The organism is Belliella kenyensis, from assembly GCF_022549675.1.
Lineage (GTDB): Bacteria > Bacteroidota > Bacteroidia > Cytophagales > Cyclobacteriaceae > Belliella > Belliella kenyensis.
Map to the genome: position 1 here is coordinate 115,344 of NZ_JAKZGR010000008.1, position 57,671 is coordinate 173,014.

General features: G+C 36.2%; 45 protein-coding genes and 1 CRISPR repeat array. Of the genes, 27 read left to right on the top strand and 18 right to left on the bottom strand.

Annotation, left to right across the window (positions count from 1 at the left end):
* Positions 1–321 precede the first annotated feature (321 nt).
* Complete coding sequence (locus MM214_RS10060; RefSeq protein WP_241294938.1) at positions 322–714, top strand: VOC family protein; 393 nt, start codon at positions 322–324, stop codon at positions 712–714.
* Between the two features lie 354 nt (positions 715–1,068).
* On the opposite strand, the gene MM214_RS10065 is transcribed toward MM214_RS10060, so the two are convergent.
* From MM214_RS10065 to MM214_RS10075, 3 genes are all read right to left on the bottom strand, one after another.
* Positions 1,069–1,626, bottom strand: a complete 558-nt coding sequence (locus MM214_RS10065) for a hypothetical protein (protein WP_241294941.1) — start codon at positions 1,624–1,626, stop codon at positions 1,069–1,071.
* Between the two features lie 18 nt (positions 1,627–1,644).
* Positions 1,645–2,277: a hypothetical protein gene (locus MM214_RS10070; RefSeq protein ID WP_241294944.1), complete on the bottom strand. Its 633-nt coding sequence runs from the start codon at positions 2,275–2,277 to the stop codon at positions 1,645–1,647.
* A 90-nt stretch (positions 2,278–2,367) separates the two neighbouring features.
* A complete protein-coding gene (locus tag MM214_RS10075; protein WP_241294947.1) occupies positions 2,368–3,753 on the bottom strand; it encodes an OmpA family protein in 1,386 nt (461 codons plus the stop codon).
* 69 nt (positions 3,754–3,822) lie between these two features.
* Between MM214_RS10075 and MM214_RS10080 the strand changes: the two genes are divergently transcribed.
* Both MM214_RS10080 and MM214_RS10085 read left to right on the top strand, forming a co-directional pair.
* Complete coding sequence (locus tag MM214_RS10080) at positions 3,823–4,368, top strand: RNA polymerase sigma factor (protein ID WP_241294949.1); 546 nt, start codon at positions 3,823–3,825, stop codon at positions 4,366–4,368.
* Positions 4,352–5,080, top strand: coding sequence for a tetratricopeptide repeat protein (locus tag MM214_RS10085; protein ID WP_241294952.1), 729 nt, complete (start codon positions 4,352–4,354; stop codon positions 5,078–5,080). The genes MM214_RS10080 and MM214_RS10085 overlap by 17 nt, the downstream gene beginning before the upstream one ends.
* Here MM214_RS10085 and MM214_RS10090 read toward each other — a convergent pair.
* Both MM214_RS10090 and MM214_RS10095 read right to left on the bottom strand, forming a co-directional pair.
* On the bottom strand, positions 5,060–8,116 hold the full coding sequence (locus tag MM214_RS10090; RefSeq protein ID WP_241294955.1) for a CHAT domain-containing protein: 3,057 nt from the start codon (positions 8,114–8,116) through the stop codon (positions 5,060–5,062). The two genes, MM214_RS10085 and MM214_RS10090, sit on opposite strands and share 21 nt — an antisense overlap.
* Before the next feature lie 184 nt (positions 8,117–8,300).
* Positions 8,301–9,587 (bottom strand): metal-dependent hydrolase family protein, encoded by a 1,287-nt coding sequence (locus tag MM214_RS10095; protein WP_241294957.1) that lies wholly within the window; start codon positions 9,585–9,587, stop codon positions 8,301–8,303.
* A 185-nt stretch (positions 9,588–9,772) separates the two neighbouring features.
* On the opposite strand from MM214_RS10095, the gene MM214_RS10100 reads away from it, so the two are divergent.
* Positions 9,773–10,771, top strand: coding sequence for a glycoside hydrolase family 43 protein (locus MM214_RS10100; protein WP_241294960.1), 999 nt, complete (start codon positions 9,773–9,775; stop codon positions 10,769–10,771).
* Positions 10,772–10,873: 102 nt separating this feature from the next.
* Here the strand turns inward: MM214_RS10100 and MM214_RS10105 are convergent, their stop codons facing one another.
* Positions 10,874–12,310 (bottom strand): NADP-dependent isocitrate dehydrogenase, encoded by a 1,437-nt coding sequence (locus MM214_RS10105; protein WP_241294962.1) that lies wholly within the window; start codon positions 12,308–12,310, stop codon positions 10,874–10,876.
* 377 nt (positions 12,311–12,687) lie between these two features.
* On the opposite strand from MM214_RS10105, the gene MM214_RS10110 reads away from it, so the two are divergent.
* The 3 genes from MM214_RS10110 (at position 12,688) to cas6 (ending at position 15,206) form a co-directional block, all read left to right on the top strand.
* Entirely contained in the window at positions 12,688–13,263 is a 576-nt protein-coding gene (locus MM214_RS10110; protein WP_241294965.1) for a hypothetical protein, read from the top strand.
* 23 nt (positions 13,264–13,286) lie between these two features.
* Positions 13,287–14,195: a hypothetical protein gene (locus tag MM214_RS10115; RefSeq protein WP_241294967.1), complete on the top strand. Its 909-nt coding sequence runs from the start codon at positions 13,287–13,289 to the stop codon at positions 14,193–14,195.
* Between the two features lie 219 nt (positions 14,196–14,414).
* Entirely contained in the window at positions 14,415–15,206 is a 792-nt protein-coding gene (gene cas6, locus MM214_RS10120) for a CRISPR-associated endoribonuclease Cas6 (RefSeq protein WP_241294969.1), read from the top strand.
* A 49-nt stretch (positions 15,207–15,255) separates the two neighbouring features.
* On the opposite strand, the gene MM214_RS10125 is transcribed toward cas6, so the two are convergent.
* The 3 genes from MM214_RS10125 to MM214_RS10135 all read right to left on the bottom strand — a co-directional run bounded on the left by MM214_RS10125 (position 15,256) and on the right by MM214_RS10135 (position 16,031).
* Positions 15,256–15,432, bottom strand: a complete 177-nt coding sequence (locus MM214_RS10125) for a hypothetical protein (RefSeq protein ID WP_241294972.1) — start codon at positions 15,430–15,432, stop codon at positions 15,256–15,258.
* A 126-nt stretch (positions 15,433–15,558) separates the two neighbouring features.
* Positions 15,559–15,726 carry a hypothetical protein gene (locus MM214_RS10130; protein WP_241294976.1) on the bottom strand — a complete coding sequence of 56 codons (168 nt, stop codon included), beginning with the start codon at positions 15,724–15,726 and terminating at the stop codon, positions 15,559–15,561.
* A 29-nt stretch (positions 15,727–15,755) separates the two neighbouring features.
* The gene (locus MM214_RS10135) at positions 15,756–16,031 is read right to left on the bottom strand and encodes a hypothetical protein (RefSeq protein ID WP_241294979.1); all 276 of its coding nucleotides are present in this window, start codon (positions 16,029–16,031) and stop codon (positions 15,756–15,758) included.
* 158 nt (positions 16,032–16,189) lie between these two features.
* Here MM214_RS10135 and MM214_RS10140 point away from each other — a divergent pair, with 158 nt between their 5' ends.
* The 10 genes from MM214_RS10140 to cas2 all read left to right on the top strand — a co-directional run bounded on the left by MM214_RS10140 (position 16,190) and on the right by cas2 (position 27,215).
* A complete protein-coding gene (locus MM214_RS10140; protein ID WP_241294981.1) occupies positions 16,190–18,190 on the top strand; it encodes a hypothetical protein in 2,001 nt (666 codons plus the stop codon).
* Between the two features lie 14 nt (positions 18,191–18,204).
* On the top strand, positions 18,205–19,230 hold the full coding sequence (cas7i, locus tag MM214_RS10145) for a type I-B CRISPR-associated protein Cas7/Cst2/DevR (protein ID WP_241294983.1): 1,026 nt from the start codon (positions 18,205–18,207) through the stop codon (positions 19,228–19,230).
* Positions 19,223–19,894 carry a hypothetical protein gene (locus tag MM214_RS10150; RefSeq protein ID WP_241294985.1) on the top strand — a complete coding sequence of 224 codons (672 nt, stop codon included), beginning with the start codon at positions 19,223–19,225 and terminating at the stop codon, positions 19,892–19,894. Before cas7i ends, MM214_RS10150 begins: the two co-directional genes overlap by 8 nt.
* A gap of 1 nt (position 19,895) precedes the next feature.
* Positions 19,896–22,169, top strand: coding sequence for a CRISPR-associated helicase Cas3' (cas3, locus tag MM214_RS10155; RefSeq protein WP_241294987.1), 2,274 nt, complete (start codon positions 19,896–19,898; stop codon positions 22,167–22,169).
* 131 nt (positions 22,170–22,300) lie between these two features.
* Positions 22,301–23,704: a hypothetical protein gene (locus tag MM214_RS10160; protein ID WP_241294991.1), complete on the top strand. Its 1,404-nt coding sequence runs from the start codon at positions 22,301–22,303 to the stop codon at positions 23,702–23,704.
* 252 nt (positions 23,705–23,956) lie between these two features.
* Positions 23,957–24,472 carry a CRISPR-associated protein Cas4 gene (locus MM214_RS10165; protein ID WP_241294993.1) on the top strand — a complete coding sequence of 172 codons (516 nt, stop codon included), beginning with the start codon at positions 23,957–23,959 and terminating at the stop codon, positions 24,470–24,472.
* A gap of 132 nt (positions 24,473–24,604) precedes the next feature.
* Positions 24,605–24,973 (top strand): four helix bundle protein, encoded by a 369-nt coding sequence (locus MM214_RS10170; RefSeq protein WP_241294995.1) that lies wholly within the window; start codon positions 24,605–24,607, stop codon positions 24,971–24,973.
* 85 nt (positions 24,974–25,058) lie between these two features.
* Positions 25,059–26,063 (top strand): type I-B CRISPR-associated endonuclease Cas1b, encoded by a 1,005-nt coding sequence (gene cas1b / locus MM214_RS10175; protein WP_241294997.1) that lies wholly within the window; start codon positions 25,059–25,061, stop codon positions 26,061–26,063.
* A 253-nt stretch (positions 26,064–26,316) separates the two neighbouring features.
* Complete coding sequence (locus MM214_RS10180) at positions 26,317–26,709, top strand: four helix bundle protein (RefSeq protein ID WP_241294999.1); 393 nt, start codon at positions 26,317–26,319, stop codon at positions 26,707–26,709.
* Between the two features lie 242 nt (positions 26,710–26,951).
* Positions 26,952–27,215, top strand: a complete 264-nt coding sequence (gene cas2 / locus MM214_RS10185; protein ID WP_241295001.1) for a CRISPR-associated endonuclease Cas2 — start codon at positions 26,952–26,954, stop codon at positions 27,213–27,215.
* Positions 27,216–27,420: 205 nt separating this feature from the next.
* Positions 27,421–33,992: direct repeats of the CRISPR family, unit length 30 nt; unit sequence CTCTCAATCGCACCATATAGGAATTGAAAT.
* A 161-nt stretch (positions 33,993–34,153) separates the two neighbouring features.
* Here the strand turns inward: cas2 and MM214_RS10190 are convergent.
* Both MM214_RS10190 and MM214_RS10195 read right to left on the bottom strand, forming a co-directional pair.
* Positions 34,154–34,432, bottom strand: coding sequence for a hypothetical protein (locus tag MM214_RS10190; RefSeq protein ID WP_241295004.1), 279 nt, complete (start codon positions 34,430–34,432; stop codon positions 34,154–34,156).
* Complete coding sequence (locus MM214_RS10195) at positions 34,429–35,421, bottom strand: hypothetical protein (RefSeq protein WP_241295007.1); 993 nt, start codon at positions 35,419–35,421, stop codon at positions 34,429–34,431. The genes MM214_RS10190 and MM214_RS10195 overlap by 4 nt, the downstream gene beginning before the upstream one ends.
* A 169-nt stretch (positions 35,422–35,590) precedes the next feature.
* Between MM214_RS10195 and MM214_RS10200 the strand changes: the two genes are divergently transcribed.
* Genes MM214_RS10200 through MM214_RS10210 form a run of 3 tightly spaced genes read left to right on the top strand, consistent with a single transcriptional unit; the run spans position 35,591 to position 38,762 of the window.
* Complete coding sequence (locus MM214_RS10200; RefSeq protein WP_241295010.1) at positions 35,591–36,664, top strand: right-handed parallel beta-helix repeat-containing protein; 1,074 nt, start codon at positions 35,591–35,593, stop codon at positions 36,662–36,664.
* 6 nt (positions 36,665–36,670) lie between these two features.
* Entirely contained in the window at positions 36,671–38,350 is a 1,680-nt protein-coding gene (locus tag MM214_RS10205; RefSeq protein ID WP_241295013.1) for a T9SS type A sorting domain-containing protein, read from the top strand.
* A gap of 7 nt (positions 38,351–38,357) precedes the next feature.
* Complete coding sequence (locus MM214_RS10210) at positions 38,358–38,762, top strand: hypothetical protein (RefSeq protein ID WP_241295016.1); 405 nt, start codon at positions 38,358–38,360, stop codon at positions 38,760–38,762.
* 177 nt (positions 38,763–38,939) lie between these two features.
* Here MM214_RS10210 and MM214_RS10215 read toward each other — a convergent pair whose 3' ends face one another.
* From MM214_RS10215 to MM214_RS10240, 6 genes are all read right to left on the bottom strand, one after another.
* Positions 38,940–40,460, bottom strand: a complete 1,521-nt coding sequence (locus MM214_RS10215) for a glycerophosphodiester phosphodiesterase family protein (RefSeq protein WP_241295019.1) — start codon at positions 40,458–40,460, stop codon at positions 38,940–38,942.
* Between the two features lie 141 nt (positions 40,461–40,601).
* On the bottom strand, positions 40,602–42,248 hold the full coding sequence (locus MM214_RS10220; RefSeq protein ID WP_241295022.1) for a RagB/SusD family nutrient uptake outer membrane protein: 1,647 nt from the start codon (positions 42,246–42,248) through the stop codon (positions 40,602–40,604).
* Positions 42,249–42,272: 24 nt separating this feature from the next.
* Complete coding sequence (locus MM214_RS10225; protein ID WP_241295024.1) at positions 42,273–45,329, bottom strand: SusC/RagA family TonB-linked outer membrane protein; 3,057 nt, start codon at positions 45,327–45,329, stop codon at positions 42,273–42,275.
* Between the two features lie 193 nt (positions 45,330–45,522).
* A complete protein-coding gene (locus MM214_RS10230; RefSeq protein ID WP_241295026.1) occupies positions 45,523–48,321 on the bottom strand; it encodes a helix-turn-helix and ligand-binding sensor domain-containing protein in 2,799 nt (932 codons plus the stop codon).
* Positions 48,322–48,477: 156 nt separating this feature from the next.
* Complete coding sequence (locus tag MM214_RS10235; protein ID WP_241295027.1) at positions 48,478–50,490, bottom strand: MutS-related protein; 2,013 nt, start codon at positions 50,488–50,490, stop codon at positions 48,478–48,480.
* On the bottom strand, positions 50,477–50,776 hold the full coding sequence (locus tag MM214_RS10240; protein WP_241295029.1) for a hypothetical protein: 300 nt from the start codon (positions 50,774–50,776) through the stop codon (positions 50,477–50,479). The genes MM214_RS10235 and MM214_RS10240 overlap by 14 nt, the downstream gene beginning before the upstream one ends.
* Positions 50,777–50,934: 158 nt before the next feature.
* Here MM214_RS10240 and MM214_RS10245 point away from each other — a divergent pair, with 158 nt between their 5' ends.
* Entirely contained in the window at positions 50,935–51,495 is a 561-nt protein-coding gene (locus tag MM214_RS10245) for a hypothetical protein (protein ID WP_241295032.1), read from the top strand.
* A gap of 206 nt (positions 51,496–51,701) precedes the next feature.
* Here the strand turns inward: MM214_RS10245 and MM214_RS10250 are convergent, their stop codons facing one another.
* A complete protein-coding gene (locus MM214_RS10250) occupies positions 51,702–51,953 on the bottom strand; it encodes a hypothetical protein (protein WP_241295035.1) in 252 nt (83 codons plus the stop codon).
* A 196-nt stretch (positions 51,954–52,149) separates the two neighbouring features.
* Between MM214_RS10250 and MM214_RS10255 the strand changes: the two genes are divergently transcribed.
* The 6 genes from MM214_RS10255 to MM214_RS19130 all read left to right on the top strand — a co-directional run bounded on the left by MM214_RS10255 (position 52,150) and on the right by MM214_RS19130 (position 57,317).
* Positions 52,150–52,299 (top strand): hypothetical protein, encoded by a 150-nt coding sequence (locus tag MM214_RS10255; RefSeq protein WP_241295038.1) that lies wholly within the window; start codon positions 52,150–52,152, stop codon positions 52,297–52,299.
* Positions 52,300–52,343: 44 nt separating this feature from the next.
* Positions 52,344–52,910 carry a hypothetical protein gene (locus tag MM214_RS10260; RefSeq protein WP_241295040.1) on the top strand — a complete coding sequence of 189 codons (567 nt, stop codon included), beginning with the start codon at positions 52,344–52,346 and terminating at the stop codon, positions 52,908–52,910.
* A 6-nt stretch (positions 52,911–52,916) separates the two neighbouring features.
* On the top strand, positions 52,917–55,424 hold the full coding sequence (locus MM214_RS10265) for a DUF4268 domain-containing protein (RefSeq protein ID WP_241295042.1): 2,508 nt from the start codon (positions 52,917–52,919) through the stop codon (positions 55,422–55,424).
* Positions 55,425–55,649: 225 nt separating this feature from the next.
* A complete protein-coding gene (gene rhuM / locus MM214_RS19090; protein ID WP_241295149.1) occupies positions 55,650–56,489 on the top strand; it encodes a RhuM family protein in 840 nt (279 codons plus the stop codon).
* A complete protein-coding gene (locus MM214_RS10275; RefSeq protein WP_241295044.1) occupies positions 56,486–56,875 on the top strand; it encodes a helix-turn-helix domain-containing protein in 390 nt (129 codons plus the stop codon). The genes rhuM and MM214_RS10275 overlap by 4 nt, the downstream gene beginning before the upstream one ends.
* A 232-nt stretch (positions 56,876–57,107) precedes the next feature.
* The gene (locus MM214_RS19130; protein WP_353959786.1) at positions 57,108–57,317 is read left to right on the top strand and encodes a winged helix-turn-helix transcriptional regulator; all 210 of its coding nucleotides are present in this window, start codon (positions 57,108–57,110) and stop codon (positions 57,315–57,317) included.
* Positions 57,318–57,671: the final 354 nt, after the last annotated feature.

The following is a 57,671-nucleotide window of genomic DNA, read 5'->3' on the forward strand; positions in this document are numbered from 1 at the left end:
AAAGTAATTCTGTATATAGCAATTTTATTTAGATCAATTTAAAATAGAAGAATCTCTATCTCAAAAGTTCCAAGCCTATTTCTCTCTAAAATATTTTTGAAAATCATTACATTTAGATGTTATTGGCATTTAAATTTTAATGTAAATCCGGAGAGATACTAATATTCAAGTCATATTGGGGGTTTTCATGATCCAGGTATTAGTTGAAACAAATCCCGAAGTATTCTATTATTGGAATGAATTACTTCTTCTTGTATAAAAACGGCTGTGCATTTATTTTTTTTTTTTACCGAAAAACTACATTCAGAAAAATGATATACTATGGCTCAAAATTCATTTAACCCATTTGCTTGGGTAGAAATCTATGTAGAAGATATGAGCAGGGCTCAAAAATTCTATGAAACAGTATTGGGGATCAAATTAACTCCTATGGAAAGTCCTGGAGACTTTGGTGACCTTGAAATGCTCTGCTTCCCTTGGGCAGAAGGTGAATTAAACATCAGTGGAGCCCTTTGCAAAACCAGTGATTTCAAACCTGGCACTGGTGGGACTTTAGTTTACTTCACCTCTAAAGATTGTACTACTGAACTATCCAAAGTAGAAGCTGCCGGAGGAAAGATCATACAAGACAAATTTTCAATCAGTGAACATGGATTTGTGGCCTTGGCCATGGACACCGAAGGCAATACTATAGGTTTCCATTCAAATCAATAGATCATTCAATATACTAAACAGGCTCAAGTTGAAATCATCAAGCTGCATAGCATGCAGGTTAATGATTACTTGAGCCTGTTTCTCTTTTTTTTAACATTCACCATTGGATCAGCGAAGTTCCTGACAAGTGGTTATAGTCAAATAAGCATTCTCATTTTCACACGGAGGAAGAATTTCAAACAAACTAAACAATAAATCTGGATCAACAAACAAGAGTAAAATATCTTCCATAACTTATTCATAAAACCTTTAATTCTGAATTTAAAAGCCCTCTGTATGGTATGATAACTGATACTTTTGCGCGTATTTACTTGCGCTGAGAATCCAGCCCTTAACACTGGAATCAAAGTATTGTTAATTTTGTAAGCTTCTCCATCGCTTATAAAACATTTGCAGCATTTCTTTTACTTGCTCTTTGGTGTAGGTATTAGAATGATCAAGAGCTACCGTTATGACATGCTTTTGTTCTACTACAACTAGCGCCGACTCTTTTCTAGTTTTGTTTTCATTGATCACTGCAAATTCTCCAAGTCCAGAGATTTGATCATCAGCAGGAGCTGTTTTAAACTCTTCAATCACCCTATTGCCAACCAAATCAAAAGTGCTTGGGTTTGCTAACAAGCTTACCATAATAGCGAGTTGTTTTCCGTCTTTTCCTACCGCCAAAACACAAGATGACTCTGGCATGACATTGAAAGCAGAAACATCTCCAGTCTGATAATCATCTGAAATCTTGAAAATCTCTCTAAAATCTGATTCTTTGATTCCTTTACAAGCATTAAAATTCCTTGGATTGGATGTTTTAGAGACTTGAGTATCTTCTTGTTCTTGATCTTCACTTTGATTTTGTCCACAGGCTATTAAGCCAAGTAAGATCATATTTAGAAATAATGGTAAAATGACTTTTTTCATGATTGTGATTATAAAAGTTTAAATGATGTTGACAATAAAACTGGCAGGCTGAGAATTCCCTTTTTGACCTGGCACTTGGACTTGAACATTGATTTCATAGGATGTCTTTGGGATTCTTCCTACTTGCCGTCTTATGAACCCTTGCTTTTCTACTTTTCCTACAGGCTGTGAAAGACCTCCTGATTTTTCACCTTGGTTTGGAATTGTCTTTCCAGATCCAGCTTTGGGAGGTATTGGGAGAGTGCCTGTCTGTGCATCTGGATCCTCGATTCTCCCTACTTGCCTTCTTATGAATCCTTGTTTTTCCCAAGTATTGATCATACTTTCCTCCAAGCCATTGTTGAATAGGACAAGATTATTTGATTTGGTGGAAATTCTTGCTGGCAAAGCTTCTGATTTGTATATAGTTTTTCCTTTTTCACTAATCGTATAGACAATCTTGACATCCATATCTCTTCCAGACCTTTTACCGAGCATACTTTCACTCATGGACAATTGGGGTATTTCCTCGGCGATTTGCTTCAGGATTTGCTCATAGTCTCCATCTTTGGAGGATACTTGAATTTTCTGATTAGTCGGCACAAATGTGGCTTCTTGAGCATACACAGTAACTGTCCAAAACATGAGGAGTAAGTAAATTAGATTTTTCATTTTAAATAAAATTTGAAGGTTGATGATGATTTTAAGCGGGCTTTGTGAATTCTGATTTCCGAAACATACCTGAATCCCTTGATGCATGAACTATCTTCTATTGTCTCCATATACAGCCTTGGAAAGTCTTTCTTCATAATTTGGAATGATAGAGAGGTTGATGATATCCACTCTTCTATTTTGAGACCTGCCTTCTGCTGTGTCATTGTCATACAGCGGATAGTTCATCCCAAATCCTATGGATGCCAGCTGATTGGTATGTACTCCAAAGACCTTGATGAGGGTATTTCTTACAGCACTTGCACGCTGCTCAGATAGCAGCCTGTTGGATTCTCTATTGCCTACATTGTCTGTATGACCTGCGATGGAAAAGCTTCCTCCATCAGCTTTCATAAATTCAGCTATTTGATGGAGACTTGGATAGGATTCAGGCCTGATTTCTGAGCTTCCACTTTCAAAATAAATGCCTGTCGCTTCTAGAATTCCACTTCCAGCAAGTTGAGATTTGATTACTGGAGGCTCATCTCCCATTCTGATATTTGAAATGTAGAAAAACTCCCCTTCATTGGCATTGTCAGCATAAAACTTCAAGGATCGAAATGGTATAGCTTCAGGATGGGATTGGACGATGTCAAATACTTTTTCTTCATTGAGGTAAAATCGAATTCTTCGCTTTTGCTTCCAAAGAGACACCCTTATCTTATCGCCTCTTTGTAGATTCTCTTTGCTCAATAGTGGTATGGGATTTTTTGTCAATTCGTTGTACTCACTTTGCTTCCACACCTTGTGCATATACTTTTCATTCTTACTTATCCCTAGGAATATCCAATGATTTCCACTTCGCCAATTTCCAAGCTGCATACTGGCATCGGCTAGGTCATTGAGCACTACGCCGATGAATCGAGTATTTGGTGCAAACTTTTGCGGGTCAACATCGAGTACCAAATCAAACTCAAGGGTGAAGTTTTCTGGTATTTCTCCTAAATCCAAAGGAGTGAACCCATTTTGACCCTTAGCTAGCTTGACCCATCGGTTTGGGTAATTATTGAGCTCCACTACTTCCAGGCTACTGGAAGTATTCCATCCATCTGGCAGGTCTCCCAATGGAGTAGTAGCAAAGTCCTCAGCAAACAAAATCTTACTCCCAAGAATGAAGTCATAATTAGAATATGACTTCAAATCTTTGCTTTGATTGCTTGAAACTTGTTGCTGTGGTTCGATTTTATCCTCATGGGATAATGGAAGGTCGTTCCAAGAGTCATCTTTTGATTTGTCCTCTTCTTGTTGGGCTTTGTCCTTTTTTTTGGGAAATTTTATCTTGGTATTGAATACTTTTTCCTCAAGGTTGTCCAGTGCCCTTTCTGAGGCACGATCTGCCCTTCTATTGATTTTCTCTTTGATATCTTGAGCCTTCACGTGGAAGTTCAGACTTATCAGTAAGAGGGTGAAAATGGTTTTTTGAAAAATGTTTTTCATGATTACTAATTTTAGTCATTACATTAGTATTCAAAACCTCTAAGGCATTAACATCATTTTGAAAAAATCATGATTGATACACAAATCATTTTAGGCTTTCAAAGCGATAATGATATTTTTTACAAATCATTTTATCGTGAACATCGTGAAGATTTTGTTCGATATTTAATCAAAGTTGGACTCAACAAAGAGCAAGCTATCGAGGTTTTTCATGAGAGTATTTTGGTACTGAGAAAAAAAGCCAAATCTAAAACACTTGAAAATGTATCGGTTAGTTTCAAGACATATTTTTATGCCATTGGAAAATACAAAGCTTATGACCTTTTCAAAGCTCAAAGAAAAGAAATCCTGATAATACAGGAAGATATCAAAGATGTCGCATATCCTCTCATTGAAGATGAAGACCAGACAGAATTGATACAAGCCATTAAGGTAAAATTTAAAGAACTTGGTAATTCTTGCCGTAAACTGTTAACATCCTTTTATCTTGAGGGACTAAGTATAAAAGAAATCACCCAAAGGGAACATTACGAGAACGAAAATACCGTCAGGGCTCAAAAAAGCCGCTGTCTAAAGCAACTCAAAACATTGGTTTTAAATGGAAAAGAAAGATAAAGAAAAGCTCATTGAGAAATTTTTCGATGGCACAATCAGCTCCGAAGAAGAGCAAGAGCTAAAAAAACTTATCAAAGAAGATGCTTCAGTAAAAGAGGCCATACAATTTCAGGCAGCGCTGAAAAAAACGATGCATGAAGAGGATGATATGGCATGGAGAAAGAAATTCACCGAATACGAAAAAGAATTCAGCACTGTAAAGAGGAAAGAGTTCCCTTTGATAAAGTATGCTGCAATTGTGGGATTTTTGGTGGGGCTTTTGATCTCTATACTTTGGGTAATATATCGAGATAATTCGACCATGAAACTCTACCAAGCTTTCTATACGCCAGCTGAAAACATCAGCTACCCACTTACCAGGGGGGATCAAGATGAGCTTGTCAATTTGGCTTTTTCAACTTATGAAGAAGGTGATTATGAAGGAGCCATTCCATATTTGAAGCAATTGCAAGCAGAAACAGGTTCCATAGACCTTAGCCTGTACATAGGCTCGGCACATTTGGCATTGAATCAAACTTCTGAAGCGATTTACAACCTCAATCCTCAGGCTGAGGTATCATATGACTTCAAGTACCGTTTTCAATGGTATTTGGCTTTGGCCTACTTACAAGCTGACAACGCTAGCGAAGCCCGGAAGGTGTTGGAAAATATCGTAGAAAATGGAGACTATAAAGTAAGCGCTGCTGAATCTTTACTTGCCAAACTTCCTTAGAGCAAGATAGAGCAATAGAGGTAGCCCAATCAAAATCAACCACCAGTAGGACACCTGATCAGTCTCCAGTAATTCATCACCTACCAAAACAAGACCTGCCCAATAAAAAGGGTGCTTGAATACCTCATCTTCTGTAAGCTGAATGTATTGGATTTTGGCTTTTCTGAGGGCTGTGGAGCTATCCATGCCTTGTAGTAAATTCTTATAAAACAACTCCATAATCAATGCTGATTGTTTGTCTGGTATATCCCATAGACTGATCACTAATGCCTTCACTCCTGCAAAATGAAAGGCCCTTCCTAAACTTAACAAGCCCGCTCCTTCATCGACATTAACAATCCCAGAACTACAGGCACTTAATACGCCCAAAGACGAATCAATACTCCAATCGTAGATTTCGTTCACGGTGAGATAGTCCTCTAGGTTCTCTCCAAAAATCATGGCGTTGAACCCTGGATTTGATGACTCTGTGTGTCCATGAGCTGCTAAATGAAATACCGAAGCCTTGGCAGCCTCAGCCTTGAACAAATCCTTATTTACTTCCCTTCCTACAAAACTTTTGCCTTGTGTGATTTGTCCAATTTTCACAATTTCATCTTTTGCATATTTTAATTTTTTAGATTCATACACTGGTGCAAAACCTGTCCAAAATGTTGATTTCTTCTTACTCGCTAGAGTTCCTCTTCTGAACCTGTCCATCAAGCTGACGTCATACACAATCTCTACAGCATGAATCAAGAAATTATTCCCGAAATTGAACGCTTCCAATGGCATAAAAGAAAGCCATGAGTCTGGCACATAGATAATCTTTTCAAAATTTGTAAAATCCTTATCAAATAAATCATTCCATTGGGGCATAGAAGAGATGGGAAGTTTACCCGTGCTAGGTCTGGATACTTTCTTCCATTGATCAATTTGATCAATGGAAAGCTTTTTGTGTCCCAGCTCAATTTTGCTTTGATCCAAAAAGATTGAATACAAGTCTTGATCTAGGATAAAAGTCTCGACCCAAAGCTCTCTTTTCGGGATGTTGCTTAGGACCTGCTTCAGGGAATGGGCAGGAGAAGCAAAATGGGCATAAAAATTCATTTCTGAAGCAAGTCTCAATTGATCTCTGATTTTCAACAACTCTTCCTCAATCTCTTGTTCTTCCCTGTACAGTTCCATGACTTCTTGACTTTTTATGATATTTTGAGCAGCCTGGTGTGAATGTATCATGAAGGATACTTCTGCATATCTTTCTGACAAAATTGCTTCACTTCTCAGCAGCTCAGAGGCACTTTTTTCAGCATTTGAATGAATCCTTTTGGGTATGTTTCCTAGGCTCTTATTGAAACTTATCAAATTAAAAATTAGCAAGTTCAAAGAATCCCCAGGTAAATCACGACTCAAAGAAAAACCTAACTCAAGGGAATTTTTCACGACTTTTTTCAGCTCAGGAAGCTGCAATGCTGTGTTTTGGACATGATGCTGGAAATTGAGGTATTCATAAAGCTTTTTTTGGAGACTTGCCAAGTGTTGTAAAGCCTCTTCCCTATCGCTACTATTATTTAGGATGAGGAGCGTTTTCAAATTCAAGGCTTGCAAATGATGCATCATCATAGCCCCTGGAAGATCCAAAAATCTATTCAGTCTGTACTTAAATAGTTCGTCATTTTCATACGCACCACTACGAAACGTTATTTCCAAACCTTTTAATTCGTGAAGTTGTATGTGATAGTTTGCTTCTTGGAATTTCAATTGGATGATATCACCCCACATTTCCCATTGCTTGAGGGCGGTTTTCCAATCTGATTCTTCTATTGCGACTTGAATCAATCCCGGGTAGGACTCTAATAGAAATACATCCCTTTCTATTTCTTGGGCCAATTTTATCGCCTCGGTATAGTAAGCTTTACTTTCAGTAAAATTCCCAGCGTTTAAATGAATCTTACCTAATAGATTATTGGTCAAAGATCTTTGCCTTCTCAGATCAACTTTACTTGATTTTTCTATTCGTTTGAAAATTTCCAATGCCTCTATGGCTTTAGATATACCCAAACTGACTTGTTGTTTGGCATTGTACACTTCTGCATTAATCAATAGTGCCTTGGCATATTCAAATCCAGAAGATGGATCAATTTGGTTGGCATATTGGACAGACAGCTTTGCATATTTTTCAGCTTTCAACAAATCTCCCAACTTGATATAGCACCTAGACAATGCCGCATAGTCTTCCGAAACTATACCAAAATTGCCTTTTCCTCCCTTACTGTCATATGCCAGTGCTTTGTAGTAGAACGGTATTCCTTTGGCACTATTCCCATATCGATCATCGTAAATCAAACCAATATTATATGCATTTGCCCCCAAAGTACCCAAGGGAGGGTTTTCCAGAGTTTCAAGCACTTCGATGGAAGCTTCGTATTTTTTGGCTGCATTTGCAAACTGCTCCTTGGCATCCCAAAGCACACCTTGCATGGTCAGGTTATTGACCAAATAAAGTTTATACCCTGATGATTCAAATATCCTACCAGCAGTCTCTAGGTAATGCAGTGCTGAATCGTATTGATTATGATCATAAAATGTGCGCCCTAGCTTGTCAGTAGCTAAACCGATCCATTCGGGACTACTAGGGCTGGCTTGTTTGATCATTTTTAATTTTTTCCTTAGCGTGTCAATTTCATATTTTCCAATTTTGGCTCCCTGGTTTAGGTAATCTAAATAATCGACCACTGAATTTCTCCAATCATTTTTTGGAAACTGCTGTAAATCTTCAGATTTCAGCAAAGCAATAATTTCCTCAGACCATTTATTCTTTTTCTCTAAATGGCATGTAGCCAAAAACAAAAACAAATCGGAATGGTCTTGAGCCTGTAACTTCTTAGGTAACTTAGAAGACCAATATTCATAATGTGGCTTAAGGATACTGTCAGGAATTGATTTTGAACCTAAATAAACCCTGTCTTGATAATATTTCTCAAGGACAAATGTGTCCTGTATACGAGGAGTTACAACTGCAAAAATGAAATTGATCAACAAAAGTATATTTGGCATAATAAACTAGTCAATAACATAATTTGTTATAAATATAAAATTTTTAACATTTATTCTAGTGAAAAATTAAAAATATGTACAAACCCTAATGCCAGATCAAAGATACCAAAGAGATACTTTCTGTATTGATCGATGATATTATTTGGACGGAGAATGAAGCGATTCGCAAGATTGATGCTTTATCTCATTGATCAAGCTTGTATACTACACCAGCTTTCATTACAAATGCTACTTCCTTCATGGCATGAATGTCAGATTCAGGATCTCCATTGACTGCAATGATATCAGCGTACATATTTTTTTCAATGACACCTAATTTATCTTGCATTCCTAGAAGTTCAGCAGCCCTCAAAGTTGCGGTTTGGATAGCTTCAAGATTAGGCATCCCTTCTTCAGTCATGTATATGAATTCTCGGTAGTTTTCGCCATGAGGAAATACTCCAGCATCTGTACCAAATGCTATCTTCACACCTCTTTTGTATGCTTTTCCAAAAGTACTCTGAATCAACGGTCCTATAGTCTCAGCTTTTGTTTTGACAGCTGCTGGATAGTAGCCAGGAATCCTAGCATAGTCTGCTACAGATTTTCCAGCAGTGATGGTGGGAACATACCAAGTGCCTGCCTTGATCATCATGTCCATGGTCTCCTCAGACATATAAGTGCCATGCTCTATGGAATGAATTCCTCCCTTGACTGCACGCTTCATACCTTCATCCCCATGAGCATGCGCGGCTACATGTATACCAAAGTCAGTGGCCGTCTCAATGACAGCGTTGATTTCATCTTGTTGAAATTGAGGTGCATTTCCATCTTTGGCGACACTGAGCACTCCTCCAGTAGCTGTGATTTTGATGACATCAGCCCCATTTTTCACTTGTTGCCTTACTGCTTTTCTTGCATCAGCTACTCCATTGATCACCCCTACTTCAGGCCCTGGATCCCCCATCAAGTCTCTCCGCATACCATTGGTAGGATCTGCATGACCGCCTGTGGGTGCTATAGACTTTCCAGAAGTGATCACTCTTGGCCCCTCTACTTTACCTGCATTGATGGCATTGCGCAAAGAAATATTTACTCCTGAGCCACCCAAATCACGCACAGTTGTAAATCCAGCCATCAAGGTAGTCTTTGCAAATACCATGGCGTTGAAAGCTATATCAGCGTCATTGTCAACAAACTTATCCAAATAGCGTTTTGGACTGGTTTCATTTTCCAAATGTACATGCATATCCATCAAGCCTGGCATGACTGTCTTGTCTTTGAGGTCAATCAAGTCATCACCTTGATTCGGATCCAAATAGCCGCTTTCCACAGCGATGATCTTGTCTTCCTCGATGATGATAGTCATCTCAGAAAGTGTTTTTTTATTTTTCACATCTATCATTTTACCTGCGTGGATGTAGGACTTCTGGGCATGACATAGAGGTGAGCATAGCATGAGGACAAGCAAAGTAGGTATCGTTCTTTTCATATTGACTATCTGGTGATGGTTGACTCTCCAAGCTACAAAAATTCTAGTAAAAGTAAACTTAAGGCATGTACTGTTTTTTCTCGAATATCCGATCAATCATCAAGTCATTAACAATTTCTTCTTATTAAATGTATTTATTACACTTATTTTTTATATCTTGCCTGTTGATAACTTAAACCCTAAACATGGCTCATGGAGCTGATGAGAACCTTATGAGAAAATTTATAAAAACCCTCAGTATTTTGACATTGTCAATGGCATCTGTGGCTTCGGTCGTAGCTCAAGATGATCTGTACAGATTCAAATCCAATGGTAATCCCATTATAAAGCACAAATTCACAGCAGATCCAGCTGCGATCATCAAAAATGATACCTTGTGGCTCTACACTGGTCATGACTATGAAGGAAATCAGACCAATTATAAGATGAAAGATTGGCTGGTGTTTTCTACTACTGATATGGAGAATTGGACAGAATATCCAGTCCCTTTAAAAATCACTGATTTTGCTTGGGCAAAAAGTGGGGATGCTTTTGCTGGGCATGTACAAGAAAGAAACGGAAAGTACTATTACTACATCAGTACCAACTGGACTGGAATTGGTGTGGCTGTGGCTGATAATCCCGCAGGACCGTTCAAGGATGCCTTGGGCAAACCACTACTTACCAATGAAGATTGTTTTGCTTCTACACACTCATGGGCCTGTATAGATCCTGCCACTTTCATCGATGATGATGGACAAGCATGGATCTTTTGGGGAAATAGAGAATGCTACTATGCCAAATTGAATGACGATATGATTTCAATAGATGGAGAAATCAAGCAAATGAAATTTGATGGGTTCTCCTTTACAGAAGCTCCTTGGATTCACAAAAAAGACAACAAATATTACCTAACTTATGCTACCGAATTTCCTGAAAAAATCGCTTATGCCATGGCTGACAACATCGAAGGGCCTTACGAATACAAAGGTATTCTAAATGAAATTGCGGGTAACAGCAACACCAATCACCAAGGTATCATAGCGTACAAGGGAGAATGGTATTTTCTGTATCATAATGGTGGCATCAATACCGACGGAGGTAGCTATAGCCGATCTGTGTGTATTGACAAACTACATTACAATGAAGATGGTACACTCAAGCGTATCGTCATGACTACAGAAGGTGTAGAGGCTGTTCATTAAGCGTGAGTGAACAAAAGAAAAAATAGGAATTGGGTTAGTATAAGGATCACTAACCCAATTTTTTTTTGTTTTGTACCGATGGAGCAAGATCAATTCGGATACTTATTGCCCTTGACCGAGGGAGTACTTGCGTTCTCCATCAAACTCATAGAGGTTTTCAGTCTTTATGGTGTCAATGTTCTCCTTTATCGCTTGGTATAACAAATCGCAGATTTCTTGCTTTGTCATCTCCGCATTTTCCGATTTTTTGAATCTGCATCTCCAATGATCTGTGCAGAAAGTCTCGCTAAATCCTTCCGGCCACACCTTTATCCCTCGATTGGTAATCATACTGAGCTTGATATTATTTTTTTCCAATTTCTGCATCAATCGCCCAATCTCTTCTGAATCTGTACCACTCCAATGTACAAAAATGTCAACCCCTACTAGTTTTTTATCCGCAGCAGGTTTCCTATTATATTTGGGCAAGTTAATAGCTGAGTTGTTTGCATAAGAGACCGCTTTCAATTTGGAAGGTTTTTTACCCAAGTTTGCAATAACAGCTTGCGCAAACTCTTGTGTGCCCACTTTTTTAGTGCTACTATCGGTTTTATAAATATCTGCCGTATGAATACCTTCTTCCAAGGTTTTCAACCATGCATTGTGGATTTTTTCGGCGATAGCTATCTGTCCGATATGATTCAGCATCATCACTGCCCCTTGTAAAAGTCCAGAAGGATTGGCCACATTTTGACCGGCAATCATCGGAGCAGAGCCATGAATGGCCTCAAACATGGCACATTCTTCTCCAATATTAGCAGAACCAGCCAGCCCCACAGACCCTGTAATCTGAGCGGCGACATCACTAAGTACATCTCCGTAGAGATTTGGCATGACAATTACATCAAAATCCTCGGGTGTATCAGCCAATTTTGCAGCTCCTATGTCGATAATCCAATGCTCATTCTTGATTGTAGGATATTCCTTGGCAATTTCATTGAACACCTGATGAAACAAGCCGTCAGTTTGTTTCATGATGTTGTCTTTGGTAAAGCAAGTTACCTTCTTTCGATTGTACTGCTTTGCATACTCAAAGGCATATCTTACAATCTTTTCACAACCAGGTCGGCTGATTAGCTTCAGACACTGAACCACTTCGTCTGTTTGCTGATGCTCTATGCCTGCATACAAATCCTCCTCATTCTCTCTTATGATAACGACATCCATCACCGGATGCTTGGTCGCTACAAAAGGATGTAGGCTCATGCAAGGTCTTACATTGGAATACAAGCCAAGAAATTTACGGGTAGTGACATTCAGGCTTTTGTAGCCCCCCCCTTGCGTAGTTGTTATTGGAGCTTTGAGAAAAATCTTATTTCTTCTAATAATGTCCCATGATTCAGCAGAAATTCCCGCAGTATTTCCTGCCAAGTAAACTTTCTCCCCCACTTCTATCTCCTCCGTTTCTATTTCAGCCCCAGAGGCCATCAGAATTTTCAAGGTCGCATCCATTATTTCTGGACCTATTCCATCTCCTTTTGCAATGGTTATTTTTCGCATAGTATCTTAGTAGTTGATTGTAAGGCAAAAGTAAATCCGATAATTCATATATTTTTATTTATATTTATTATCTGATTGATAAACATTTTTTATAAGTAAAAATCCTACACATAAAAGTTGGTTGATAATTCACAAATATGGATATACGGAACTTTGCCAATAACCTTACAAAATCCCGATTTATCTGACTTCCGATATTAATTGATATTGGATACTTATGGATATTGACCATTAACAACCGATTGAGCCAATGGATTGAAGTTGCTAGCAAAAAAGCGTATAACAGAATTCACAAAAACATAATACATGGTATTTGATTTTGAAAAAGTATTTTTAATTAAATTTCTTAGAAAATTCTCTATCAAAATCCAATTTGTATGATCAAACAACTACTTGTAATTGTATTTTTATTTACGTTCCAAAGCCTTCAGGGGCAAGAAATCAAAGAAAAGAGTAATTTAGGTTTTTTGATTTCAGGGGCTTTGGAGTTTGGCGGTGAACCAGTAGCATCTATCTCATTCACCAATGGTGATGTGATTGATATGCATGCTGGCCAAGGAGGGACAATCTCTGTAGGTCTTGAGTATAAAATACCAAAAGCCGAGCAACTCAGATTGAGAGGTTTGATTGGGTTCAAGTATTTGACTACACCAGCTGAAAATGTTCATATCAGGCTGACTAGAGTCCCTATAGTATTCACTGGCAACTACGTGATCAAAGACGCTTGGCGATTTGGAATGGGTATATCTACCCATCAAGCTGTGAAATTCAACGCTGGGGGATTAGGATCAAACTTTAAGCTTGACTCTACTGCAGGTCCAGTGTTTGAATTTGGTTATAAATGGGTAGCTTTGTCATATACTTTGATGCAATACTCAAATGAGTTCAATCAATATTATTCTGCAAATGCCTTTGGGATTACGCTATCTCATGTGTTTTCATTCAATAGATAAAACCTTCTCATAAAAAACTGACGATGAAATACCTTAAATCAATTTTATTGCTGCTGTTGACCCTAATCTACGGATGTAATACTGACAATTTCGAGGATGAATGGATCAACGAGGAGCCTAATAAAATTGATTTAAAGGTAAACGACATAGCACCCGTTCATCTGATAAGGAATCTGACAGCTACACTTTGTTGTGAGGATCAAATCACGGTGAGCTTTGATCATTGGGTGAAAAATCCTAACAATCTGATGTCAGGTGGATCTGCTTTTAATCTCATGATTGATAGACAAGGGAATTTATTGAGTTTATGGTATAAAGACTACATCCATCCCAACAATGAGTATCGCAGTGCAGACTTCACACCAGTGACTTCACTTAAAATTGAAGACTTTGAATTCGTAGAAGATCAAATCCTGAAGCTAAAGGTTATCGGTCAAATCTTTCAAAGAACTACCAACTTTTATGAAGAACCAGTACCTACTGATATTGAAGCAGATATTGAAATCAAAAGTTTCTCTAAATGTACTTGCAATTCAGGCAATAATAGCGTTTCTAACATAGACAATATGATATTTCTTCCTGCAGTCAGAAGCCAACAAGGAGAAGTCATAACTTATTCTATCTTTTCAAATAGTGGCTATTATCTGGAGTTTGCTAATTTCAAAAATTTCATCTCTAATATGCCTGTAGGTGTATATGTATTTGATGAAGATTCAGCATCTCCACGCATAGATTTTATGAAATTTATTGGGGTACCCAAATTCTTTCACAGCTCCATTATCCCTGTTGAATGGCTTCAATATGAAACCTCAGGTAGTTTTGAAATTACAAAAAGCCAAACCTCCACACTCGTGAAGTTTGATCTCATAGCTACAGAAAATGGTGAGGTAGTATATGAGCTCAAAAATGCCCTATTCGAGACAAGCTGGTAAGCAGCACTTTAAAGGAAAATATTTTTATTAAGTTAACACCACAGACTTTTTAATATTTCTTAAAATTTCAGGTAAAAATACCCTGATCAGGGTATTGCACGACTAGTGATTTTTTTCAAAATTACAGAATCAAATATTATTAGTCAAAGAATGACAAGTAGTGTCAGTAGATTAGTTTTTTGAAAGACAGATTCTTAGCTTGTTGAAAAATTATAGCCTATGCGATTCAGGATACACATCAGTAAGATTGGTAACGAGAGTTTTTTACCTATCAATTACCAATACGAACTCTCTTCTGCAATATATAAGACGATTGATCGTGCGGACAGTGACTTCAGTAGATTCTTACATGAGGAGGGTTACTTAGCATATGGCAATAAGTTTCGCTTGTTTACTTTTTCCAGGATATTCTTTGAGAGATCGAAAGTTATTAAGGATGCAGGTCGAATCCATCATCAAGGTCAATCGGCCAATTTTGAGATTAGCTTTTTGATTGATAGAGCAGCAGAAGGTTTTATCAAGGGATTATTTATAGATCAAGATCTTGTCATAGGAGATAAGATAAGCAAAGTCACCTATGAAATCAACAGCATAGAAGCCATCCAAGCACCAGTTATCTCTGAGGTCATGCAATACAGGTGTTTATCCCCTATTTTCATCCGAAGAAAAAGGAAAGATGGTGGTGAAGACTATCTGCACCCAGAAGATCCTGATTATGGCATATTGCTAATTCAAAATTTACTATCCAAATCAAAGGCATTTGAGATAGCTAATAGCCAAGATAATGAAGGGTTTATTGATTCAATACCTAATTTTTCTTTTAAGCCATTGGGGAAGATTTATAAAAACGGCGTCAAGATCAAACAGCTAACGGCACAGGCTACCATGCTGATCGGGTATATGTATGAATTTGAATTCCGCGCACCAAAAGAACTACAAGAGTTAGGCTACTATGCTGGCTTTGGTCACTTGGGTAGTCAGGGTTTTGGATGTGTGGAGGTAAAAAGTTAAATATTGATCGTAAACAGGGGGAAATGCAAAGAACTATACAAATCAATAATCAATCATTCGAAACCTTCTTTTTGAAGATTTTACCTATATTTTCTTGGAGGTCGATTTTGAGTTTTTCAATTCTGTCTTTCATCAGGAGATCAATTTCCAATGACCTCTCCATAGAAATATCTCCATTCGGCAGGTTACGATCATCAAAGCAATTTGGGGTGTGTTTTTTGGACATAGTTGATATCAAGCGAGTTGAAAAGCGTCTTTATACGCAACATATAATTGCTCCATTCCTTTTTATCACCTCATATTTATTTTACAGAGGAAACTTGAAGAAAAAAACAAAACAGTTATCGTGGTATTACTTTTCAGCTTTTTGTAAGCGAATAGCTTCCTCCAAAAGTTTATCCGCTTCTTCCCGACTTAAGCGTGCAGCTTTTGACTTCAACATATTCCATACATTTTCCTTTTCTTCCTTTGTATGGGCATTGGCAAAAGGATTAGGACTGAATATAGCTTTTGATTCCATAGATCAAATATATAAAAAATCTGGAGATTTCAACCTTTGCAATAATAGGATTCAATTTCATTTTCATCAGCAACCTTTACCTGTATTACCTGCCGTTTCATTTCTACAATTCGAGAAGCAATTAACAGGATTCTCTTGCTACTACTATAACCACATGCAAGATTATAGAACTCCTTCAAGGGGAAACCTGGAATATTGTATAATTTGTGATTTTCATTTGCCAGAACAGACAAAATTTCCTTTTGCGAGATTCCATCAGGATAATCTCCATTTACAAAGCTTAGTTCAGAAAAATCTATGTCCATATTCCTTTGGTCTTTATTTAATGGAAAAAATGGAAGAAAACATATTCCTCCAGGAAATCCAAGATGGTGCGATTAAGGTTAGTTGTTTATTCATAGTTTCAATTCCTTTCTTGGAAATCTCAAATTTAAGAAATAATTTTATTTAGTTATTTAATCATATGGAAATATTAAGAAATTATTCTGGAAATGCAATGCTAAACAATGCTTTAATGACCATTGAAGCATTGGGTAATTTAAAAAGTGTCACAGAAGTTACAACTGATTTACTTTTAAGGCTATATAACGAGAAGGGATTATTGTTGCTTAATAAAAGGTTAAAGAACTACACTATGTTATTCACAAAAAATGGCCCCCTTCACAATGATAAAACAAATGGAGTAAATGTTTATAATAGCTTATTTCAAACCATAATTGAATCTTTTGAAAATGAAGGTGAAAGCATTTGTGAAATTTCAGGTTTAAGATTCAACACTCCTTTTGAAAGTATTTATGCAAAGGCATTAAAGAAAGTTGGCTTTACAGAGAAGGAAATCATAAAAAAGGACACAACTATCAATCGTGGGTGGTTTCCACTTATTGGTGGACTAGGATCAGATGCTCAGGCATTACCTCAAGCTAAATTTGCAATTGAAATTCACCCAATTTGCGTTGCAATTTTGCAGTTTTTACCTCTATCATCTTTGATTTATAAAGGAGGAATTTTGTTAGTTGACTCTTCCAATTTTGAATTTACTAGGAATTTTATTGCTAGTAATGTAAAAGAAGTAGAAAAACGTATTCAAATAACAAGCTCAAAAGATCCTGTCGAAAATATAAAGGAGTTTGCAAAAGGGAATTACTTATTAAAAGCAATGAAAATTTTGGAGGATAAGGAAATAGAAGATGAATATTCAGATCTGAATCTTTGGAGTTTTTCCAATTCTGGCACAGGTGCAAGTTGTGAGATTGAGAGAGTGCCTAATAATTTGATTAAAAAACTTATCAGACTAAGGCAAAACTCTCAAATAACTAATGAATTGATTAATATTCTAAACAAAGACAGTCATAGATTTATTGAAGATCTGGAAAACAATCAAGATTGGTATTTACTCTACCCTTCTGTGTTTGGCACAGGAAAAAATAAAGGAGATTATGAGGGTGTTTCGGTTGCTTTTATGGAGGCATATCACAAAGAAATCCAAAGCCCACAAAAGACCCAATATGCTAGGTATCTAGCATATTTAATTCAAAAATATAAGTCTGACTCTTTTGCTAAATATATAGGAAAGCGAGATGCATGGCGTGAAAAGGAATTTTCAAATGATCTTTATGCGGTTTTGGTAAAAGCTACTGAGAATGGAGAGTGGAGCTTATTACATCATATTGATATTCTTGATGATCCGATGCAAGTTCCAATAAGAAACACATTTTACAACATTTTAAAAATTGTCCATTTTTATCATTACAAGAACACATTCAGTTACCAATTGCCGGAACTGAGTTACAAAGGCTCAAATACACTCAATGTTTGCAATTGGTTGATAGCTTTCATCCAACAGGATAAAAGACATGAGACTATTAAAAAAGATTTGCTAAGCTCACAAAAATACCTTTCTGTCAATTATGATAATGTTTTTTATAGAGCAATTAATAAAGAGGCCCTAGACTTGGAAAGTATTTTATTTGCCCTTTACGATAAATACTATCGTAGCATTAGAAATGGTTTGAATAGTCTTTTAAGGATTTTCTTTAGTCAACCCAATCAAGATTATTTTGAAATTAAAGACATAGAAAAATCAAAATATTGGCAAATAGATGATCAGTGTTCTCAATATTTTGACCAATTGCAAGAATTTGCCAATGACTACCAAGCATATTATTATGAAAAGTATGAAAATAAGGAGATAAGTTCTAAACCTATCCTGAAATTCCAAAATCTTGTAAACACAATACCAAATGAAAGCTCAAAATTCCTGATTTGGTTTCATGAAGCTATTGAAAACACCAATAAGTTTTTAAAAGTGGACAATAAAAATATCTCTGAAAAATGGGCAGATTCGCTTCTTTATGCACCTAATGGAGAGTACGTACTTTCATTTTCAAAGTTTGCAATCAAGTTTTCATTAATAAAACAGTCACATAAATCTTTACACAATAATCACAATAATTTAACTAACTAATAAATTCTTATTTTATGGCAACATTAAAAAACATAACCGGAGCAATATTGATTGATGCCACTGCTGCATTCTTAAATGGAGCTGGTTTAGGATCAGGTGAGGACAAAAACAAAGTTATTCCTAAAACCTTCAGAGAAAAGGTAAATGGAAGAGCCGAAGAAGTCCCATATGTATCAGCTCAATCTTGGAGAAGGTGGCTAAGAGACACTACAAACGAAGAGAATAATTGGAATCCTAGTGAATTGAGGGCAATTAAGCAATCAGCCAAGGGTTCTACAAGTAAAATAGCAACAGAATTGAATCCTGTCGATTTTCCAGAAGATGATATATTTGGTTATATGAAAAGTGGTGATAATTCGGAGGAAAGCATTCAGCGCACATCTCCATTTAAAAGTTCGATACTTAAAGGAATAAGAAACATGAGAGTGATGAATAACGATGAGGCCTTTGTTCATCTTAATGAAGGAAGCCCTCTTCCATATTCTACTCGTTTTTATTCGACACATTTAGAAGGCTTTTTCAATCTAGAATATTACCGTCTTGGGGTATATGATAACCTTGGAAGTCATCAGGAATTGTCAAAAGATTTGTTGGAAAAGCATGCAGATAAATTTCAAATATCAGATTTGACAAATTCGAAACATAAAAGATTCACTCTTAAAAATGGGGAAGAAATCAGGAAAAAACATGCTACCGGACTATTGAAGGGATTGGCATTTTTACGTGGAGGGGCGAAACAAGCCGCTTTCGGATCTGACGTTACACCAAAAGTTTTGATTTTAGCTGGGATGGAATCAGCAAATCCTGTATTTAATAATTTATTCATTGGGACGGGAGAAAAACCTGCTTTAAATATTGAAGCATTGAAACAAATTGAACAAGATTTTAAGGATAAATTAGCCACACCAATTTATATTGGAATTCGTTCAGGATACCTACAAAACGAATCTGAAGTAAAAGAAATAGGAGATGGTTTCATAGTAGATTCTCCTCAGGGAATCGCAACTAAGTTTACAGAAAAGTACTTAAAAAATGGATAAGGCACTAGAAGTTCGCTTTTCGGGTTGGACTGCTACACCTCGTATGCCGTTTATATTATCTGGTAATGCCGTCTGTATGTCCGTACCATCTTATTCATTACTCTTAGGTCTAATTGGCTGTTGTTTGGGAAGATTAGTTACATCAGATGAAGTAAAAATTGGTTTCAATTATTCCTTTGATACTGTCGGGAAAGACTTAGAAACACGTCAAAGGCTCGAATATGATGGAAAAAAAGTAAAATCGCACAGTAAGGGAACTGATGCATATTCGAGGGAATTTCATGTTGCCCCACAGCTTACCATTTGGCTGAATCGAATTGATTGGGAAAACTATTTCAATAACCCTGTGGGAACCCCATCATTAGGTCGCTCTCAGGATATTCTTAAGATTGAAAGTGTTCAAATAGTGGAAATCAAATCAGTTACCAAAGCGACCATTTCAGGCACTATGATACCATTTAGTTCTGATTTGAAAGCAGGAGGACAACTGGTGCAATTAGCTGAAGCTTACCAAGAAAGTAATGATGTAGGCGGAGGAAGAAAAGCCACTAATACAAGGATTTTTATGGCTATTCCTCCAGATAATGAATCAATATTGAATATTCAAAATCTATATCAAACTCAAGGAAGCGATATTCAAAGTTTTTACTTTCATCAATTTTAAAATGAAAGATTTCTTTGATAGCATTTATGCCAAAAGTGATGGGCAAACTACTCTTGAAATGCATACGTGGCATGTCATTAAAGCAGGAGAAAATCTGCTTGAACGTTTGCCTTTTGACCCTGTTGAAAAGGACTTTTGGAAAGAAAAGCTCTACCGAAGTGCTGTTTTACATGACTTAGGAAAAGTTCATAAAGAATTTCAAAGACGTTTGCAAGGTGCAAAAGATGTAGGTTTACGCCATGAAATACTTTCTCTTTGGTTTTGTGAAAATTTCTTAGAAATACCTGATGATGAAATGTTTGCCATTGCAACACATCACAAAGGCATTATTCCTCATTTAGATTCTTCAGGTAGATTAAATAAAGGAAACCTGACTTATGAAATTGAGAATGCAGTAAATATTGATGGCGAATCAATAAATGCAGAAAAGTTAAGTTATTGGCTAGCATTGTTTGGATTAAATTATGAAATGCAAGACAAAAAAAATCATTTACAAATAAGTAAAAAGTGGGTTAAGATTCTTCATCACAGATTGCAAAAAGAGTCGATTGAATCTCATGATTATTTAAGTCGCTTTTCACTAATGCGTGCATTATTGATTGCATCTGATCATATTGGTTCGGCTCGATTAGAGAATGATTTACCAACTTACAAAGAAATCTATTTAAAAGATTTTCAACCTCGTGACAAATGTGGAGAATATCTTTCATTTAGAGGTTTTCAAGAAAAACTCCAAAATATACAATCTGATGTGATTTTGCATGCTCCAACTGGATCTGGGAAAACAGAGGCAGCCTTGAGTTGGGTTTTCGCTAATCAACAAAAGAATGTACGTCTTTTATATCTTCTACCTTATACTGCAAGCATCAATGCAATGGTAAAAAGATTGCAGAATATATTTGGAAAAGAAAGGGTGACAGCCCTGCACTCAAAGACCCTTGACTTTTTTTATGAGCAATTGTCCGAAGAAGTTTCAAATGACGAAACAATTGATTATAAAAAATTAGAGATGGAGGCAAGATCAAAAAAGTCTCTTTCATCCGAGCTTTTTTACCCAGTAAAAGTAGCTACTTTACATCAGATACTCAAAACATCACTAAAGGGCAAGGGTTGGGAATTGTCCTTGTATGACTACAAAAATGCGCTCTTTATCATTGATGAATTTCACACATACAATGCTCTACTTACAGGTTTGCTTTTAGCAAGTATTAAGCTATTCCGACGATTATTTAATGCTAGATTTTTCTTCATGTCTGCTACAATCCCGGATTTTATGTTGAAAAATATTATTGATGAAGTTTTTGAAGGAGATGAAAGCAAATTAATTCGTCCGAATTCTATGATTGAAAGTGATCGAATGATACTTGACCGCAAAAGACATACTTTGTATTGCCAAGCAGATACGACAATTCGAGATAAAATAGATTTGATTAAGCAATTCTTAAATGAAGATAAAAGTGTTTTGGTAATTGTTAATAATGTAAAGACAGCTCAACAGCTTGTTGAGGAAATTAATCACAAAAAAGGAAGTGATGTGGCACTACTTCATAGCGGATTCCATAAGAAAGGCAGGAACGAAATTGAGAAAAGAATTACCAATGATGATCAAAATAAAAGACCAAAACTTCTTATTGCCACACAAGCAGTTGAAGTAAGTCTTGATATTGATTATGATGTAGCTTTTATTGAAAATGCCCCAATAGATGCGCTTATCCAAAGATTTGGCAGGGTAAATAGAGCTGGTAATAAAGATTTGGCTCCTGTATATTTATTTAAAAATATTATTGGCATTACCAAATATTTTTATGACGAAGAAGTACTAAAAAACACATGGGATTACTTGTCGATTTTGGATAATAAAAAGCTTTCCGAGAATGATTTAACTACTGTTTGTAATCAAGTATATGATAATGGGTACAACGAGAATCAGCAAAAAGACTATGAGCTAGGATTACGAAACAGTACCATCCAAAATTTTGAAACAGATTGGACTGCGGGAGATTGGAACAATTGGATTGAAGATGCACTAGAGCAAAATAACCAAAAAACTGAAATATTGTGCGCTAATCTTATTGATGAATTTATAGAACTTAAGAATGAGAAACGTTTTATTGAAGCTAATCAATTATTAGTTCAAGTATATTATTATGAACTCAGAGGGACACATTTCAAAAAAGATGAAAAATTGAATACGACAATAGCCTATGATTTTCAATACAATGAATTAACTGGCTATAAGGTCATAAAAAAAAATCTTGACATTCAATTTCTATAATTTAATTATTGAAAATCAATACTTAACATTGCTATTATTCGAATTGAAAATTGTTCTTTCTGCTTTTTCAATCTTGAAAAAGCGATTTTTGAACGTGTCAGTATTAAATGAAAAATAAAATAAAATCTCCCATGTTTGACCAATTCTTCCAGCAAGCTTCCGATCAGCTCAAACTTTCATTTCTCAACACCATACTTGAGCAAGATGAGCAGCTTAAAGAACAATTTATCAACTTTTATCTCAAGCCTAAGGATAAGCAGTTGGCGCTGACGGTGACAGACCCAGGTGATTTTATACTGGCCAGTAAGGATTTGATCAAAACAGATCTTGAATCCATCAAATTTGATGAACTGGATTGGAATGACTATGAACTTGCTCATAGTGGATATATTCCAGAACATGAAGCACTGGAAGAAATGGCTGAGGAAGAGATCAGTAGGGTCATCGGCATTCATGTAGCCGAAGTAGAAAGGTATTGCTCAATTAAACATTTCGATTTGGCTTTTTTATACATGATCAGTATTTATAAAGCATGTTTGGATGCTAAGCTCAACGAGGATTACTACGAAGTCCCAGATCCTTCCCTGACGATGCTCAATGCATTTGAAAATCATTTAGAAAGCTTTCTTCCGATCTTCAAGGCAATACAAATTCCCGAAGATCAGCTCTACACCATTGCAACTGTTCTTTTTGATCAGCATACTGAATTAGATGATGAAGATTCCAGTTTTCTGTTGTTTTTTGAGGCATGTTTATACAGCCTAATTCATTCTGGCTCGGAAGCGAGTATCCTACTTGATGTCATAGAAGAGAAAAACAAAGCGACACATTTGCCCTGGTTGTACACCGAACTACATAAAAAAATTGGAGGAATTGAAAGCTACGAGAAAGCCGCCTTGAAGTATTACCAATCAAGTGTACACCTGGCACTCGATCTTTTGGACCTATACAAATCTACTGACAGCAACAAGTTCAGGAACATCGCCAAGCAATTATGGAATAATGGATTATTTCGTCAAGAAAGTGCCGAACTGTATTTTGATGTTCTCAATCCAAATGAAGACCCAAGCTTATACCTAGAGGTCACACTTCACCTGATTAAGTGGAACTTTTCCAAAAAATATTACAAAATCATCCAAGAGCTAATGAAAGAGGAGGATCGGATGATGTATTTGAAAACACTCCAAAACGATCACCCTGCGTACATCACAGCGTTATGTATGGAAGGAAAAATTAATGGAGCACTTTTACATGCCCTCCATCATACAAACAGGTGGAACATCGTCGAAACAATGACTCCTTGCTTAGAACATGCTCCAGAGCAAGCTATTGTCATCCTTGGACAAAAGGTAGAAGAACTCCTTCTCGACGAGCGAGGAAGAAATTTCTACGCAAGAGTAGCCACAATACTAAAAATTGCTAAAGATATATCAGCTATTCAGCTTCAAACTGAAGTGCTGATAAATAGAATAGTCTATGCCAACGGTCGCTTGAGTGCGTTAAAAGGTGAATTGAGAGTCGTTGGTGTAATTTAATTTGACAACATGCGCAATTGCGGATTTCAAATATGACTTAAAAATAAGAATCCTGAAATCACTTTAGATAACATTAAAACGTTTTTTCAAAACAACGTTTTACCGCTAAATTGTTAAATAGAAAAAACATTCCTAGAAAGGCATATGATTAAAATTGAAATGAACAAAATGCTTTTATCATTGCAGACCAATATCAAAATTGGCCATAAAAACAAAATTCCTCTTTGGTTATTCGGCTTTCTTTATTAACCCATGAACATCACCGGAACACATATCGCCTACCTCCATACTTGCTATAGGAAACTTTGGCTATTTGCCAATGGAATCCAAATGGAACATACCTCTCAAATAGTGGCAGAAGGAAAATTGATTTCTGAAACGACCTATTTAGATAGAGCCAGAAAATACACCGAATTAGAATTGGACGGTATCAAAATCGATTACTATGACGCCAAAAACAAGGTGATTCACGAAGTAAAAAAGACTGATAAGTTGGAGCAGGCTCATTTTGCTCAAGTCAAGTATTATCTATATGTTTTGCTGAAAAACGGAATTCACGGGGCTTCTGCAATCTTGGAATATCCAAAAATGAAACAAAAAGAGATCGTAGAATGGGAAGAAGGAGACAAAGAAAAAGTAGAAAATTGGGTTTCTGAAAGTTCTGAAATCATCCACAAAGACAACTGCCCTCCCTTGCTGAAGAAAACAATTTGTAAGAAATGCAGCTATTTTGATTTTTGCTATGCGGGGGAAGGTGGGATTGATTGAAAGAGATTGAGCTGAGATTGAGAGAAGAAGATTGATTGGAGATTGAGAGAAGAAGATTGATTGGAGATTGAGGGAAACTGAATTGAAATTGATAGTAAGAGATTGTGGGGAAATTGGAAAAATATATGGGATATGAAGAATAGTAATTGGGTACTGTATAAAATTGAGGTGAGAGACCGGCTGAGAAAATTTGCCTTAGGTATTTTAGCCCTCTCTGATAATTACCCGAAATCTGCCAGGGGAAATGTCATCAATTATCAACTTACCAAGTCAGGTACGTCTATGTATGCCAATTACAGGGCAGCTTTGAGAGCACGTTCAAAAGCAGAGTTTTTCAGTAAACTTTCGATAGTTGTTGAGGAAGCAGATGAGACTGAAATGTGGTTGGAATTACTGATTACATCGGGAATTTTAGAAAATGAAAACACCAAAACTTTGCACCTAGAAAGTACTGAATTATTAAAAATCTTAGCAAACATGCGAAAAAACGTCTCCACATAAAACCACAAATTCCCATTGTGATCAATCTATTTCAATCCTATCAATCTATTTCAATCTTATCCAATCCAATCAATCTTCCCAACCCATGAAAAAAACCTACTATCTCTTCAATCCTGGCAGAATGAGTAGAAAAGACAATACGCTCAAGTTTACTCCTGTAGATGAATCTGGCAAAGAAGGTACGCCTAAGTATATCCCTATAGAAGGTGTATCAGATTTCTACTGTTTTGGATCATTGGATGCCAACAGTGCGCTTTATAATTTTCTTGGCAAAAACGGGGTTAGTGTGCACTTTTTCGATTATTACGAGCACTACACTGGAAGCTTTCAATCCAAAGAATACTTGCTCGCTGGCAAAATGCAAATCAACCAAACGCAGCACTACCTCCACACTGGTAAGCGTATGGTCATCGCACAGAAATTGATTACTGGAGCAGCATTCAATATGTCCAAAAACCTAAAGTATTACCATAATCGAGGCAAAGACTTGGAGATTCAGTTGGCGAAAATCGACCTTTATGCCCAAGAAATTGAAAACACCACTACCATCCCTGGGCTGATGGGTATTGAAGGCAATATTCGGCAGGTATATTATCAAGCTTTTGACATTATAGTCAAGGACCATGCGATGGAAGGCAGAAGCAAGCAGCCTCCAATGAATGAACTCAATGCCTTGATTTCGTTTGGCAATATGATGTGCTACACGCTATGCTTGGATCAAATTTACCATACCCAATTGAATCCAACGATCAGTTTCTTGCACGAGCCTGGATACAGAAGGTATTCTTTAGCATTGGACTTGGCAGAGATTTTCAAGCCGATTTTGGTAGATAGAATTATTTTCAGAGTTCTGAATAAAAAAGAAATCCAATCCAAAGATTTTGATTTCCATGTCAACAAAGTGATATTAAAAGAATCTGGCAAAAAAGTTTTCATCCGGGCATTTGAAGAGCGACTCAATGAGACGATCAAACATAGGACGTTGAACAAACAAGTGAGCTACAAGAGTTTGGTGAAATTAGAATGTTACAAACTCAGTAAGCATCTTTTGGGCATGGAAACTTATCAGCCTTTTAAGATTTGGTGGTAGGGGTTGAAGGGTTGAAGGGTTGAAGGGTTGAATAATTGAAGGGTTGAAGGATTGAATAATTGAAGGGTTGAATAATTGAATAATTGAATAATTGAATAATTGAATAATTGAAGGGTTGAAGGGTTGAAGGGTTGAATGATTGAATAATTGAGTAATTGAATGACTGAAGGGTTGAAGGGATGAAGGGATGAAGGGATGAAGGGATGAATAATTGAATAATAGAACTGAAAATTAATATTATGTTTTTATAGTTATGGAAAAGAGCGGGGATTTAGTTGAGAATAAACGGTTTGAATTTATTAAGCAGGTACAAGATCGATCAAAGGTTTTAGCATTGGAGATAATAAAAATATGCGATAATTTACCAAGCAAAAGATCAACATCCGTGATATCATATCAAATCATTAAAAGTGCAACTTCACAAGCCGCAAATTACCGTGCAGCATGTAGGGCAAGGTCGGGAGCAGAGTTTTTCAGTAAAATGTCTATTGTAGTCGAAGAGGCTGATGAAACATGTTTTTGGCTTGAATTGCTATTTGAAGCTCAATTAATTGATATTGATACATTTCAAAAGTTGTTCAAAGAATCTGAAGAATTATTGAGTATATTCTCAACCGCAAGAAAAAATGCCAAATTAAATAAATGATAATTGAAGGGTTGAAGGATTGAAGGGTTGAGGGATTGAAGGGTTGAAGGGTTGAGGGATTGAAGGATTGAGGGATTGAAGGGTTGAAGGGTTGAGGGATTGATGGGTTGAAGGATTGAAGGGTTGATGGGTTGAAGGATTGGATGATTCAATAATTCTACAATTCTATAATTCAGTAATTCAATAATTCAATAATTCTATAATTCTATAATTCTATAATTCTATAATTCAATAATTCAACCATGTACATCATTTTAGTTTACGATATTGGAGAAAAGAGAGTCGGCAAAATGCTGAAGTTATGTAGGAAATATTTGAATTGGATTCAGAATTCAGTATTTGAAGGAGAAATTACGGAGGTAAAATATAAAGAACTGGTTATCAATGCAAAAAAGATTATGAAAATCGAAGAAGATAGCTTGATCGTATTCAAGAGTAGAGAAGAAAAATGGTTAGACAAAGAAGTAATAGGGCAAGAGAAAAATGAATTAGATACTTTTTTATAGTTGTCGAATGACGCTAAAGATTGAGGTCAAAGTTAATTCATGGACCACAAATAATTTTAACTTACTGGTTATCATTAATTTAATAAGTTGTCGAAACTCAGGTAAAAATGGGTTATTGTCGATCGACGCATTTAGATCTAGAATTTCTAAAGAATAAACAACCAAATTGATTAAAAAAGGCTATTTTAGTGTGTCGTTTCAACGGCTCTCAATCGCACCATATAGGAATTGAAATTTAACTGATAAAATAAATTATAGTGACTTCTACCAGCTCTCAATCGCACCATATAGGAATTGAAATATACTATCGTATTTGCTTGTCTGTAAATAAGTGCAGCTCTCAATCGCACCATATAGGAATTGAAATATAAACAATATATTCTTGCCCTTCTTTTCTTTCTTGACTCTCAATCGCACCATATAGGAATTGAAATAAGGTAAAAGGAGATCTACCATGCAAGTACACACAGCTCTCAATCGCACCATATAGGAATTGAAATCTAACACACGTTTGGCTCAATGGCGGGTTTCTCGGTTCTCTCAATCGCACCATATAGGAATTGAAATAGACCAAGGATGTTGAATACAAAGCAAAATTAGAGGCTCTCAATCGCACCATATAGGAATTGAAATATATCTTATGGGATACCCGATCACATACTTAGACTTCTCTCAATCGCACCATATAGGAATTGAAATTTGGTATTTGGCTATATACTGGCTGATAACTTCCTGCCTCTCAATCGCACCATATAGGAATTGAAATTTAGCGAGAATTGTATCTATTTATTCAAACCAAGAACTCTCAATCGCACCATATAGGAATTGAAATTCGTAGTACTTGCATTCAACTATTCCAAATGGATCTCTCTCAATCGCACCATATAGGAATTGAAATTATTCTCTCAATGATGATAAGGAAATTCTTAAAAATTCTCTCAATCGCACCATATAGGAATTGAAATAATATAAACTCAATCCAGACACACTTAAAAAAGTCCCTCTCAATCGCACCATATAGGAATTGAAATTAGGATTTCTTCTTCAAATTCTTGAACCTCTTTTCTTCTCTCAATCGCACCATATAGGAATTGAAATATCATAACCGGTGCAGGTTGCACCTTCTCGAATGGACTCTCAATCGCACCATATAGGAATTGAAATAAGGCTCTGGTCTATTTGTGAAATTCAAGGAAAAATCTCTCAATCGCACCATATAGGAATTGAAATTGATTGTCATTTTTTGGAATTTATCCGTTAAATCTGGCTCTCAATCGCACCATATAGGAATTGAAATTAAAAATCAAGTAAATTCCTTTTTATGTCATTAACACTCTCAATCGCACCATATAGGAATTGAAATTCCCATAGAAGTCTGTTGGGTACAAAGAAAAAGTGTCTCTCAATCGCACCATATAGGAATTGAAATTTATTTTCAATGCTGATTCCAATTTTATTGAAAAAGCTCTCAATCGCACCATATAGGAATTGAAATAATTTTGAACGCTAATAAGCGAGTACAAGAGCTTGAACTCTCAATCGCACCATATAGGAATTGAAATTTTTCAACTATCAACAAAGAATTCCTAGAAACACTCCTCTCAATCGCACCATATAGGAATTGAAATTTCATAAAACATTCGTTTGAACTCTTTGTAATTGAACTCTCAATCGCACCATATAGGAATTGAAATAATGGATTTAGTTATGATTTCACAGCTAAATTAAAACTCTCAATCGCACCATATAGGAATTGAAATCGGTGAAGGATTTACAAACGTCTCTAAGCACATGAACTCTCAATCGCACCATATAGGAATTGAAATAAATTAAATACTATGCCTGCGGCGAGTATGGTGGAACTCTCAATCGCACCATATAGGAATTGAAATGACAAGTTTCATTCCTCTGGAGCAAATGATTTCGAACTCTCAATCGCACCATATAGGAATTGAAATTTTTGAAAATTGCGCCCTTAGATAATTGCAGCATGCTCTCAATCGCACCATATAGGAATTGAAATCAAAAAGTTTATTGATCAAGTAGTATCTAGATCTACTCTCAATCGCGCCATATAGGAATTGAAATTTCTTGAGCAAGATATCTGTAAATGTTCACACCTAACTCTCAATCGCGCCATATAGGAATTGAAATGAGATTCCAGAGGATCATCAGATCCTTGCCTCAGTGCTCTCAATCGCGCCATATAGGAATTGAAATGTGACCGGTAGTAAAGTAGTCCTTACCGTGGCACATCTCTCAATCGCGCCATATAGGAATTGAAATGTAATTGTGTTTGCTTTGAAGTTTGCGCCTGTTATCTCTCAATCGCGCCATATAGGAATTGAAATAGGATTACATAATCCTCATCGAAGGCCATTGAGGCTCTCTCAATCGCGCCATATAGGAATTGAAATAGCTGTTTCTGCCCATATTGCCCTTAGCTCACCAGCCTCTCAATCGCGCCATATAGGAATTGAAATAGTACATTTTCTATACTGATCTTGGCAAGTGGTGCTACTCTCAATCGCGCCATATAGGAATTGAAATTACCACTATAATTAGTGTCAGTTGACCGTCTTTCGCTCTCAATCGCGCCATATAGGAATTGAAATGTTGAGAATCCTTTTTCAAATGGCTACAGCTGCTCCTCTCAATCGCGCCATATAGGAATTGAAATTTTTTTTAAACAAAAACGCCTTGTTTTTCGATTAAAACTCTCAATCGCGCCATATAGGAATTGAAATCAAGGAATTTAAAGAAGTTGGTAATTTCTGGATTCCCTCTCAATCGCACCATATAGGAATTGAAATTTGGCAATTTCTTAAGAGGGGATATAAATATAGATTCTCTCAATCGCACCATATAGGAATTGAAATAATCATATACTTCAAATGTGAACTCAAAATCAGATACTCTCAATCGCACCATATAGGAATTGAAATATAACGACACATACATCAAGGATATTGAAAGAGTCAGCTCTCAATCGCACCATATAGGAATTGAAATGTAACAATGATGTCAATAATACTTGATCAGGGCTACTCTCAATCGCACCATATAGGAATTGAAATGATCCTACTTAGGAAAATGAAGGATATAGCGATATTCTCTCAATCGCACCATATAGGAATTGAAATACGTGGAGGCTCAAAGCGCACAGCGTAGGAATAGATTCTCTCAATCGCACCATATAGGAATTGAAATTTGCTGTCCCTGACTCGGATGTAGAGTGATGATGATCTCTCAATCGCACCATATAGGAATTGAAATTTAAGCCATCTCTTTTATGATTATATACTTTAGACTTCTCTCAATCGCACCATATAGGAATTGAAATGAGTATGCAAATAGTCCTTGTTTTGGTCAGAAGATGCTCTCAATCGCACCATATAGGAATTGAAATAATTTAGATCGTCCAATAGACTGTTTGCAAGTCAAAACTCTCAATCGCACCATATAGGAATTGAAATAAATAGGGGCGAATGGTCCTTTATACTAGAGCCTTCTCTCAATCGCACCATATAGGAATTGAAATTGATGAAATATGGGATTTGTTGGAAGAACAAAGTGACTCTCAATCGCACCATATAGGAATTGAAATAATGGACACATAAATGGATTCAGCCGTCTTGATTCTTCTCTCAATCGCACCATATAGGAATTGAAATGAGATCAACGCAGGAATAGGGTTGGAAAGTGAGGTTCTCTCAATCGCACCATATAGGAATTGAAATTAATTCAGGAAGGCACTAGAGATGCTGTAATGGCTGACTCTCAATCGCACCATATAGGAATTGAAATAAAGTCACAAGGTTTTAGAAACCTATCCGACATTGCCTCTCAATCGCACCATATAGGAATTGAAATCAATCGCCAAACCTTCAGGAGAATACTTTGTACCCTCTCTCAATCGCACCATATAGGAATTGAAATCAAGCTATGGTGTAGGTATATTTGTAGCGTTCTCATCTCTCAATCGCACCATATAGGAATTGAAATAATTAACCTAAAAGGACTGTACGAGGTTAAATCTCCCTCTCAATCGCACCATATAGGAATTGAAATACGTTATCTTGATCATTGATTGATTTAGGGTCTGGGACTCTCAATCGCACCATATAGGAATTGAAATCATGTAAGGCACTCTTTGGCGTCTATTCTCCCACGTCTCTCAATCGCACCATATAGGAATTGAAATTGTTTGAGCGTTAAAAAACAACTCTGTTCCATCTACTCTCAATCGCACCATATAGGAATTGAAATGGAAATGGCTTCCAAACATTCTATCTCCTTTATACTCTCTCAATCGCACCATATAGGAATTGAAATCTTAAAAGAAATGTATGAGTGCCTTTCTCACGGTGGCTCTCAATCGCACCATATAGGAATTGAAATTAAGCTACACTTACAGACATGAAGAAAATTATTAGCTCTCAATCGCACCATATAGGAATTGAAATATTTCTTTCAATTAGTTTTCTGTGTCTTCTTTCTGACTCTCAATCGCACCATATAGGAATTGAAATGGAGCTTCATGGGGAAATACCTCAAGGGATCAATATCTCTCAATCGCACCATATAGGAATTGAAATGTGGATGGCTTGCTCTTCTTTATACTGTTCATATGTCTCTCAATCGCACCATATAGGAATTGAAATAAAACTGGAAAGAAAGTAAAACAGGAAGACACACAACTCTCAATCGCACCATATAGGAATTGAAATATAGATGATGAAATGTATGGTCTAGGAACTGAGTTTTCTCTCAATCGCACCATATAGGAATTGAAATAACTGATCCGCTCGATAGGAAGCAACCAAATCCAAACTCTCAATCGCACCATATAGGAATTGAAATGAGGGTCAAGGTTGCTGAGGTTGTGCTGCTGAATGCCTCTCAATCGCACCATATAGGAATTGAAATGATAGATATTGAGTTGGGAGATGGACCAGTACCGCCGCTCTCAATCGCACCATATAGGAATTGAAATATTTGTCCCGAACTCGCAAGATCAGAATAGCTAATACTCTCAATCGCACCATATAGGAATTGAAATGCGGAAAAGTACGCTAAGGAGCATAAGGATAAACATCTCTCAATCGCACCATATAGGAATTGAAATACACTATTCAGCATAGGGGGTTGTATGCAGGTATGGCTCTCAATCGCACCATATAGGAATTGAAATTCCGATCCACCAGAACAGTAGATGATTTCATCTAGCTCTCAATCGCACCATATAGGAATTGAAATAGAGAAGCTAATCCTGTAGATCCTGAATTTACTTTGCTCTCAATCGCACCATATAGGAATTGAAATAACATTATCGGTTGTTTTTGGAATTTCATCAGATACCTCTCAATCGCACCATATAGGAATTGAAATGAAACGAAATTAAGGGTAGGTTTATTGGTTGATGCCTCTCTCAATCGCACCATATAGGAATTGAAATAAATTTAAAGGCAGAAAGGTCTACCTTAGACCAAATCTCTCAATCGCACCATATAGGAATTGAAATAGCTCTTCTTGTCGTTGCTGTGCCTGCTTCCGCTTCTCTCAATCGCACCATATAGGAATTGAAATAGCAAGAAAGAAGGCTTTGCAAGAATTGCCCTCAAAACTCTCAATCGCACCATATAGGAATTGAAATGTCAATGGATCGTCAAATATTAACTATAGAACATCACTCTCAATCGCACCATATAGGAATTGAAATATCATTGACCAGAAAGATAGTTTATAAGATAGTTCTTCTCTCAATCACACCATATAGGAATTGAAATATGTGATTGTGTTCGTCAATCCGTCTTCTCTCGGTTCTCTCAATCGCACCATATAGGAATTGAAATAGTATACTATACAGAAGATTCAAAGAATATAGAAGCCTCTCAATCGCACCATATAGGAATTGAAATAGATTTGGTTTGATTATAAAAAATGCAACAACATGACTCTCAATCGCACCATATAGGAATTGAAATTTGTCATCAATGTTCAAAGAGATGATTCCGTTATTCTCTCAATCGCACCATATAGGAATTGAAATTCCTTTGATGCCTTCGAGCTCTGACACAGTGATATCTCTCAATCGCACCATATAGGAATTGAAATAAGACCATCTCTAATGGTTTCTGACATAGCTTCTTGCTCTCAATCGCACCATATAGGAATTGAAATATTAAGCTTGATCCCCTACCTGAAATTTCTTGACTCCTCTCAATCGCACCATATAGGAATTGAAATAATTTTAGGCTTATAGCCTTCTATGATTGTGTCTCTCTCTCAATCGCACCATATAGGAATTGAAATGCTTGGACCATGGAGATGTCCAGCATGGCTCAAAATCTCTCAATCGCACCATATAGGAATTGAAATGCATGGCTCAAGATCATGAATTAGCCAAATCAGCTACTCTTAATCGCACCATATAGGAATTGAAATAATGAAAAGATAGCCCTATTCTGCCGAATATATGAACTCTCAATCGCACCATATAGGAATTGAAATAAAACAAAGAATTCAGCAAGTGGATTTTTCCTTTTACTCTCAATCGCACCATATAGGAATTGAAATTCATAGACATTATCAATCAATTAAAACCAATCAATTCTCTCAATCGCACCATATAGGAATTGAAATACGCCAAAAGATAAGCCATTTGGCGCTTGGTAAGAACTCTCAATCGCACCATATAGGAATTGAAATAAAGGTCTATTAAAACCAGTATTTTTTGAAAATACGCTCTCAATCGCACCATATAGGAATTGAAAGATCTTCTCCCTCGGTCGGTCAGATGCTTCGCAAAGGCTCTCAATCATTCAATCTAGAAACACCTTATTCAACTCTCCTAAATAACATCAAGTATGTTTCCTAACAATTTTTGCTGATGAACAAGTTGATATTTTTTATGCTATCATGTTTGCTCGCACCGATTAGCCTCCAGAAATATTACAGTCCAAATCCCGCCATTGCTTCACGGCTTCTTCTACTCCCTGTACTCCTGCACAGCCATCTAGTTTATTGAGTAGACGGATGGCTGATTGTCTGACAGCATTGCAGTTGAAAGAATTTGTGTTTTCTATAAATAAATTGAGCTTGGCTTCAAAATCATCATACTCCCTTTGATACTCGCAATTTCCTGGTTTGTCATCATCAGCACAAGCACCAAACAGCAATAAGAAAGTCAATAGTGAAATGTATTTTTTCATCATTTGTAGGCTTTTAAAATTATGGTGTTTTCATGAAATTTATCTTCATAATCATTATACCACTTTTCAAGAAGAACGAATCGGGTCTCTACCAACTCCAAAATCCTCAACTCATAGTGGATATCATCACTTTCCCAATGCCATTGATTGTAATCATAACTAGTCACTAGTTGTGTTGATTCGCTTACACCCCAATTCCAGTTTGTGATATCAAATATTTTTATTTGACCATTTAGAATATGTCCCGAAAACAAGGTGCCTGATGGAGTAAATCTAAGTATCAGACCCTCCGGGTAAAAAGTTTCTTTGATTTCCCAATTTTCATCATAAATGCTAACTCCATTTTCTTTTAAATCTCTTAGTTCTTCCCTGCCATATTCGTTTTCATCGCTGAGCTCCCAAATTTTTGAAATCACCGCTCTCTTTTCTGCCTGATCCAGCAAGCCTCTCTTCTCTCCTTCCAAACTGTATGAAGTATTTGATGCTTTTATTTTCAAGTCAAACTTGACCTTTTCACCATTGATCTCTTGAATGATCAACTCTCCAAATTCTCCCAATATTATTTTTTTGTTTTCTACATCGAATTGAAACTTTCCATACTCCAAATCCCACTTTGAGCTGACCAATACTTTTGGATCATTAAAGATAAAGGTAGTATCAGCAAGAAATTCTATAAAACCCTGATAATCATCCATCAACCTAGCACCCGTATGATTCAAAAGGTAGTCAACCCCTTCCGATCTTTTACCCAACTTGGGCCCCATTCTTCCACTGCTTTTAGCACTTTCACCGTAGATCCACTTACCCTGGAGTTGAGCAAAAAATTCTGGATTTTGGTCTATGGGTGGATTGACAACTTCTTCTGGTGCTTTATCTTCATTTTTTGGATTATCGGGCTCTGCCGATTCGGAACAAGACACCAAAATGAGCGCAATTAAAAATATAAATGACAGCTGAACTGGATAAGCAGGCTTTCTAAGAGAGATTTTCATGATTTTTAAGATTTAATCAGTTGCATAAAATGATTCAAAATTCATTTTAACAGTTATGTAATGCAAATTAAATTATTTAAAGATAACATAGAATCACTAGTATTGGTGATTTTTTTAAAAAAATTTCAGTATAGGTTTGTGTTTAAACTCAACCAAAAAATCTAAACTTATGGAAACACTTTACAACAGATCCAATTCTTGGGAATCAACTTTTAGCAATACCTTTAAGGTTTGCTTTCTTTCCCTCATGGTCTTTACTTTTTCTCAAACAAAAAGCTTTGGTGAAATCAGACGTGTCAACAACCAATTGACCACTAACCATTCCCAAAGAATCTATGCCACCCTTCAAGAAGCACACAACTTTGCATCAGAAGGAGACACTTTGATGGTGGAAGGATCCACCATAGAATATGGAAATCTAGAAATGACCAAGAGGTTAACCGTAATTGGTACGGGTTATTTCTTGTTAGAAAATCCAAATACTAGTGCTTCAAATACTTTAAGTATATTTAATGTCATTTATGTAAAAGCAACAGCTAAGGGATCAGTCTTTATTGGGTTGGTTTTTGGTACAAGAAATGGAAATCACACATTTCTTATAGAGGCGGATGATCTGTTAATTATGAGATCCTTAATTTCTAATAATTTACAAATCTGGAATACAGTTAAAAACATTAAAATCATTCAAAATTACTTCTCTAGAACTGGCAGTTCTGTTTTTTTCATGGGTACAGCCAACCTTGGTTTTTCAGACATTACTTTTGATAATAATATATTAAATGGAAATTTAACTGCTGGCTTCTCATCAATACAAAGAACTTTCACTTCTATCCAAAACAATATTTTAAATGGATCTGTGGACATTACAACTACAACGTTCAGAAACAACATCATCACTTCTCAAAACACAAACTATACAATTAACTCAAGTAATAATCAAAATAATCTATTTAGAGGGAACAATCCATTAGCAACAATAAATGGCAATCAGATATACAACGAGAATCAGCTTTTTGTAGGGCCTACTTCGGCTTCAACGGATGGTCAGTATGTGCTAAAATCGGATTCACCATACCTTACAGCTGGCTACCAAGGTGCTCAGCCGGGAATTTTTGGCGGCAATACACCATATGTGCTTTCAGGACTTCCTGCTATCCCTTCGATATATGAGCTTGATGTAGCCACTTTCGGAAGTCAGGAAAATGGTCTGAATATCAAAATAAAGGCAAAAACAAATAATTAAGGCACAATGAAAAAGCCTGTATTATTTATTTGTTTGATGTTCCTATTTACACAAGGTTTCTGCCAAATCTCAAGGATAGAATATTTCTTGAATATGGATCCAGGAGTAGGAAATGCCAGAAGTATTGAATTCCAAGTTGGCCATTCAATAGAAAAAGCTTTCAATGTACCTCTTGACTTGCCACGAGGATTCCACACATTGGGCTTGAGGGTAAAAGGATCGGATGGAAAATGGTCACATACCATTTTGGAGCCTTTTTTTGTAGAAAACAACAAATCTTCAAACATCAAAAAAATAGAGTACTTTATAGATGATGAACCTGGTATCGGTAAAGGAATTTCCATCCCACTTACTCTGGGAGAAAATGGATATATCAACTACAATGTTCCTCTGAACAACGTTTCTGATGGGTTTCACATTTTGGGAATACGCTCTCTCGATGACCAAGGCAATTGGTCCACAACACAACAGGTAGCATTCTTCAATCGAAAGGGTAGCTTCCCGCCGAGGATAATTAGATTGGAATACTATTTTGTGGGTGAAGGAGCACCAAACAAGCTCTACACCTATAACCTTCCAAATCCAGCTGCCAATATAGACCTAAGCCTAATCGGCGATCTTTCTGACCTTCAAGCCAACAAGGATTACACCATTCACATCACAGCCTTTGAAGAGAATGGCATCAAAAGCAATACTGTGAGTGCAAATTTCTCTATCAGGCCTCCTTTATCGATAGAGACTATAGAGGCTACTGGACTGACTTGCTTCGAATCCAATGATGGTAAGGCAATTATCAAAGCTACTGGATCAGAAGCTGCTTTGGAGTACAGTATAGATAACGTCAACTATCAAGCTTCCAATGTATTCGAAAATCTCACTTCTGGGAATTATACCGCATATGTAAGGGAAAAAGAGGCGATAACAAGAATCACAGAAAAATCCTTCACGATCAGTCGTCCTACTAAACTTGAGCTACAGGCTGTAAACTTAACTCAACCAGAATGTACGAATGACAACACTGGAGGCTTCTCTATAAATACTTCTGGTGGAATAGCTCCTTATACCTATAAGCTTTCATCCCAAGCCACTTTCCAATCAAGTAATAGCTTTTCAGATTTGGGTATTGGCAACTACATCGTACATGTAAAGGATGCGAAAGGTTGCGAATCAACACTTTCGGTTAGCATCGTAGAAAAGAATCAAGCTCCTCCTGTACCTACAGTGACTGTAGATGGAACAGACGCAATTTCTACTGAAGTTTCTCTCATGTCAAGTGCGGCAGAAGGTAACCAATGGTTCAAAAATGGTGAACTAATCCCTGGTGCCACAGCCCAAAAACTTAACATCACTGAGTCTGGTATTTTCCATGTTGTAGTTACTGGAATAGGTGGATGTACTTCTACTTCAGCAACAATAGCCATTACTTCCACTCCAGAAATACGAATTTCGAACTTAAAAGTATATCCCAATCCTGCTAATGACCGATTACATCTTGACTTTGGAAGGGATATTCACCTTGATCGGATTAGGATTTTCAATACCTCTGGAAACATGGTCCAAGAAATCTCTAGTCAACAAAGCTTATCAACCCTGACAATCGAACTTCATAAAATGATTCCGGGGATTTACATGATTCAGCTTGAAGGAGTTGGTTTGTTAGAAAGAGTTAAGTTCATCAAAAAATAACAAAATCATGCATAGGATTTCAAAAACATACTTATACATAAATCTACTCGGCTTACTCATGCTGGTATACTCATGTAGCCAAGAAGGTAGTCCCGAAGCCCCTCCTGCTAAGGATCTATTGGCAAAATCATGGCAGATAGAGTCTATCGAAACTGCTGGCCAGCGGATAAGCCATGCTGGCTTCTCAATCCAATTCTACCCCAATGGTGACTTCAACTTTACTACTCAAGGCATACCAGGATTCCCTAATAGCGGAAAATGGGTCTTGAATACCGATAGAAATGAAATCATCTTAAATTCAAATATTGCATTAAAAATCATAGGCAGGATTCAAGCAAATAAGTTAGTCTTCGAATACACCTATAAAAACCACAAAATGGGTGATGTCGTCACCCAATTCAATTTGAAGTAAAAATCTAGTCATCCCCCCCTTGGTTAGCTTATTAGCTCCAAGGGGGAATTGAATAAGGCTAAAGACGACCCCCTCCTCTCAATAACTTATTAAAGGCAATTTCATCTCCAACCAAATAGAAAATTTATGTCAGTTTTCGATTAGGTTATGGGAATAAAAAAATTTAAAGGGATTTAATCACTGGTACACCCTGACATAATCCACCTCAAAAATATGTGGGAACAAACTGTCGTCTATTCCTTTTTTACCCCCCAAGCCCCCTCCTATTGCTAGGTTCAGGAGTAGGTGAAATTCATTATCAAATGGCCATACATCAGTGCCTTGCCCATTTTTCTCGTAAGTAAAATAGCAAATACCATTTACATAAGCCTTGATAATTTCTTCGTCCCAATACAAACTGTAAACATTAAATTCAGAAACCGCACTAGGCAGTAGGTAATCTTTTCCTACTTGGGTATTGATGATATGGTTATGGGCTTTGGTATGTACCGTGGCAAAGACTGTGTCTGGATTGAAGCCTACATGCTCCATAATATCAATCTCACCACCTTCAGGCCACCTTTTCTCAGAATTGCTCGGGAGCATCCATATGGCTGGCCATGTGCCATTTCCTGTGGGTAATTTGGCACTTATTTCAAAATATCCATATCTAAAATCTCCTTGTCCCAGAGACCTGAGTCTTGCTGAGCTATATTCTTTGTTTTCAATTGACTCTTTATGCGCGGTAATCTTCAAAGTTCCATTAGAAACCTCTGCATTTTTTAAGTTTGAATCAGTATACCATTGTAGTTCATTATTGCCCCAAGACCAATCATTGCCTCTGATATCAAATGACCATTTGGTGGAATCAGGAAGCCCATCATAATCAAACTCATCCTGCCATACCAATTCTTTGTCCTTTAGCTTCTCCCTAAGAAAAATCTTCTCTGCCAAAATCTCAGGTTCATCTGTAGTGATATAGTCTAGGTTATTATCTAACAGCCAATCCATTACATCAGGATCATTTACAGTCCATGAATTAAGCTTTAAACTTAGCTCTTTTGCTTCTGAAAAGTAGGATGTGTCTTTTTTGTACCTAGAAAAATGGTAGTTGATTCCATCAATTTTATTCTGTTTGACTTCCTTTGGATTTTTGTCACCTTCTAGATAGTGAACTGATGCAGTATTATCTATAGATTTTAACTTTTTAAGGATCTCAAAATCAAAACTGATATAGATCACTTTACTTTCAGCACCTATTTTCTTTACCAAAGCCATTGATTTTTCGGCTATATATTGTCCTTTTATAGTACCATTTTCAGAAGGTTTGACTTCCAGAACCAATTTAGTTTTAGGATTATCAAGCATCCCTTCATTCAAATACTCCAATAAAGTAGGAAGTCTTTCTCCATTGGAAAGAGGGAGTTCTATCAATTCAAGGTAAGTGGACTCCTCGACATTCAATCCTTGGTAAATTGGATCATGAACGATTATCAATGTATCATCTTTAGTGATGCGTACATCAAACTCAGAACCATCATAGCCCTGTTCAATCGCATTTCTTAACGAAGCTAGGGAGTTTTGTGGCAAGTTGTTTTTTTTCCAAGCACCCCTATGCGCTATTATTTTTGTATGCAATTCTTGATCATCCTGTGTTTGAAAAGCTTGATGATTACAAGAGATACATAAAACAGCAAAAACAAATAGTAATATTTTCATAAATAAATTAATTATACAGCAAACATATCAAAGTAGCGCATCACGACAAAACCTTAACTGAGCGCTTCAATTTAAGGGTTAAAAAAAAGGTGATTGAAAAAGGCAAACTAAAACGCCATATACTCAATCACCCTTTTTTAATTAATACCCCTCATTTTGAGGGTAATTTGGACCAAGAAGATTGATTTCACTCAATGGAATAACCCAATTTACCATATGGGGTTCCATAGTAGCTCTTGCATCATTTCTATATGGTAAAGGCCTTTCTATTGTATTATTAGCACCACCAGCAGTAGAGTTTTCTATGCTCTTGTCTCCAGGCATACCATATCCTGCATAAGTGATGATATGATCGTAAAGTTTACCAGTTCTTTTCAACATATACCATCTCCTACCTTCAAACGCCAGTTCCCTAGCCTGCTCATCTAGAAGGGCTTCTAATGAAATTTCTGATACAGGTGCAGCATTAGCACGAGTTCTTACAGCGTTTAATTGAGAAATGGCGTCACTCGTATTTCCAAGTCTGAAATTTGCCTCTGCTGCGAAGAGATAAGTCTCTGCTAGCCTATAGAGCATGATGTTTTTAAAATGATTGTTTTCAGTAGGAATACCATTATCAGGAAAATACTTTTTGCATCCCGCATTGAGTCTTATGAACCAAAAATTTCTATTGGCAGCAGTGGAAGCAAATTCTTGCCAATCAGGATGAATGATTTTTTCTCCTAAGACTTTATCAGATGGAATGGTATTGGGATCATTATAGACATAGTCTTGAATATAATAAGTACCCCTTATCCTTGTATCATTTGGGTCTTCATTTAGCAAATCCCTCAGGTAATTGTTCAATGTCAACCAACCAAAACCACGACCTCCTTGCTCGATAGTATATCTAGATCCGGGTATCAACTCGGCATAATTTGGCATTAAATTGAAGTTAATTCTATGAGCGATACCATTTATTTGGGCTCTCCACTGAAGTGTCCACAAAGCCTCAGAATGATTCAGATCACCTGCAAAGACAAGCCCTGTATTCGGAACAAGTGAGTGCGTACCTGAATTAATTACCGCCTCCGATTGAACTTTTGCCTCTTGCCAATCCTCTTCCCATAGAGCTACCTCTGCTCGAACATGTCTTGCTACACCATTTCTAATTCTACCTGGCTCTGAACTTGCTGCAGGTAGATTTTGAATAGCAAATGCCAGATCGCTTTTGATCAATGTGAAAATTTCTTCTTTTGGAGTTTTATCATTTATAATCAATGATGAATTTTCAGGCGTAGTAGGTTCGGTAGTGATATATATATTGTTGAATAATTTGTAAAGAATAAATACCGAGTGCGCTCTAAAGAATTTGGCTTCTGACAAAATCTGCAATCTTCTTTGTTCCTCAATATTGGTAATATTCTCAGCTGCTTGTATCAAGGCATTAGATCTATCTATCAATCTATAATAATGTCTCCAATAGTTTCCATATACACCACTATTATCGACACGAGTTCCATTTCGCATCCTTCCATAATTTGAAATCTCCCCTCCTCTTGGTACTGTCAAATCATCTTTGGAATCAATGATTATGGCATTTGAGCCGTTGTTTGCTTGATTTTCCCAAAAGGATCTATGCAAAGCATACAAGGCTACCACTCCCGCCTCAAGTCCATCAGCTGTATTGTAGACAAAATCTGCCGTAAACTGCGCCGTTGGTTTTTCTTCCAAATAATCGGTACAGGATATTAGACTTGAAAAGCCTAACAAGAGAAGCATTGTAATTTTTATATATGACTTTTTCATTGTTACTAATTTTTAATGGAGAATTTAGAAACTAAGATTAACTCCTAAAGTGTAAACTTTAGCATCTGGAAAATCACCAGGGTTATTTTCAGGGCTATATGATTTGTAATCAGTAAAGGTCAAAAGGTTTGTTCCAGTGAAATACAATCTGGCATTTGTCATTTTGAACTTATTCAAGAAAACAGGATTGAAATTGTAGGAAAGCGTTACAGTTCTTAACCTTACATAAGATGCATCGGCGATACCCAAAGTTGAAATATTTGCCGGAGCGCTTGAGAAGTTCGGTCTTGGGAAAGTTGTAGATGGATTTTCTGGTGTCCAATAGTCTACTTTTATGCCGTTTCTCACAGATTGCAATGTCCCGCCTTCATTAAAACTTGCTAGGTAAGGGTTGAATCTTGTGGCACCTTGGACAATATACATATCTGCAAATAGTTCAAAGTTTTTGTAGCGTACATTAGATGTGACAGAACCAAACCACTTAGGGTCTGTGCCCAAAATAACGTTGTCATCAATATCAATGACCCCATCACCATTCACGTCTTTCAGCCTGATAGCTCCAGCAGTCAAAGTAGTCACATTCTGAAATGGAGAAACAGTTCCATTCAAAGTTCCTTGTGCAGATGCCAAAGCTTCTTCATCAGATTGGAAAATACCATCAAACAACAGCGTTCTGATCACATTGATAGGTCTTCCAATAAATCTATTTCTATTCAAATCATCCCTAGGATTTCCTGCTTCGTCAAAAATTCCCGATGATAAAATCTGATTTCTATTTCTGGCAGCCATTGCTGTCATTGTCCAGTTGAAATCTCTTTTGTTGATAATATGACCTGTCAAAAATAGCTCCACACCATTGTTTTTCGATCTCCCACCGTTGGTAATCATGGTGGTAAACCCAGAAGTCCCTCCCAAAGAAATATCTGTAAGCAAATCTGTGGTTTCGGTATTGTAGTATTCGATGCTACCTGTCAATTTGTTCTGAATGATCCCAAAATCCAACCCAACATTAAATGTAGTAGAAGTTTCCCAGGTCAAGTTTGGATTTGGGAGTAAATTCCCCGGTAAATTACCACCTGTAATTTGACCTCCAAATACATACGGATAGTTCTCTACTACTCCCAAGGTAGTGTAAGGATCCAAAGACTGATTACCTACCGAACCGTAACTTGCTCTTAACTTGAATTCATCAATCAAATTAGAGTTTGCCAAAAATGACTCCTTATGCATCTGCCAGGCAAATGAAGCAGCTGGAAAAAAACCCCACTTGTTATTGACAGCAAATACTGAAGCGCCATCAGCTCTTCCAGTTACAGTCAGTAGATATTTATCCTTCAATGTATATCTTGCTCTTCCTAGAAATGACGCTAGTTTAAATTCCTGTTGCGTTCTTTGTGTATTGAAATTCAACGCATTAGAAATACCGTTAAATCCAAGTATATCACTACCGAAACCAGTTCCAGTGGAGAAAGTCCTACCATTAGTACGTTCATTTATGGAATGAACAAATGTGAAATCAAAAACATTGTCATCATTGAACTGATCTGAATAATTAAAAATGTTTTCAATCAAAAACTCTTCTCTCGATGCATTAGCCAAAGTAGCTCTACCGTTTGGTGTTACACCTGCCGAATGTAAACGTGTAATGTAAGTACCTTCTTCACTTGCTCTTTGGCTAGTAAGTGCATTGAGTTTGTAGCTGAATTTATCACTGAACTTGTATGTTGCGACAAAATTCAAATTATAAAAGTTTGACTGAATGTTATTATCAGACTCTCTAATGTTCCACAAAGGGTTGATTGTCGCACTACTTGCATTTGCACCAGCGACTTCCCTTACCAAATTACCCTCTAAATCTCTAGGGCCAGTAAACGGAGAGATTGTGATAAAGTCGAGATTAGAGGATTCACGTCGTTGATTGTCTCTACCCATATTTAAATTCGTCTCCAGCGTAAGCTTATTTGTTACTTTCTGTTGAAGATTGATTCTAAAAGTTCCTCTAGTGAAATTTGAAGTGGGGATTAGGCCTGACTGATCAAAAAGATTGATACTCGAAAAGACTTTAGTTCTATCAGTACCTCCTGACAAGCTGATATTGTGATTTTGAATAATGGCCGTCCGCAATACTTCATCTTCCCAATTGACATAGTTTCCTGCGATAAAATTCTGATACTCTGGAGCCTCTGTGCTACCACCAAAATTCACAATATCATCGCTGTATGCTTGCTGTCCATCGACAATTGGGTTCATTGTTCTCCTCGCTTCTCTTCTCAATTGGGCAAATTCCTCAGCATTGTAAAGGTCGAAATTCTTGGTCAGGTTTTGTGATGACATATATGAGTGCACAGTGACTGCAATTTTACCTTCTTTAGGTCGCTTTGTAGTGACTAAAATAACCCCATTGGAAGCCCTAGCACCGTATATGGCCTGAGATGAAGCATCTTTGAGAACCTCGATTGAAGTGATATCATCTGGATTGATATCGTTGATATTATCCACTGGGAAACCATCCAATACGATCAATGGTGCATTTCCTCCTCGAATAGAATTCCTACCTCTGATCAGGATATTCGATGTGCCACCTGGTCTAGCAGATCCGAGAGTCACTTGTACACCGGCTGCTCTACCTCTTATCATCTCTGCTACGTTGGTGGTGGGAATCGAGGTTGCTTTATCAACATCAATTACTGATACTGATCCAGAAATCTGCGATCTCTTTTGTGTACCATACCCTACTACTACTACCTCATCGAGATTACTCAGATCTTGTGAAAGAATTACTTCCATAAGCGTGCTTACTATTGGAAGCTCTTGCTTAGTGAAGCCCAGATAAGAAAATATAATTGTCTCGGCCGAGGAAGGTGCTGCTAATACAAAATTACCATCCAAGTCTGTGACGGTTCCAATAGTAGTTCCTTTTATTAAGACAGATACCCCAGGGATTCCGTCTCCAATTTCATCTTTTACTACGCCCCTTACAGTTTTTTCCTGTTGCGCAAGTGAAACACTAAAAAGCCCTATATAAACTAGCCATAATAGGAGAATGCTTTTTAGCCTTCTGATTGGTAATTTGTATTCCATATTCTTCTAGGTTTTGTTAATGAACTCAAAACTATCAAGAAAGGAAATTGAAAGAAATTTGTATGCCTATACAAAATTGCTACCTGAAAAAATTAATCATATAAATATGTATATCAATTATTTATAACACAAATTGAAAAACATCCACTATATAAATAAAAATTCTTTTTCATCTTGTAGTGGTAATGTAGGGCTATATACTAAGTATAAAATCTGTCAAATTAACATCTTGATCAAGACCTAACTTTTTCCTCAACCTATACCTCCTCACCTCTATACTTTTAGTAGAAATATTCAGTAAAGACGCAATCTCCTTAGCACTAAGATTCAATCTTATGTATGTACAAAACTTTAGATCGTTATGGTTTAGATCAGGGCAAATTTTTTTGGCCCTTTCCAAAAATTCTTTGTCTGCATTATTAAATGCTTCTTCAAAAAAATCCCAATCTTTTTCATTGTTCAAATTACTATCGATCAATTTATAGACTGTAGAATTCTCAGGTAAGTTTGTTTGAGATTTGAGTTCCTTTCTTACTTTTATCAAGAAATCATTCCTCTTGATGTTGTTCATAGTAAGAATGGCAAGCTCACGGTTCTTACTTTCAATTTCGACTTCAAGCTGTTTGTTTTTTAGTCCGATTATCTTTTGTTCTGTTTTGATCTTAATATTCTCCAGTTCTCTTATATTTTGCAACTTTGCCTCTTCTGCCTTTCTAAAAAAATGCTCTTTGTAGGATTTGTGAATTATAAAACCCAAAAGGGCCAAAATGGCTATGTAGATCAAGATGGCTAAATATGAGAAATAAAAAGGTTTTTCTATTGAGAAATCAAAAGATGCATAGTTTTCAGAAGAAAAATCTCCTATTCTAGATTTCACTTTGAAAGTGTATGCTCCAAAGGGAAGATTTTCAAACTTCACTTTACTGTCATTACTCCAAGCGGACCATTGGCTATGGTAGCCTTCTATAAAGTAGCTGTATTGTACTTCCTTATATTTTTCATGGAAAGGCACATAGTATGAAAACTCCAAAGTACGATTAGCAAACTTCAGTGAAGCTGGTTTGTCTATATCAGCGAGAATCACAGTATCACCAAAAACCGTGACGCTATTCAAATGAATATGATGTTTTGGACTTTTATTTTTATTGAAATCAAGCCTTACGTATCCATTTGTCTTTCCAAGAATATACTGATCTTTTCCAATAGTATTTAGATTTTCAAAACTAATTACTGATCTTCTAAGATTGTTTGGGATATAGAATGATTCTGTTTCATAGGATTCTTTTGCGGCACTTTTTCTGGCATAAGTGATCCCATTTTTATTAAATGACCACACCCTCCTATTGATAGGATCATTTATAAGCTTTGCAGATAAAAAAGTCTCTGGATCAATCAATTTACTCAATGATGGATTTTTGATTAATGAACCATCTCTTTGGATTTCAAAAACTCCATCTAAACTACTGAAAAAAATCTTTTCATCAAAGCTAACAAGTGAGGCTCCTGATAGATTTGGAAGGTCTGTAAATCGTAAGACATTAGAGATTTTGTTGCTATTGGAGTCCCACATTATTTTAAACAAACCTTTGTTTTCATGACTAACCCAAAATATAGAATCATCCATGATCTCAAAAAATCTTGCCGAAAAATCAAAGCCTTCGATCTTTTCCCAAGCATCCCATTTCCCATCTTTATTGTAAATCCTGCCTAAACCTGAATAAGCTCCAAAAAAAATAGAATTCGGTAAAGATGGATTTTCTTTGAAACCCCATACTCCAGGAATATCTAAAAACAATTCAGCTTTTCCATTATTGACTTTGAATACACCTAATGCATGACCACAGAAAAGTACACCACCTGACTCATACAAGGACCAAACTTGTCCCTCTGTCCCAGGTACCATTTGAAGACTGTTATTTATTGCTTCATCTTTGTAAAACAAACCTTGATTTGATCCCAAATATATTTTGTTGTTGTGAATAAGGGTTGCATATACAGTCCCTAGTACACCTTGAGAATTAACATACTCAGTAACATAGGATTTGTAATTAATACAGTCAATCCCATTATCCAATGCAAGCCATATGTTTTGCTGAGAGTCCTCGAATATATTCAATACTGTGTTGTTATTTAACCCATTTCCTTGGTTCAAAACACCTATGAATTCACCATTTTTATTCAATTGGATTAGACCTTCTGATATAGTTCCAATTAAAATATCTCCACTTGATGTTATTTTTGCACTGAAAATTTTTCTATCTGGAAACAACTTATTGAAATCAGTCTGTAATTTCTCTACTTTTTCTCCCACAACCTGATAAATCCCATGATGTCTAGTGAAAATCAATTTCCCATTTTCTGATTCTACAATATTTACAACAAGGTCACTATTGATTTTCTCCGGTAATTCCAAAAATAGTTTCTCTTGACCCATTTCAAGTCTAAAAATCCCCTTACCCTTCTTTTGAATCAAAAGTTGATTATCAACTTCAAATATCCTTACATAAGACTTTTCATCCGTAATCACCTTGAGCGTTTGCTGTGGTATGTCATATATGTAGAGTCTATCCAATGACTGAAAAAACACTTGATTGTCTATAATCTTGATATGCCAAATATTCTCATCTTCGAGCATCTCTGCTTCTTTGGATAAAGATATGTATTGAAGTTGGCCTTTGGCGTTTCTTTGGTAATAGCCAAACTCCATATAAGACCCAACAAAAATATAGTCTGAAAAAGATGCTACTGTACGAATCACACTCTGATTGGGAGATGGATACAGTTTCCAGTTAGCACCATTGTATTCAAGCAAACCCTCATTGTTTGCGAAAAATAGCCGTTTATTGTCAGTTTCGGTAATTTCCCAATTTTGATTGCCTGCATCATAATTTCTAGGGCTAAAGTTGATAATAGGAAACGACTCTTGGGACTTTGTCTCATAGGAAACTAAGGATAAATAAAATATCAATAAAAAACTAAATCTTAAGGGCATTTTGGGTTTTGTTTTGATCGAAAAATAAAGCTTTTTTTCAAAAATATTATTAAGCCAGTATTATGAATAATATATAACTGCTGAGATGCGAATCAACATAGCTTAATAAAGGCAATTTCATCGCCAACCAAATAGAAAATTTATGTCAGTTTTCGATTAGGTTATGGATTTTAACATCTCAAAAATCCCTTCATTTTCTAAGATGCGTAATCCTGCTCGATCGTTGGATACTCCTGATACCAATTTGAATGTATTATATGGCTGATTATCGATCACTTTGTACTCAAAGTGATTGAAGGAAATGTTTTTGATATGATTGATCCTAGCTGCTACTTCTATGTTATGCGAGGAAATAATAAAAAGACTGGTCGGGATTTTTGATAGGGCCTCTGTCAGCATGGATGTAGCATCTGATGCGTCTTCTACATTTGTGCCTTTGAATAATTCATCCATGATTACGATCATGTGCTTGTGTTGCTTTAATGAATTAACCATCGTTTTTACCCTCATTACCTCATTATAGTAATGACTATACCCATCTTTAAGGCTATCTGAGAGATTGATACTAGTCATCATACCACTATATAGGGTAGTTCTCATACATTTTGCAGGGACAGGAAAACCAAGGTGAGCCAAATACATTGCAGAACCGAAGGATTTAAGAAAAGTAGACTTTCCAGACATATTTGCTCCAGTCAAAAAGCATAAATTATTTTCTTTGTCTAGTTTAAAATCATTGGTAACTGCTTCTTTTACCAAAGGATGAAACAATCCTTTGATATCTACCATCGAGTCTTCAGGGGTGATGTATTCTGGATAGCACATCTGATGCCTTTCAGCCACTTGACCCACTGTCTCAAGCACATCTAGTAGATAGATGAGTTCCAAAAGCTCTGATATATCCTTACTTCTTCTAAAATATTGATCATACTTCCCTATTGGAAAGATCTTTTCATCTATCTCGATGATTTCATTCAATTCTCTCCTGCTTAGTATCTCTGTCATCCTGAAGGATATCTTTGAAAGGTAAGTGGGAAGTGTTTCGTCTGATAGTTTTTCAATTACCGTATGGAGAAAAACAATGAATTGTAGTATGTGATTTACACCTGTCTCTACTATGTAGTAATTCCCAGAAGGCCTGAAAAAATTCTTCAACCACTGGATTAGAGATACCTCAAATCCCTTCTTGAACAAGGGGATACTGGATCGAAGATAATACTCCACAGCATTAAGCTGTTTTTTGTCGATGTTAAACTCGATTTGTTTTTCCGCCAAAAATTTAATTGCGTCCCTCCGTCCTTCAATTTCTTCCAAATTCCTTGAGGGGGATTTGATGATTTCTGACAACTTAATTTTTCCCCCAGAAGTGCTTACCTGATTGAAGAAAGCGAACAAATCACCTTCTTGAAATGAATCAAAGAAATCTAAGTCTTTTAGCGTCTGCTGATCTATTCCAAAGGGCTGTAGTTTCGTCATTTCTTTATTTTCGCTAAAAGTTCCCCTGGGTAAATAATTGTGGTATACAAGCTCTTCTTTATAGTTTTTCACCTGGAGACAAGCCCCACCCTTCATCAAGTATAAATGATCACTGATATCTATAATATTCATATAATCGTGATCTGTGATCAAAAAACCTTTTTCCATTTTATGGGTGGAAATCAATGCTTTGATCAGTTCTTTGTACAAAGGTTCAATCCCAGAAAATGGCTCATCAAGCAAAATGAATTTGACTGGCAAATGACAAATCAACAAAACTTCTAAATACCGGCGTTCACCTCCAGATAATGAGGTGATTTTTTTGTTCAGGTGTTTGGAAATTCTTTCGTTTTCTAGAATTTTCTGACGCTGGGTTTTGTTTGAAACAAATTGATTGATGATACCTTTGATAGTCAGGATTGTAGGCAAAAAACTATGCTGTGGAAGATAAGCTATAAGGTTTCCGCATTTGTAGGGTTCTTGAAAGACGACATTGTTGATTCGTATCATTTTGTCATCTGCTGAGAGTGTCCCAAAGATGATTTGAAAGAGCGTAGATTTTCCAGTACCATTTCTACCCAATATCCCTAAGACTTCACCCGTTTTGCAAAGAAGGTATATATCCGAGATAACTGTCTTATGATTTACCTTCTTTATAACTCCACTTATTTCAAGTTGATTACTTTCCATCATGAAGCCTTTCTAGCGTGAAATAAATGATAAAAATCAAGACATTGAATACTTGAGTGTACGCAATCAATTTTAGCTTAGAATAGCCTCTATTAAAATAAAAGTAATATTTCTCCTTGTATCGCTTTTCAAATAAATACAGTGCAATAAACATCCCTCCAGAGATAAATGAAAGCATAAATCCTCTTAAAAAGTTTTCGTCAAGTACAAGAAATAAAAAACCTATCAAGATTGAAAATGGGAGGTTGAAACTGTTAATTTCTCTGTAGTATAATAGAATATTCTTCAATCTTGCTTGATTAGTTTTTGGATTATTGATTTAAATATAAGATGATTATTTGAAAATCCATCATCAAACTTGTTCTATAGTTTTTTGTGATTTTAGCAAAACCTGTTTCCTTTTTCACTTATGTTCAATAAATTAGCACCTCACCCTGATTTCAACTTATGAAGAAAACTCAAGCAAAACCCAAGCTATTTAGTAGTGATTTTTGGGATGTAAATAAGATTCTAAGTATTTCTGCTATTTTCATTTCGTTTATGACTTTTTTGGTATTGATCTATCAGACCAAGATACTGAGAGAACAACAACTCCTATCCTCTATGCCGTACATAGACATTTCAAATAGAGGCTCTTATACACCTAATTTTAAAATCATACTAACAAATCAAGGAATTGGCCCTGCAGTATTGGAAGAGGTAAATATTTTTTTTGAGGGGAAGAAAACAAGTTTTATAGACTTGGTACCATTTGTATTTGAAAAAAGTGACACCATCCAGAACTTAGAACATTTACTACATTCTAATATTTATCCAGGAAGACTGATTCCTGCTGGAGAAATTATACCAATTTTCGAAGTAATTGATGATTTAAATGAGTCCATTATTCTCAAATCAGAGATGGACCAACTTTATGTAGCAGGTTTGGAGTGGGAAATCATTTACTCATCAGTGTATAAAGAAAAATGGAGAATCACACACAAATCACTTGCCCCTGAGAAGTTGTGAAAATCCATTGAACATTTGTGACAAAAAAACCAATGGTTTTGACAGCTATAAATCTAAGACTCATTCATGCTAATCGACATATTTCTGCTTTAGTTGTTTAAGAGTAGTACCACCTGTTTAGATTATGCAAAGCGTCATCAAAAAACCTAGAGTTTCAAGTAGAATGACACTAATTGAATCTGTAATTTCAAATTCTATAATTCCTATCAAACCGGATCATGCAGAGATAGAATCTTCAAGCCCTCAATCTCCAAATCCCTCAATTTCATCCCCGCTAGTATAAATTCATCGGCTTCTACATGCTTCTTGAATTCATAGATAAGCTTCAGCAGCAACTTTGCTTTATGTATTCTATCCATTGGAAATGGATTTAAATTCGCCTCTATGATCTTTTTGAGCTTGATTTCAATTTGCTCTTCCCTCCTATCCAACGCTGATAAAATCTCAAAAACATCCATTGTTTATATTATTGACATTTTTCCACTTATAATATTCTCATAAAAATAATCATAGTCAAATAGCTGAAGTAATCCACCTCAGCAAAAGTCTGTCAAATTTGTTCAAAAAAATAAAGTACTGAGTTCGTTTTATTGCAAATCCGACCAAAAACAAGCAAATTGTTAGTTGAAATTTTTCAATAACAAATCAGAGAGAATGAACCATAAATATCTTAAACCAAGGCAGGCATTAAATAAAGCATTTTTAAAAGTAAAACCTGTAAGAGCCCAGATCAATCAATTAGTTTATGAACTTTATGGGTTGACTGAGGAGGAGATTAGGGTAATAGAAGGGGGTGAAGGGTGAACTTGACAATTAAAAAAATTATTAAGATTGGCCAGAAAGAGTATATGGAAAAACTTCTAAAAAATGGAGAAGTTTATTTTAATACTGTTGAATATTTTAGAAAGAATGATGTAGGCGATTACCTAAGAGGTGATTTTGCTGAAGGGCTAAAGTACAGCCAATTAATTAATTTTAGATCCCCTTCTTTAGAAGAATTTGGTATTAAGTTTAGAAATGCAAAAATCAATGGGGATACCGATATAAGCCACCTATTTTCAATGTATATGGTAACATCTGAGTTTTGGGAAGGCAAAATTCATTTCGATAAAAGGATTTTAGAATTTGGAGATTACGCTTTGATAATCAATCCCCGTGAATTTTTAGAAAAGGTTATGAAAGCTTCAAAATATGAAATTAAATATGGGCCGGCCGTCTATTACAAAACCCCACCAATTCCAATTTCACTAAATTCCTTTTCCAAACGAGAAGAGTTTAAATACCAAAACGAATTTCGCTTTGTAATTAATTCAAGTTCAAAGAAGCCTATTATAATAAAAATCGGTGATATTTCAGATATCGCTACGATGATTCCAACTGAAACTTTATTGAAAATTGAATTTTTAAAGAATTAAGAACTTATGAAAGCCAACGAACTACAAATCATCAACTTTTTACAGACACCAAGGGTACAGTTTGTAATCCCAGTTTATCAACGGAATTATGACTGGACTACCGCTGAATGTGGGGAGTTATTAAAAGACATCATTTCTGTAAGAGAACAGGATAGAAGCTCCCACTTTATTGGAAGTATTGTTTTTATTCATGAAGGAATTTACAGCACCAGTGAGGTAAGGGAGTTGGTCATTATCGATGGGCAGCAGCGTTTGACCACCATCAATATTCTCTTTGTTGCTTTGTATCGCTTTGCTCTTGAAAATAACAGACAGCAAGATGCAGATATGCTCTATAATACTTTTCTGATCAATCAGTATGTGCAACAGGAAGTCAGTAAGCTTAAGCTTAAGCAAACGGATGCGAATTCAATAGCTTTCAAAGCCATCCTAAAAGGAACAGAAAAGGGCATTGATGATTATTCGAATGTTATTGAAAATTACAATTACTTCAGAGGAATAATAACCGAGGCAAATTTTCATACCATTTTGGAAGGGCTTCATCGATTGATATTTGTTGAGATATCCCTTGAAAGAGGTAAAGATGATCCACAGCGAATTTTTGAGAGCTTGAATTCTACGGGATTGGATCTTTCTCAGTCAGACTTGATCCGGAATTTTATCTTGATGGATCTTCCTCCCCAGAAGCAAAATCAAGTTTATGAATCCATCTGGAGTCCTATTGAGCAAAATGCTAGAGATGTCACCAAGAGGACATCTTTGGTCTCTGATTATATCCGTGACTACCTGACTCTCAAGAACAAGAAAATCCCAAACAAGAATAAGGTGTATACCGAATTTAAAAGTCTCTATCAAGACAAAAAGGATGAGGATTATCAGCAGGAGTTAGAAAACATCAAGTCGCTTTCCTACCATTACAAAAAATTTGTAAACCCATCATCTGAGCAAGATAGTAGAATCAGAAAAGAGTTGGAATATATCCACAGGCTGGAAATCAATGTAGCCTACCCTTTTTTACTACAGGTATTTGAAGATGAAGAAAATGGTATCATCAGTAAAGAAGAGCTGATCAAAGTTTTGAAATTGGTCCAGAGCTTTGTTTGGAGAAGATTCATTGTAGGACTTCCTACTAATGCCCTGAATAAGATTTTCATGACTCTTTATTCGGAGATTGACAGTGAGGAGTACTGTGATTCGATGGCAGCTGCATTATTGAAAAAGGGAGGTAGCATGAAGTTCCCTACCAATGAAGAAATCAGAGTTGCACTAAAAGACAAAGATCTTTACAATACCCAAGCAAAGAACAGAAACTATCTTTTTGAACTACTGGAAAACTTCAATAACAAAGAGCATGTCGATACTTCCAGTGAGCTGATCACAGTGGAACATATTTTCCCACGGACACCAAGTAAGGAATGGGAAGAACAGCTTACACCCGAAGAATTCTTTGAGTTTAAAGAGAAATATGTAAATACTATTGGGAACCTAACGTTGTCTGGAAATAATGGCTCACTGAGTAATAGATCCTTTCAAGAAAAAAAAGCGATGAATGAAAATGGTCTTGAACAGGGATATGCTTACAGTAGATTATGGCTTAACACCTATCTCCAGAAAATCGAAAAATGGGATATCAATGCTTATGAAGAGCGCTTTAAGATTATCTATGAACGATTTTTGAAGATTTGGGAGTTTCCTGAAGTAGTGGTTTTCGACGAGAATGATGCTGAGGAACAGAATATTTTTGATGCTGATCCTCCTACCTATAAGAAACTCGAATACTTCATATTCGAAGATACTAAGATAGAGGAGGATGCAGTGGTACAGATGTATTTTTATGTCTTGAAACAACTCTTCCAAAAGAACTCTGAATTACTGGTAGAGGGGCAAGAAGTGCTGAAAATCACCAGAAAAGTTGAAGACTTTCGGGATGGCAGAGAAATCGCCAATGGTTGGTTTGTTGAGTCGAATATAGACAGTAACACCAAATTCAGTGTATTGAAAAAGCTATTGACCATTTTTGAAATGGAAGAGGAGCTTTATATAAAGTATCAAAGCGGGGCAGTAAACAGTGGTGAACCAGGGAGGTATTCTATCAGGAGAAAGTACTGGCAGCAGCTTATTCCGCTTTTAGTGGGTACAAACTTATTTACCAACATTAAACCAACAAAAGATCATTGGTTAAGTGCCGGAGCTGGAAAATCTGGAATTAGTTTTACAATGATCATTACCAAGTCTTGTGTTCGAATTGAATTAGGTATTTTGTCCTCTTCAAAAGAAACTAACAAGCGAGACTTTAAGAGACTTTACCAAAATAAACCTGAAATTGAAGAAGCTTTTGGAAGCCCACTTGAATGGCAAGAATTACCTGATAACAAAATGTCCAGAATAAAGACTGAGATGCAAGGAATTAACCTTTTCAACGAAGAAGATTGGGTTCAAATGAACCAATTCTTTATTGAGAACTTGCCCAAGTTTGAGAGGGCTTTTAAGGAGCAGATATTAAGATTGAAGTAAAATCAATTAGACTTAAATAGATTAATTGTTAATTACTCTAATCAAATGTTTATTTATTGCTAGACAGTAAGCTTTATGAATAACCAAATCGAAATTTATCAAGGTAATGATGGTCAGACTCAGATCGAGGTAAGGTTTGAAGGTGAAACTTTTTGGCTGTCTTTATTGCAGATTTCGGAATTGTTTTAGAGAGACAAGTCTGTTATTTCTAGACATATTAAAAACATTTATCGTGAAGGAGAATTAGATAAAAAGTCAACTGTTGCAAAAAATGCAACAGTTCAAACAGAAGGTAAAAGAAGGGTTGAAAGAGAAGTTGAGTTTTATAACCTAGACTTGATTTTATCTGTCGGTTACCGAGTTAACTCAAAACAAGGGACTCAGTTCCGTCAATGGGCTACACAGCAACTTAAAGCTTATTTAGTGCAAGGTTATGCCATCAATGAACAAAGACTGAAACAAAAACAGCAGGAAGTTCAAACTTTAAAAGATGGAATTCGGATTCTAAGTAGGGTTATAGAACAGAAAGCAGAAGACCAAAATTCAGATTGGCTTCATCACTTTGCATCAGGATTGGAATTATTGGATGATTATGACCATGAAAATTTAGATAAAAAAGGACTAACCAAAACACGAGCAAAGTTTCCAAATCTTGATGATTATAAGAAGGTCATATTCGCTATGAAGTCAGATTTTGAATCAGGCGTATTTGGTAAAGAAAAAGACGGTAGTTTTGAAAGTGCTATTTCGCAGATCAGTAAAGGATTTGATAATGAGGACTTCTACCCTAGCCTTGAGGAAAAGGCGGCCACACTTCTATATCTGATTGTGAAGAATCATGGCTTTGTAGATGGAAACAAAAGAATTGCAGCTGCATGTTTTCTCCTCTTTTTACAAGTCAATGGCCTCCTTTACAACGATGAGAAAAACTCTATCATAAGCAATGATGCATTGGCAAGCTTAACCTTGTTTATTGCATCAAGTAAGCCTGATGAAATGGATACTGTTAAAAAATTGGTCATTAGCGTATTAAATAGAAATCGTAAAATCGAATCGAAGTTATGAAATGGGATAAAATCATCACCACGGAGCAGGAATATGAAAAAGCGCTAAAAAGACTCTCTACAATATTTGATACCAACCCAGATAGTCCTGAAGGAATGGAAGCAGAGCTTTTGGTGACGCTGATAGACAAGTATGAAAAGGAGCATTACCCTATCGCTTTGCCTGAGCCTATTATTGCTATCAAGGAAGCCATGGAAATGAAAGGGCTAAAGGATAAAGACTTGATTCCTGCCATTGGCAGTAAGACAACTGTAAGCCTTGTACTCAACCGTAAGCGAGCATTGACCATAGATATGATCAGAAACTTTCATGAGCTCTTAGGGTTGCCTGTTCAGGTATTAATTCAGCCTTATGAATTGAATAGAAAGCAAGATATGGTAAAATAATTTTTATGAAATTGAAGTAGTATTTATCATTAAAAAATTATGTGAACTTTGGGGAATTAATAAAAATGAATGGGTATTTATTGATTCAAGAATCAATAACATAAAGTCAACCTAGCTAACAGCATTACAAAAAGCACCAATTGAGTCCAGAGGAAGTAGCATTAATAGACAATAGGGTAAAGCCTCAGACATAAAAAGCAACCATGGTCATTTCAAAATTCAAAGTAATTGGATAAGTTATAATGATACTCAAAAGAAGATCTTACAGCATCTTTTCTATCACAATCAAGCCACAATAAGTGAATTAGTAGAAGTAACAGGGATTAACGATAAAACGGTTAGACTTTATTTAAATCAGTTTATAGATAATGAAAAGGTTATTGATCGTCTAAGTGATAAACAACGAGATAAGAATGCAAAATACGCTTTTAAGAAGTTATAGAGTCTTATAAGGAACATCGAAAACAATATACAAAACACTGAATATCAATTGTTTTTGATAAATAAGGAACATTTACCAAGAAATAAGGAACAACGGTAGCAAATAGCTAATACACAAGTAAGGGAGTGTTAACCTAAAGTTGTTGATTAAATTTTCTAATACTTCTAAAACATCAAAATGATAGAAGTTTGAAATATGAATACAGCCAAAGACAGAAAATTGAGATCCATTAGAATCAGCATGGCTTTATACAGACATTTAAAAGAAATGACAATTAAAGAGAATAAAAGCGTCAACAATTTAATTGAAACTTTGCTAATTAAAGCTTCTGGATTCAAAGAAACGCCTCAATAG

Bases quoted from the DNA above. Each gene is read 5' to 3' on its own strand.
- MM214_RS10205 (WP_241295013.1), top strand. From the start codon at position 36,671: ATGAAAAAGCCTGTATTATTTATTTGTTTGATGTTCCTATTTACACAA.
- MM214_RS10090 (WP_241294955.1), bottom strand. From the start codon at position 8,116: ATGCCAAATATACTTTTGTTGATCAATTTCATTTTTGCAGTTGTAACT.
- MM214_RS10230 (WP_241295026.1), bottom strand. From the start codon at position 48,321: ATGCCCTTAAGATTTAGTTTTTTATTGATATTTTATTTATCCTTAGTT.
- MM214_RS10075 (WP_241294947.1), bottom strand. From the start codon at position 3,753: ATGAAAAACATTTTTCAAAAAACCATTTTCACCCTCTTACTGATAAGT.
- MM214_RS10080 (WP_241294949.1), top strand. From the start codon at position 3,823: ATGATTGATACACAAATCATTTTAGGCTTTCAAAGCGATAATGATATT.
- MM214_RS10105 (WP_241294962.1), bottom strand. From the start codon at position 12,310: ATGCGAAAAATAACCATTGCAAAAGGAGATGGAATAGGTCCAGAAATA.
- cas2 (WP_241295001.1), top strand. From the start codon at position 26,952: ATGTACATCATTTTAGTTTACGATATTGGAGAAAAGAGAGTCGGCAAA.
- MM214_RS10180 (WP_241294999.1), top strand. From the start codon at position 26,317: ATGGAAAAGAGCGGGGATTTAGTTGAGAATAAACGGTTTGAATTTATT.
- MM214_RS10110 (WP_241294965.1), top strand. From the start codon at position 12,688: ATGATCAAACAACTACTTGTAATTGTATTTTTATTTACGTTCCAAAGC.
- MM214_RS10070 (WP_241294944.1), bottom strand. From the start codon at position 2,277: ATGAAAAATCTAATTTACTTACTCCTCATGTTTTGGACAGTTACTGTG.
- MM214_RS10100 (WP_241294960.1), top strand. From the start codon at position 9,773: ATGGCTCATGGAGCTGATGAGAACCTTATGAGAAAATTTATAAAAACC.
- MM214_RS10275 (WP_241295044.1), top strand. From the start codon at position 56,486: ATGAAATGGGATAAAATCATCACCACGGAGCAGGAATATGAAAAAGCG.
- MM214_RS10250 (WP_241295035.1), bottom strand. From the start codon at position 51,953: ATGGATGTTTTTGAGATTTTATCAGCGTTGGATAGGAGGGAAGAGCAA.
- MM214_RS10095 (WP_241294957.1), bottom strand. From the start codon at position 9,587: ATGAAAAGAACGATACCTACTTTGCTTGTCCTCATGCTATGCTCACCT.
- MM214_RS10165 (WP_241294993.1), top strand. From the start codon at position 23,957: ATGAACATCACCGGAACACATATCGCCTACCTCCATACTTGCTATAGG.
- MM214_RS10065 (WP_241294941.1), bottom strand. From the start codon at position 1,626: ATGAAAAAAGTCATTTTACCATTATTTCTAAATATGATCTTACTTGGC.
- MM214_RS10245 (WP_241295032.1), top strand. From the start codon at position 50,935: ATGAAGAAAACTCAAGCAAAACCCAAGCTATTTAGTAGTGATTTTTGG.
- MM214_RS10140 (WP_241294981.1), top strand. From the start codon at position 16,190: ATGGAAATATTAAGAAATTATTCTGGAAATGCAATGCTAAACAATGCT.
- MM214_RS10170 (WP_241294995.1), top strand. From the start codon at position 24,605: ATGAAGAATAGTAATTGGGTACTGTATAAAATTGAGGTGAGAGACCGG.
- MM214_RS10210 (WP_241295016.1), top strand. From the start codon at position 38,358: ATGCATAGGATTTCAAAAACATACTTATACATAAATCTACTCGGCTTA.
- MM214_RS10160 (WP_241294991.1), top strand. From the start codon at position 22,301: ATGTTTGACCAATTCTTCCAGCAAGCTTCCGATCAGCTCAAACTTTCA.
- MM214_RS10265 (WP_241295042.1), top strand. From the start codon at position 52,917: ATGAAAGCCAACGAACTACAAATCATCAACTTTTTACAGACACCAAGG.
- MM214_RS10195 (WP_241295007.1), bottom strand. From the start codon at position 35,421: ATGAAAATCTCTCTTAGAAAGCCTGCTTATCCAGTTCAGCTGTCATTT.
- MM214_RS10190 (WP_241295004.1), bottom strand. From the start codon at position 34,432: ATGATGAAAAAATACATTTCACTATTGACTTTCTTATTGCTGTTTGGT.
- MM214_RS10130 (WP_241294976.1), bottom strand. From the start codon at position 15,726: ATGGAATCAAAAGCTATATTCAGTCCTAATCCTTTTGCCAATGCCCAT.
- cas1b (WP_241294997.1), top strand. From the start codon at position 25,059: ATGAAAAAAACCTACTATCTCTTCAATCCTGGCAGAATGAGTAGAAAA.
- MM214_RS10125 (WP_241294972.1), bottom strand. From the start codon at position 15,432: ATGTCCAAAAAACACACCCCAAATTGCTTTGATGATCGTAACCTGCCG.
- cas6 (WP_241294969.1), top strand. From the start codon at position 14,415: ATGCGATTCAGGATACACATCAGTAAGATTGGTAACGAGAGTTTTTTA.
- MM214_RS10260 (WP_241295040.1), top strand. From the start codon at position 52,344: ATGGAAAAACTTCTAAAAAATGGAGAAGTTTATTTTAATACTGTTGAA.
- MM214_RS10135 (WP_241294979.1), bottom strand. From the start codon at position 16,031: ATGGACATAGATTTTTCTGAACTAAGCTTTGTAAATGGAGATTATCCT.
- MM214_RS10255 (WP_241295038.1), top strand. From the start codon at position 52,150: ATGAACCATAAATATCTTAAACCAAGGCAGGCATTAAATAAAGCATTT.
- MM214_RS10085 (WP_241294952.1), top strand. From the start codon at position 4,352: ATGGAAAAGAAAGATAAAGAAAAGCTCATTGAGAAATTTTTCGATGGC.
- cas3 (WP_241294987.1), top strand. From the start codon at position 19,896: ATGAAAGATTTCTTTGATAGCATTTATGCCAAAAGTGATGGGCAAACT.
- MM214_RS10060 (WP_241294938.1), top strand. From the start codon at position 322: ATGGCTCAAAATTCATTTAACCCATTTGCTTGGGTAGAAATCTATGTA.
- MM214_RS10215 (WP_241295019.1), bottom strand. From the start codon at position 40,460: ATGAAAATATTACTATTTGTTTTTGCTGTTTTATGTATCTCTTGTAAT.
- MM214_RS10200 (WP_241295010.1), top strand. From the start codon at position 35,591: ATGGAAACACTTTACAACAGATCCAATTCTTGGGAATCAACTTTTAGC.
- MM214_RS10225 (WP_241295024.1), bottom strand. From the start codon at position 45,329: ATGGAATACAAATTACCAATCAGAAGGCTAAAAAGCATTCTCCTATTA.
- cas7i (WP_241294983.1), top strand. From the start codon at position 18,205: ATGGCAACATTAAAAAACATAACCGGAGCAATATTGATTGATGCCACT.
- MM214_RS10150 (WP_241294985.1), top strand. From the start codon at position 19,223: ATGGATAAGGCACTAGAAGTTCGCTTTTCGGGTTGGACTGCTACACCT.
- MM214_RS10115 (WP_241294967.1), top strand. From the start codon at position 13,287: ATGAAATACCTTAAATCAATTTTATTGCTGCTGTTGACCCTAATCTAC.
- MM214_RS10220 (WP_241295022.1), bottom strand. From the start codon at position 42,248: ATGAAAAAGTCATATATAAAAATTACAATGCTTCTCTTGTTAGGCTTT.
- MM214_RS10235 (WP_241295027.1), bottom strand. From the start codon at position 50,490: ATGATGGAAAGTAATCAACTTGAAATAAGTGGAGTTATAAAGAAGGTA.